The organism is Microbacterium sp. NPDC086615, assembly GCF_040686055.1.
Taxonomy (GTDB): domain Bacteria; phylum Actinomycetota; class Actinomycetes; order Actinomycetales; family Microbacteriaceae; genus Microbacterium.
The window spans coordinates 1-47,816 of the sequence record NZ_JBFBJJ010000015.1; the positions used below are offsets into that span (position 1 = coordinate 1).

The window sequence follows — 47,816 nt, forward strand, 5'->3', positions numbered from 1 at the left end:
CGCCGTCACCGCCGAGGAAGGCCTCTGGATCCGAACCGGATGGGCAGGACGGAGCTGACACGCCCGAGCCATCCACACGTTCTTGCCTATAAGCCTCGTCGGCAGGCGAGACGTCTCGGAAACGAGAAAGACCCCCGGGCGAACCCGGGGGTCTTTCTCATCTGTGCGCGAGGGGGGACTTGAACCCCCACGCCCTAATACGGGCACTAGCACCTCAAGCTAGCGCGTCTACCTATTCCGCCACCCGCGCATCTGGGTGTTTTGTCACTTTCGCAACGAGGAACGACATTACCACGACCGGAGCCCCGTCTCGAACCGAGCGTGCACCCCGGGCGCGGCTCGGCGGCATCGAGCCCTTCGAGGGCCCGCCGTACGCCGACACAGGACGGTTCGCGGGTCCGCGCCCGGGTACCGTAGTGCGCATGCCCGAGCTCGAGAACGACGTACCCGAGGTCGCCCGCGTGGCGTCCGACCTCATCCGGTTCGACACCTCGAACTACGGGGGTGGACGCTCGAACGGCGAGCGCGAGGCGGCCGAGTACGTCGGTGCCTACCTCGAGGGACTCGGCCTCGCGCCCGACTACTACGAGCCCATCGCCCGTCGCACGAACGTCTGTGCGCGCGTCCCCGGCCGCAACCCCGACAAGCCGGCGCTGATCCTGCACGGTCACCTCGATGTGGTCCCCGCCGTCGCCGAGGACTGGAGCGTCGATCCGTTCGCGGGTGAGATCCGCGACGGCATCCTGTGGGGCCGCGGAGCGGTCGACATGAAGGACATGGATGCCATGATCCTCACCGCCGTCGCCGATGTGCTGCGCGCGGGGGAGCAGCCCGAGCGCGACATCATCGTGACCTTCTTCGCCGACGAGGAGAACGGCGGCGTCGAGGGCTCCGCCCTGGTCGTGAAGGACCGGGCGCACTGGTTCCGGGGCGCGACCGAGGCGATCAGCGAGGTCGGCGGTTACTCGATCGCGGTCGGCGACCGTCGCGCCTACCTCCTGCAGGTGGGGGAGAAGGCCCTGATCTGGATCAAGCTCACCGCCCGTGGGCGCGCGGGGCACGGCAGCGGCCTGCACCCCGACAACGCCGTCACCCGGCTGGCGGAAGCGGTGGCGGCCCTCGGTCGAACCGAGTGGCCCATCCGGCTCACCGACACCACGGCGGCGCTGCTGAACGGCCTCGCCGACATCACGGGTGACGACGCGGGCGACCCCGACGCCCTCGCCATGCGCACCGGCGCGGCATCCAGCTTCATCCGTTCGACGCTGCGGACCACGACCAACCCCACGGGCCTGACCGCGGGGTACAAGCACAACGTGATCCCCGACCGGGCCGAGGCGCTCATCGACGTGCGCGTGCTCCCCGGCACCGAGGAAGCCGCTCTCGCCGACATCCGTCGCATCGTCGGGTCGGACATCGAGATCGAGGTCGTCCACACCGACATCGGTCTCGAGGTGCCGTTCTCGGGCGACCTCGTCGACGCGATGGTCGCCCAGCTCGACCGTCACGACCCCGGCGTGCCGGTCGTGCCGTACCTCATGGGCGGCGGCACCGACAACAAGGCCCTCGCCGGCCTCGGAATCTCCGGTTACGGGTTCGCGCCGTTGCGACTCCCCGCCGATCTCGACTTCACCGGGATGTTCCACGGTGTCGACGAGCGCGTTCCCGTTGACGCGCTCGAGTTCGGTCGACGAGTCCTCGCCGACCTCATCCGAACGTACTGAAGGACCGAATGCACATCTTCGAGGTCATCATCCTGGGGCTCGTACAGGGCCTCACCGAGTTCCTCCCCATCTCCTCCAGCGCCCACATACGCATCGTGGGCGAGTTCCTCCAGTCGCAGACCGACCCGGGCGCGACGTTCACCGCCATCACCCAGATCGGCACCGAGCTCGCGGTGCTGCTGTACTTCCGCAAGAAGATCGCCCGCGTGCTCTCGCGTTGGTTCCTGTCCCTCACGGGCCGGGTTCCGCGCAACGACCCCGACGCGCGCATGGGCTGGTACATCATCATCGGCACCATCCCGATCGGTGTGCTCGGCTTCCTCCTGCAGAGCCTCATCCGCGACAACTTCCGGAGCCTGTGGATCACCGCGATCGTGCTGATCGTCTTCGGCGTCCTGCTCGGTGTCGCCGACCACTACGGCAAGCGCCGCCGCGACCTCGAAGACCTCACCGTGGGTCACGGCTTCGCCTTCGGGTTCGCGCAGGCCCTCGCCCTCGTTCCCGGCGTCTCGCGCTCCGGCGCCACCACGACCCTCGGTCGCGCCCTCGGCTACAAGCGCACCGCTGTCGCGGAGTACTCGTTCCTGCTGGCCGTGCCCGCGGTGTTCGCGAGCGGGCTGTACGAGCTCTACAAGAGCTTCGACGAGGGAACCGGTCCGTACAACCTCGGCGAGACCGCGATCGCGACGGTAATCGCCTTCGTTGTCGGCTATCTCGTGATCGCGTTCCTCATGCAGTACCTCAAGCGCGGCAGCTTCCTGCCGTTCGTGATCTACCGCGTGGCGCTCGGCATCCTGATCATCATCCTGCTGCTGACGGGCGTCATCCCCGCCGTGTCGACGGTCATCACCAGCTGATCCCGGATGCCACGACGGCGCCGTCCCTTCGGGGCGGCGCCGTCGTCGTGTGCGGGCGAGGTGGGGGTCCGGTGGCTTCGACGAGCTCAGCCACCTCGGTTCGGTCCGTGTGTCGTCGGTGCGAGGTCCCTGAGCCCGTCGAAGGGACCGGGCGCCCGTGCGGCTGAGCTCAGCGGCGCGGCGGATCGTCGCGACCGGGCTTGCTCGGCCCGTCGCCTCCGCGGCGCAGATAGCGCTCGAACTCCTGGGCGATCGCGTCGCCGGAAGCCTCGGGGGAGTCCCACGTGTCGCGGGTCTGCTCGAGCTGGCGGATGTACTCGCTCATCTCTTCGTCGTCGGCCGCTGCCGCGTCGATCGACGCTTCCCACGCGACGGCCTCGGCGGCGAGGTCGCCGCGCGGAACCTCAATGCCGGTGATCGACTGCAGGCGGTCGAGAAGCGCCAGGGTCGCCTTCGGTGACGGGGTGTGACCGGCGACGTAGTGCGGCACGCTCGCCCAGAGGCTGGCGGTCGGGATGCCGACCCCCTCGGCCGCGTGTCCGATCGCGCTGAGGATGCCCACCGGACCCTCGTACAGGCTCCGTTCGAGGTCGAGTGCCTGACGGACGCCCTCGTTGTCACTGCCGGCGAAGACCGAGATCGGGCGCGTGTGCGGCACATCGGACATCATCGAGCCGAGCGCCACGAACCCCGTCACGTCTTCGCGGAGGGCGACGTCGATGAACTCGGCGGCGAAGGCCTGCCACGCGCGCGCGGGTTCGACCCCGACGAGCAGCCAGATCTCCGCGTCGTCGGACCGATGAGCCGGGCGGAGCAGCCGCGCCTCGGGCCAGGTGAGGGTGCGGTGGCCCTCGGCATCCAGTCCGATCTGCGGACGTGTGTACTGATAGTCGAAGTAGAGCTCGGGGTCGACCGTGTGCACCACTTCGTACTCGGTGTCGGCGCGCAGAAGACTCGCGGCGGCGGACGCCGCCTCTCCCGCGTCGTTCCATCCGTCGAAAGCGGCGACGATGATCCGGCGACCCAGTGCGTCCACGCGACCTCCTCTGCCCCGGGAAGGGCTGGGTTCCAGGATAGGCGCATGCGCTCGCGGGGGAGCGGTGCGGCGGGGCGCGCTCGATACGATGGAACGATGACTTCTTCCGCGCCCGCCGCCGTCCTCTGGGACATGGACGGCACTCTCGTCGACACGGAACCGTTCTGGATGGCCGCCGAGACGCCCCTGGTCGAGCGCTTCGGGGGAACGTGGTCGCACGAGCAGGCGCTCGGCATGGTCGGCCTCGCCCTCGAGGATTCGGCCCGCCTGCTGCAGAACGCGGGCGTGCCCTGGGGCGTCGACGAGATCATCGCGTACCTCACGGACGAGGTGCTGCGTCAGCTCTCCGTGGTCGGCGTCCCGTTCCGTCCGGGGGCGCGGGAACTCCTCGCCGACCTCCGCGCGAACGGGGTGAAGACAGCCCTCGTGACCATGTCGATGCGGCGGATGGCCCTGTCGGTGACCGAACTGATCGACTTCCCGGCCTTCGACGTCGTCGTCGCCGGTGACGACGTCGAGCGCCCGAAGCCCTATCCCGACCCCTACCTCCAGGCGTGCGCCGCGCTCGGCGTCGACGTCGCCGACGCCGTGGCAATCGAGGACTCGCCCAACGGGCTGCGCTCGGCCCTCGCCAGCGGCGCCGTATCCCTCGGCGTGCCCCTCATGGTTCCGCTCGACGGTCTCGGCGCCGACGCGCTCTGGCCGACCCTCGAGGGTCGTACCACCGCCGACCTCCGTGCGCTCCACTCCTCGCGGCGCGAGACGCCCGCCTTCCCCACCGCTTCGACCATCACCCCGCAGGAGACCCGATGAGTGAGACCCCGCACCTGAGCGGCCCGTTCCGGGTCGGCGATCGCGTGCAGCTGACCGGCCCCAAGGGGCGCCTGCACACGATCACCCTGCGCGAGGACGGTGAGCTGCACACGCACAACGGCGTGCTGAAGCACTCGCTGCTCGTGGGCGAGCCGGACGGAAGCGTCGTCACGAACAGCGCGGGGCACGACTACCTCGCGCTGCGTCCGCTCCTGCGCGACTTCGTCATGTCGATGCCCCGCGGGGCGGCGATCGTGTACCCGAAGGACGCGGCGCAGATCCTCTCGGCGGCCGACATCTTCCCCGGGGCGACCGTCGTCGAGGCCGGGGTCGGCTCCGGTGCGCTGTCGCTCTGGCTGCTCCGGGCGATCGGTCCCGCGGGGCGCCTCGTGTCGTTCGAACGTCGGGAGGAGTTCGCCGACGTCGCTCGCGCGAACGTCGAGACCTTCCTCGGTGCCCCTCCCTCGACGTGGGACGTCGTCGTGGGCGATCTCGTCGAGAGCCTTCCCACCGCCGTCGAGCCGGGGTCCGTCGATCGGGTCGTGCTCGACATGCTCGCGCCGTGGGAGTGCATCGACGTCGCCGCCGACGCCCTCACACCCGGCGGAGTGGTGCTCTGCTACGTCGCGACCGCCACGCAGCTCAGCCGCGTCGCCGAGTACATCCGCGCGACGGGTCTGTTCACCGATCCGGATGCGTCCGAGACCATGGTCCGCGGGTGGCACGTCGAGGGTCTCGCCGTCCGCCCCGATCACCGGATGATCGCGCACACGGGCTTCCTCCTCACCGCGCGTCGGCTCGCGCCGGGCGCCGTGCCGCCCGAGGTCAAGCGGCGCGCGTCGAAGTCGAGCTACGGCGACGAGGACGTGGAGCTGTGGACGCCGGGGGCTGTCGGTGATCGCGAGATCACCGACAAGAACCTCCGCAAGCGGGTGCGCGAGGCGCAGAAGGCGGCCGACGGGGTGCGTCGGCGCCAGGACCTCCCAGCGCCCTCGGCGGATTCATCGGACGCGACGCCCTAAACTGTTCCGGTGCGCAGACTCCCCGCCTTCGTCGCCGTGACCGCCCTCGCCGGATTCGGTCTCGTCGGATGCTCCGCCTCCGCCGGCGCCTCGTGCCCGACCCCGACCGCCGACCCCGCGTTGTCCGCGGCGATCTCGGCGCCGGGCGACGTGGGCACCGCGCCGACGGTGAACCTGCGCAGCCCCTACCTCCCCACGCAGACGGCGGTCGACACGCTCGTTCAGGGCGATGGAGAGAAGCTGACCGAGGCGGGCCAGCAGGCCTTCCTCGATGTGACCGTGGTCAACGCCGCGACGGGCGAGACGGCGATCGCGACCCCCTACGCCGCTGACTTCTCCCGGCCGCTCACCCTGCTCGAGCTCGAGAAGAACGTTCCGGGCGTGGGTGAACTCCTGCACTGTGCGGCCGAGGGCTCGCGGGTGGCCGTCGCGCTTCCGAGTGACACGATCCCCGCCGAGCAGGCCCAGGGTCTCGGCCTGACGGCGGGCGCTCCGGCGGTGTTCGTCTTCGATGTGCGCAAGGTCTTCCTGCCCGCCGCCGACGGCGTCGAGCAGTTCAACGCCGGAACCGGCATGCCCTCCGTCGTGCGCGCCCCCAGCGGCCAGCCGGGCGTCTCGTTCCCGCAGAACGATGCGCCGACCGACGTGCGCACCGAGACGCTCAAGAAGGGCGACGGCGAGGAGCTGACGGCGGACTCGAACGTCATGATCCACCTCCTCGGTGTCGCCTGGGGTGCCAAGACCACCTTCTTCTCGACCTGGGAGAACGGTGCTCCCGGCCAGGCGACCGCATCCCAGCTGCCGCCCTCCCTGGCCTCGGCGCTCGAGGGGCAGACGGTGGGATCGCAGGTCCTCGTCGTCGTTCCCTCGGACCAGACCTCGGCCGACCAGCAGGCGCTGCGCGCGCCCGCCGACAAGGCCCTCGTCTACGTCGTCGACATCCTCGGCACGGTCGGCTGACCCGGCCCGAGGCGATTCGTCCGCGCGGCCCCGTTCGCCGTCGCGCCATCGCGGCGCGCGATCGCGGCGCTCGATCGCGGCGCTCGATCGCGCTGCGGGGAGGGACCGTCGTCCCCTCCCCGCCTAGGATGGGCGAGTGCCCGCCACCAGCTCCAGAAGCGCTCCCGAGGAGCGACTGGTCAACCTCGTCGTCGCCCTCATGGCGACCGAGCAGGGGCTGACGAAAGAGACGATCCTCTCCTCCGTGGCCGGGTACCGTGAGCAGCTCGAAGCCGGAGCGTCGAAGGACGCGCTCGAGAAGATGTTCGAGCGCGACAAAGAGAACCTGCGCGGTCTCGGTATCCCGATCGAGACGATCGGCGAGCGAGCCGATCCCGACGACCTGCGTGAAGCGCGGTACCGCGTGCCGACGGCGGAGTACGCGCTCCCCGACGACATCTCGTTCAGCCCGGCCGAGATCGCACTGCTCAACATCGCCGGCGACGTCTGGGGCAGCGAGTCGCTCTCGGCCGACGCGCGAAGCGGTCTGCGCAAGATCCGCGCGCTCGGCATCGCCGTCGACGAGCCGATCATCGGCTACGCGCCGCGTATCAGAGTCCGCGATGCGTCGTTCCCGACGTTCCAGAGGGCGATCGAGGAGTGCCGCGTGGTCACGTTCTCGTACCTCCGCCCGGGTGAGCCCCGTCCGCGCGAGCGGCGGATCCGCCCCCTCGCGCTGGTCGAATACGAGGCTCGCTGGCACGTGTTCGGCTTCGACCTGACGATGGATGCCGATCGCACCTTCCTGCTCTCCCGGGTCGTGGGCGAGGTGGTCGTGACCCGCGAGAAGTTCTCGCCGACTCTGCGCCAGGGCGCGGGGGAACGCGCTCTGGCCGGACTCCGCGACGTCGCGAGCCGTCAGCGTGCCCTCCTCGAAGTGCACCCCGGCACCGAGGCGTCGTTGCGGCTCGCGCGTCGGGCGTTGCCGGCTCCGCAGGGCGTCATCGTCCCGTTCGTCGACCTGCACGTGTTCGCCGACGAGCTCGCGTCGTACGGACCGGAGGTCCGCGTCGTCGAGCCGGCGAGCCTGCGAGACGAGGTCGTTCGTCGGCTCGAAGCCACCCTCGCGCTGCACGGGGGTGCGGCATGACCGCCGAGAGGCCCCTGCAGGCGCTGGACCGTGCCGCGCTGCTCCTGCAGCTCGTGCCGTATTTGATCGGCAAGGGCGAGGTCTCGGTCGCCGAGGCGGCGGAGGAGTTCGATGTGACCCCCGCGCAGATGCGCGCCATGGTCGAACGGCTGACGGTGATCGGGCTGCCGGGCGAGCGCGGTTACTGGCAGCTACCGAACGAGCTGTTCGACATCGATTGGGATCTCCTCGAACGCGAGGACATCATCGCCATGACGAACACGGTCGGGCTGGAGCGATCTCCGCGGCTGACCGCCCGTGAGGCCGCCGCGCTGTTGGCCGGCCTCCAGCTCGCGCGCACTCTTCCCGGCGTCGCCGACAACGAACTCGTCACCGGTCTGCTGGCGAAGCTCTCGCGCGGCGCGTCGTCGACCCCGCCGCCGGTGATCGTGGCCCCCGGACCCGTCGACGGGGTGCGGGACGTCGTCGACCGCGCCTTGCGCGCCCGGGTCGCGGTGAGCTTCACGTATCGAGCTCCGGGTGCGGGACCGACTCTGCGCACGGTCGACCCGATCAAGGTCCACATCGCGAACGATCAGTGGTACCTCCAGGGCTGGTGCCACACGCGGCAGGCCGTACGCACGTTCCACCTCGACCGGGTGAGCGAACCCGTGCTGACCGACATCCCCGCGGAGCACGGTGCTGACCCCGTCCCCGATCTGTTCGCCCCCGCGGACGACGACGTCGTCGCCCGATTCCGCTTCCCGCGCGAGGTCGCTCCGCTGCTCGCGGACTACCTCGAACGCGCCGACATCGCCGACGACGGCGACGCATCGATCGCGTCGCTGCGCCTGGCCGACGAGCAGAGCCTGAAGAGACTGGCCGCGCGACGGGGCGGTGACGTCGAGCTGCTCGAGCCGGAAGGGGCTCGACGGGCTGCCGCCGCCTGGGCTGCAGCCGGTCTCGCCCAGTACGCCAGTTGATCGAAGGGGTGAACCTTGCCCGTGATCCGGGCTTTCGTGCACCTGTGCGGGTTAGACTGACGACCACCCCCGAGACTGACGAGGAGTCATCATGTTCCAGGGAATCACCGGAGTACACCTGTTGATCGTTCTCGCGGTCATTCTCCTTCTGTTCGGCGCGACCAAGCTCCCGGCGCTGGCGAAGAGCGTGGGGCAGTCCGCTCGTGTCTTCAAGAACGAGATGAAAGAGATGAAGCGCGACGACGAGGTCGATGCCGGCAACACCGATGCCACGCGCGCCACCGAGGTCGGCACGGCCACGGCCGCGGCCCCCGAGCAGCGCAAGCCGAACGACACCTCTGTTTAAGGCGTGACCACGGCAGGACCCCCGCGGATCGACGTTCCGGAAGGACCGCGGCGCGACAAGCGCATGTCGATCGGCGCCCATCTCATCGAGCTACGTAAGCGCCTGATGATCGCCGCTGCGGCGCTCATCGTCGGCATGATCGTCGCTTTCGCGATCACCTCGCCGGTGATCGAGTGGATCACCGTCCCCGTCCGCGAGATCGCCGCTCAGCGCGGCGACAACCTCTCGGCCATCAACTTCACGGCGGTCACGTCGGCGTTCGACCTGCGCATGCGCATCGCCTTCACGATCGGCATCTTCCTGTCGGCGCCGATCTGGCTGTGGCAGATCTGGGCCTTCATCATGCCCGGCCTCACGCGCAAAGAGATCCGGTACACGATCGGCTTCATCGCATCCGCCGTGCCCCTGTTCTTCGGCGGGTGCTACGTCGGTGTGTTGATCGTCCCGCATGTGATCCAGCTGATGTGGGGTTTCACGCCGACGGGAGCGGCCAACCTCTATAACGCGAACGAGTACTACGACTTCGTCTTCAAGCTGATGCTGGTCATCGGTGTCGCGTTCGTGCTCCCCGTCTTCCTCGTCGCCCTGAACGTCGCCGGCGTCATGAGCGGCAAGGCGATCCTCAAGGGATGGCGTGTCGCGGTCCTCATCGCGACGCTGTTCGCCGCTCTGGCCACCCCGGCTGCCGATATCGTCAGCATGCTCATGCTGGCCGGCATCCTGGTCGTCCTGTTCTTCGCGGCGGCCGGTGTGTCGATGCTCTTCGACCGCCGCAGGGCGCGCCGAATGGCCGCTGAGGGCCTGCTGGGACCGACCGCGTGAGCGGACTCAGCCCGGCTGATCGCTTCGCGCGGGCCTCGGCCCGCTCCGCGCACCCTCACACCGCCGACTTCGCCGAGGCGCAGAGCTTCGAACTCGACGATTTCCAGATCGCCGGATGCCACGCCCTCGAGGACGGGCGCAGCGTTCTCGTCGCGGCGCCCACCGGTGCAGGCAAGACGATCGTGGGGGAGTTCGCGATCCACCTCGCGATGCTCGAACCCGGTGACAAGGCCTTCTACACGACCCCGATCAAGGCCCTGTCGAACCAGAAGTTCCACGAGCTCCAAGAGGTCTACGGCGACGACGAGGTCGGACTACTCACCGGCGACACGAACATCAACGCCTCGGCGCGCATCGTCGTGATGACGACCGAGGTCCTCCGCAACATGCTCTACGCCGACTCCCCGGCGCTGCGCGGCCTCCGCTTCGTCGTCATGGACGAGGTGCACTACCTCGCCGATCGCTTCCGCGGCGCGGTCTGGGAAGAGGTGATCATCCACCTCCCGCGGTCGGTGAAGCTCGTCTCGCTGTCGGCGACGGTCTCCAACGCCGAGGAGTTCGGCGACTGGCTCGACACCGTCCGCGGAGACACGGAGGTCATCGTCTCCGAGACGCGGCCCGTGCCGCTCGAACAGCACGTCCTCGTGCGCGGCGATCTGCTGCCTCTCTTCGACGATCGCGCGGGCGTCGCCACGGCTCAGGTCAATCAAGAGCTCCTCCGCATCCGCGGCGGCAACGCCGGAGGGTACGAGAACAACCGCCGCGCCCAGGAGTACCGCTCGCAGCGTCACGCGGGTGGTCCGCGCCACGCGCACCAGCGTCGCGGTGGGCACAAACCCGTTCGTGCGTCGCAGGGGCCGCGCATCGAGCGCATCGACCGTCCGGAGGTCGTCGAGCTCCTCCAGCGAAACCATCTGCTCCCGGCGATCTTCTTCATCTTCAGTCGCGCGGGCTGCGACGCCGCCGTGCAGCAGCTGCGCCGCGCGAACGTCCGGCTCACCTCGGCCGAGGAGCGTGTCGAGATCCGGCAGATCGTCGACGAGCTCACGTTCACCCTGAAGGACGAAGACCTTGCGGTCCTGCGCTTCTGGGAGTGGCGGGAGAACCTCGAGCGTGGCATCGCCTCGCATCACGCGGGGCTCCTGCCGGCGTTCAAGGAGGTCGTCGAAGAGCTCTTCCGGCGCAAACTCGTCAAGGTCGTCTTCGCCACGGAGACCCTCGCTCTCGGCATCAACATGCCCGCGCGCACCGTGGTGCTCGAGAAGCTCGAGAAGTTCAACGGCGAGGCCCGGGTCGCGATCACGTCGGGGGAGTACACCCAGCTCACCGGGCGGGCGGGCCGGCGCGGGATCGACGTCGAGGGGCACGCCGTCGTGCAGTGGACCGAGGGCCTGGACCCGCAGTCCGTGGCATCCCTCGCCTCGCGGCGCACGTACCCGCTCAACTCGAGCTTCCGGCCGACGTACAACATGGCGGTCAACCTCATCGACCAGTTCGGGCGGTCCCGCGCGCGCGAGATCCTCGAGTCGTCGTTCGCCCAGTTCCAGGCCGACCGATCCGTCGTCGGCCTCGCTCGACAGGTGAAAGAGGCGGAGGAGTCGCTCGCCGGCTACGAGAGCGCGATGACGTGCGACCGCGGCGACTTCCGCGAGTACTCCACGATCCGCCGCGAACTGAGCGATCTCGAGAAGATCAATCGACGGGATGCCACGGCCCCCCGTCGCCTGCGCGACGAGCGCCAGCAGCAGATCCAGTCCCTCCGCCGCCGGATGCAGCGGCATCCGTGCCATTCGTGTCCTGACCGCGAGTCGCACGCGCGGTGGGCCGAGCGCTACTGGAAGCTCAAGCGAACGACCGACAAGACCCGTCAGCAGATCGATCAACGCACGGGAACGGTCGCGCGGGTGTTCGACCGGGTCGTCGAGGTCCTCGCGACGCTCGAGTACGTGTCCACCGACGACGACGGATCGACCGTCCTCACTCCGGCGGGACGCACGATGCGGCGCATCTACGGCGAGCGCGATCTCCTCGTCGCCGAATCCCTTCGCCAGCGCCTGTGGGACGACCTCGACGTTCCCTCGCTCGCGGCGCTCGCCTGCTGCCTCGTCTACGAGCCGCGACGCGACGAAGCCGGACCGGGCGAGCGGGGGCTGCCCCGAGGCGCCTTCCGCGGGGCACTGGATGCCACGCAGACGCTCTGGCAAGAGCTCGACGACCTCGAACGCGACCACCGCCTCCCGGGGTCGGAGTCGCCCGCCTCGGGCCTGGCGCCCGCGATGCACGCGTGGGCGAAGGGGCTGCCGCTCGACAGCGTGCTGACGCTCGCCGACATGGCCGCGGGGGACTTCGTGCGCTGGGCCAAGCAGACCATCGATCTGCTCGACCAGATCTCGCTCGTCGCGGAACCGAAGCTCGCCAAGACCGCGCGAACGGCGCTCGACGCGGTGCGCCGCGGGATCGTCGCTTACACCTCCGCGTGAGCCTCGGGCGCACACGTCACCTGAGCGCGGGGACGATTCCGGCGATTTAGGCTGGGAGGGTGCCCCTCGCCGTGTCGCCGCGACCGATCGTCCCACTGGCGATCGCCGCGCCGTTGTCCGCGGCCGCGGGCCTCCTGCTCGTCACGGCGTACCCCGCGCTCGCGTGGTGGCCGATGGCCTTCCCCGCCGTGGCGATGGCCCTCGTGGCTCTCGCCGGGCGACGCTTCTGGGCGGCGGTGCTGGTGGGTCTCCTCTTCGGAGCGACGTTCTTCTCGGTCAACCTCCTCTTCACGGCGCGCTACCTCGGTCCCATTCCCTGGATCGCGCTCTCGACGCTCGAGGCTTTGCTGACCGCGGTGTTCGCGATACCCATCGCTCTCGCGTACCGCTGGCTTCCGCGGGTGGTGCCGGGCCTCGTCGGCCGACTCGTCCTGCTTCCCGCTCTCGTCGCGGGCCTGTGGACCCTCCGCGAACAGATCGTCGGATCGTGGCCGTACGGCGGCTTCCCGTGGGGGCGCATCGGCGTTTCCCAGGTGAACGGCCCGTTCGCGGAGGTCGCGTCGTGGGTCGGGATGTCGGGACTGACCTTCCTCGTCGTGATGCTGTGCGCGACGGTGATCGAGCTCGTCCGGGCCGGGCGCGTCCGTGATCTGCGGCGCGCCGTGCCGGCGGCCGTGCTGCTCGTCGTCCTCGTCGCGCTTCCGCAGTTCCCCACGACGGATGCCGGTTCGATGCGCGTGGGCGCCGTGCAGGGCAACGGGCCCGCGGGTTACTTCGACCAGCGCGCGCGGGGCGCCGTCTTGAACGCCCAGCTCGCGGCATCCGCCCCGCTCTTCGGCCAGGACATGGACGTGCTCCTGTGGCCCGAGGGTGGCGTCGATTCCGACCCCACGACCTCGTCGCAGACCGCCGCCGTGCTGGACGAGCTGTCCCGACGCGTCGACGCGCCTCTGATCGTGTCGGCGGTCACCGAGCGGGGGACCGAGCTCTTCAACTCGTCGTTGCTCTGGACGGCCGATGGCGGGCCGGAGCAGACGTACGACAAGAGGCATCCGGTTCCGTTCGGCGAGTACGTGCCGGACCGGGCGTTCTGGGAGCCGTTCGCCCCCGACCTCATCGGTCTGATCGGCCGCGAGTACACCCCGGGCACCGCACGGCCGCTGATCGATCTGAACGGCGTGGGCGTGGGACTCGCGATCTGCTTCGACGTGATCTACGACGACGTCGTGTGGGACGGTGCCGACGACGGCGCCGAGGTCTACATGTTCCAGACGAACAATGCCGATTTCCGCGGCACGGACGAGAACCTGCAGCAGCTCGCCTTCGCCCGGATGCGCGCGATCGAGACGGGTCGCTCGGTGGTGAACATCTCGACCGTCGGTACGAGTCAGGTGATCGCCCCCGACGGGGCGACGCTCGCCGAGCTCCCGGTCGACGTCGCCGGGCACATGCTCACGGACGTTCCCCTGCGCACGGGTCTGACGCCGGCCGTCGTCATCGGCCCCGCGGTCAAGATCGTGCTGGGCGCCGGGTCGCTCGTCGCGGTGCTCGTCGCCGGGCTGTCGGTGGCGCTGCGGTCGCGGAAACAGAGGAAGACGCCGACCCCCGAGGGGGCCGGCGTCTGAACTCTTCGGTCAGCGTCAGGCGCTGATCTTCTGATCCCCGGCTCCGCGGCGTGCGCGGACGAACGCGAGGCGCTCTTCGAGCAGTTCCTCGAGCTCGGGAATCGTGCGGCGCTCCAGAAGCATGTCCCAGTGGGTGCGCGGAGCCTTGTCGTCGCTGTGGTCGACGGTCGCGGTGCCCTCACCGATCCGCAGGAGTGCCTCTGCACCACAGGTGCGGCACTCCCAGGACTGGGGAACCTCGGCGTCGGCCGCGAAGGTCAGGACGGTGTCACGCCCGCAGGTGCTGCAGGAGTAGGTGTGCTGCGCGCGGTCGTGGAAAACGACCCCGTCTTCGCTCTGAAGGCTCTGTGCGCCGAGTCGGATGCCTCGAAGACTGCGATCTGCCATTGTGTGGTCCTCTCGTCGGTCCCCATGTATAACGACCGCACCTGTGCGCTTTATTCGAAATGAGCGCGTGCTCGCAGAACTCACAGGCGATGCTCAGGACCCCGGGTGTTCAGCGGCCGTTCACCAGTTCGAGCGCGACGTCGCCGCGGTCGGTCACGAGCCCGTCCACGCCGGCATCCAGGAGACGCGTCATGTCGTCGACGTCGTTGACGGTCCAGACGTGCACCTCGACACCCGCCGCGTGCGCGGCCTCGACCAGCCGAGGGGACAATACCCGCACACGGCCCTGTCGCTCCGGAATCTGAAGGGCGTCGATCCCGCGGAGGGCCCGACGCGCGAGGGGAGCGATGCCCGTCGTCACGGCGGCGACGATCCGGGCGACCGTCGCCGAACCGGGCGAGGTCGCGGGAGCCAGGGCGGCACCGGCTCTCGCGGCGGCGGCGAGAGCTCGGCGCCGCCGCTCGTCGGAGAAGCTCGTCAGAAGCACCCGATGCGCCTGGGGGGCCACGAGACGACCGACGGGGTCAGCTGCCGCCTCGGCCTTGACGTCGAGATTGAAGCGGGTCTCGGGGAAGGCTTCCAGCGCCTGCTCGAGCGTGATCAGCCCGCCCCGGTCGGACATCACCTCTTCGAGCTCGTGCAGCCGGACGTCGGCGATCCGGCGCGGGTCGCCGGTCACCCGCTCCAGATCGTCGTCGTGGAACAGGACGACGGTGCCGTCGGCGGTCAGATGGCAGTCGGACTCGACGTAGACGAGGCCGGCGGCGTGGGCCTCGGCGACCGCCGCGAAGGAGTTGTCGACGATTCCCAGCGCCGCGGCGTCGGAGGTGACCAGGCCACGATGGGCGAGGACCCTCGGGGGATCGCCTGCGGCGAAGTACGGATGACGCGGCGCGAGAGAGCGGATCATGACGGGGCCTCCGCGGCCGAACGTAGCACGGTGATCCGACACGCTCGTGACGCGGCGGCACCCCGGAGCAGAGGCGGCCCGGCTCGGTAGGGTGGGAAGGTCGCCTGTGCCCTCGTCGGCGCGCGGCTCGATCACGAATCGTCAGGAGAATCCGTGTCCCAGACCCTTCCCTCCGGCTCCCTGAGCGGCAAGACCGCCCTCGTCACCGGCTCGTCGCGCGGCATCGGTGCCGACACCGTCCGCTACTTCGCCGAGGCCGGCGCGAACGTCGTCATCAACTTCCGGAACAAGGCCCCGCGCGCCGAGAAGCTGGCGACGCAGCTGCGCGAGCTGGGCGTCGAGGCCCTCGTCGTCGGCGCCGATCTGACCGACCCCGAGTCGGTGAAGGCCATGTTCGACGAGGTCGAGCGCACCTTCGGCGGTCTCGACATTCTGGTGCTGAATGCCTCCGGCGGGATGGAGTCGGGCATGGCCGCGGACTACGCGCTGCAGCTCAACCGCGACGCCCAGGTCAACGTGCTCGAGACGGCTCTGCCGCTTCTGAAGGACGACGCGCGCGTGGTCTTCGTCACCAGCCACCAGGCGCACTTCATCCGCACCACCCCGACGATGCCCGAGTACGAGCCCGTCGCCCTGTCGAAGCGTGCCGGCGAGGACGCCCTGCGCGAGAAGATCCCCGCTCTCGAGGAGCGCGGCATCGGTTTCACGGTCGTCTCGGGCGACATGATCGAGGGCACGATCACGGCGACCCTCCTCGAGCGGGCGAATCCCGGTGCCATCTCGGCACGCCGCGAGGACGCCGGCAAGCTCTACAACGTGTCGGAGTTCGCCGCCGAGGTCGCCCGCGCGGCGGTCGATCCGGTGCCGGCCGACAACACCCGCCTCGTCGGAGACACGGGCTCGTTCGGAGGCGAGTGACCATGCGTCCCGTCGACATCGAGACGCTGATCTCGGTCGGACGTCCCACCCTCTCGTCCGACGGCGGCTTCGTCGTCTTCGCCACCTCGCGGCCCGATCTCGCCGCCGATCGCGGCGTGGGCCAGCTCTGGCGCGTCGAGTTGCCCGACGGGCGTCCGCGACGTCTGACGCGCGGGGTCGCCGACCGCTCGCCGCGGCTCTCGCCCGACGACAGCACGATCGCCTTCCTCCGCGCGGACGATCGCGGTCGCGCCCAGGTCTTCGTCGTCGCCGCGACCGGGGGCGAGCCCGTCCAGGTCACCGACCAGGCCGGGGGAGTCACCGACCTCGCGTGGTCGCCCGACGGCGGTCGCCTCGCCTTCGCCGCGCGCGTCCCCGAGCCCGGCCGGTACGGCACCGTCGAGGGACGGGATGCCGCGGCCGAGCCGCCGCGCCGGATCACCGGCATCCGCTGGCACGCGAACGGGCTGGGGTATCTCGACCGTCCGACCCACCTCTTCGTCGTGGAGGCGCCCTCGCCCGACGCGGAGCCGTTCTACGCGCCGGCGCCGGCGCTCGATGCGGCCGAGAAGCGCGTCGTCGCCGCGGAGCCGCTCCGCCTCACCCACGGCGAGACGAGCTGGAACGGCGTCGTGTGGACGCGCGACGGGGCCGAGCTCCTCAGCGTGCCGGAGGTCATCGAGACCGATCGGCGCGACCTGCGCGACCGGCTCATCGCCGTCTCGGTCGAGGACGGCGCCGAGCGCGAGGTGCTGGGGCGCGAGGCCGATCTCTCGATCGCCGAGGTCGCCACGGCTCCCGACGGCACCGTCTTCGTGCTCGCGAACGACGTCGGTCCCGAGGGCGTCGACTTCGTCGCCCCCGGGATCGCGCTCTTCGCGCTCGAGGCTGCGGGCCCGCGTCGGCTCACCGACCCCGAGACGATCGACCTCGGCGAGGGCGGCAGCCACATCTCCTTCGACGGCGACGACGCGATCGTGCAGGACCGCACCCGCGGTCGCCTCCGCCTTCTGCGCGTCACGCGCCGAGGCGACGTCGTCGAACTGCTCGGGGGCGACCTCGAGGCCACCGGCCACGCCGCGGCGAACGGCCGGGTCGTGGCATCCGTCGCCTCTCCCGAGTCGTTCGGCGAGCTCGTCGTCGTGGATGCCGTCGCGGGAATGCGTGCCGTGACCGATTTCGGTGCGGCGGCGCGTGAGCGCGGAGTCGTCATCCCGGTCGAGCACGAGATCGCCGGCCGCGACGGCTACCCCGTGCACGGGTGGGTCGCCGTTCCCGACGGGGAGGGGCCGTTCCCGGTCATCCTCCAGATCCACGGCGGGCCCTATGCGTCGTACGGTGTGCACCTCTTCGACGAGACGCAGGTGCTCGTCGACGCCGGGTACGCCGTGGTCTACAGCAACCCGCGCGGGAGCGCCGGCTACGGCCGGGAGCACGGGCGATCGATCCGGCAGCGGATGGGCACGCTCGACTACTTCGACGTCATGGACTTCTTCGACGGCGTCGTCTCCGCGGATCCGCGCCTGGACGGCGACCGTGTCGGTGTGATGGGCGGCTCGTACGGCGGGTACATGACGGCCTGGGTGATCGCCCACGACCACCGCTTCGCCGGTGCGATCGTGGAGCGCGGATTCCTCGACCCGACCGCCTTCCCCGGGTCGAGCGACATCGGCTCGTTCTTCGGGCAGGAGTACGTCGGCACCGACCCCGCGCAGATCGCGGCGCAGAGCCCGATGGCGGTGGTCGACCGGGTGAAGACACCGACGCTCGTGCTGCACTCGGAGCTCGACTTCCGCTGCCCGCTCGAGCAGGCCACGCGCTACTACGCGGCGCTGAAGAAGCAGGGGACCGAGGCCGAGATGCTCATCTTCCCCGGTGAAGACCACGAGCTCACGCGCGGCGGTCGTCCCCAGCATCGCGTCCAGCGTTTCGACGCTGTCCTCGACTGGTGGCGCCGGTACCTGCCCGTCACCTGACGCGGGAGAGCGCGAGACGGGAGAGGGGGCCGGATGCCATGGCATCCGGCCCCCTCTCCCGTCTGTCTTACGCGGCCTTGCCGAACTGGATCGCCCGGACGATCTGGAAGACGCCGAGGATGACCAGCGAGATGCCGATGAGCAGGAACAGGGTGACTGCCCCGAGCAGAGGCGAGAACAGCAGGACCACGCCGGCCACGATGCTCACGATCGCGAAGAAGATCGTCCAGGCCCGAGCCTTGGAGTTGTGCCCGACGGTGGTGAGCGAGACGACGCCCTCGACGATCCACAGGATGCCGACGAGCGTGCCGATGAAGACGCCGAACCATGCGGCTGTCGCAGGGAGGTTCGTGAACGAGAAGATGCCGGCGACGATGAACAGCACTCCGAGCACGATGTAGCCGATCCGCGCCCACCCGGAGCGCCAGAACACGCCGATGCCGATGTTCACGAGACCCGCGATGATGACGTACACCGCGATGATGCCGACCGCGACCTGCGCGGTGCGGCCCGGCCAGATGAGGATCAGCAGACCGATCACGAGCGAGAGCGCGCCGCTGATCCCGAGGGCGGTACGGACGGCTCCGACGACGGGGGTGGTCGTGGAAGAGGGCGACATGGCGAGCCTTTCTGAGTGAAAGCCGAGAACAGTGCTCACCCTAGACCCGAGGGTGAGAGTCCCGCCAACGCGCTGTCGCGCGCGGTCACGCGGGGGAGTGGTCCAGCAGGAGCGCGACCGTGAATAGAACGGGCAGGCATCCGATCGTCGAGATGAACACGACGTCGCGCGAGAGGATCTCGCCGACGCCGTAGCGTTGCGCGAAGTTGAAGACGTTCTGTGCGGTCGGCAGCGCCGCAAGCACGACGACGACGAAGACCTGGTCGGCGGGCAATGCGAACCACGTGGCGACCGCCCACGCCAGAGCGGGCATCGCGACGAGTTTTAACGCCGAGGCGAGGATGACGTCGAGGCGACGACCCGGCTCGGTCAGCACGCGCTGGCCGTACAGCGACATTCCGTAGCTCATCAGCAGTACCGGCACACAGGCGCCGGCGATCAGATGCAGCGGGTCGAAGACGATCGGCGGCAGATCAATGTCGAGAACGGCGACCAGCACCCCGAGAGCCGAGCCGATCAGCATCGGGTTCTTCGCCGTCTGTCGGAGGATGCGCCACGGCGATCGCGAGCCGGAGGTCGCGGCATCGAGGATCGACAGGGCGATGGGCATCAGCACGAGCAACTGGAACAGGATCACCGGAGCGGAGTACGCCGCGTTGCCCAGCATGTAGAGCGAGATCGGGATGCCGATGTTGTTGCTGTTCACCTGCCCGGCGGACAGCGCACCGATCACCGTCTCGCCGACGCGCCGCCGGAGGATCACGGCCGAGATGAGTGCGTAGATGCCGATGATCACGGCCGCCGTGATCATCGAGACGGGGAGGAGAGCGGAGAACAGGGTGCCGACGTCGGCCGTCGCCAGCACGGTGAAAAGCAGGAAGGGCGAGAGGACGAAGAACGTCAACCGGCTGAGGACGGGACGCGCGTGCGCCCCGAGCAGGTCGATCCGAGCGATCACGTATCCGACGACGACCGCGAGACCGACGACCGCGAAACCGGTGAGGACGCCGCTCATCCGCGGGTCCGGGGGAGAGGCGCGGGGGTGGCGGAAGGCATCCCTTCGAGCGTAGTGCGAGGAACGGCGCCGTCGAATCGTTACACGGCGATCGCCGAGACCGGCGTCGGGCCGCCGATAGCATCGGCTCACGACCGCGGATCGGGAGAGTCCGCGGCTCGTTTCACCCCTTGAGAGGAATCACGTGCGCATGCTGCTGGAGAAGAAGACCGCCTGGGGCCTGGGAGCCTCGATCATCGTGGCCGCCGCGGCGTTCGGGCTGACGGGATGCTCGAGCCCGGCTCCGTCGACGGGAGACCAGGCTGCGCCGTCGGCCGCGTCGGCGAGCGCGAAGGCGGATGACGCCGACGATGACATCGACGACGAACTCGACGACTACGCCGCCGACATCGACGACGCGAACGCCTCGAGCTTCGATACCGCGCGAGCCGTCGTCGACGCGTTCGTGGCGGCCGGTGGCGTCTGCACGGACCCGAAGGACTCGGGTCTCTCGCTCGCCACATCGTCGATCGACTGCACGGGTGCGTCCGGCCGGATGCAGACCGTCGCGGTGTTCGCGACGGCCGACGAGGCGCAGAAGTGGTTCGACGCGCAGACCGTGGTCAAGGTGGGTGAGGTGACCAGCTACCTGCTCGGCGAGAACTGGGCGATGGTGGCGGACGGTTCGGCGATGAACATCGCTCAGAAGCTCGGGGTCCGCACCCAGACGCTCGTGATGCGCTGAGATCGGTCGCCGTTCCCGCCGCGTCAGCGCGAGCCGGGAACGGCGACCTGCTGCGCGGGTGCGGGCTCCTGCACCGCAGGAGCGCTCGGGGAGGGAGACGGCGCGATCTCCGTCACGTGCTGCGTCGGAGCCAGGAGCGAGAGGGCCAGCACGTGGCCTCCGACGACGAGCACCGCGGCCAGCACGGCGGCACCCAGCCAGGCTGGGCGGATGCCAGGTCGTCGGCGTGCCGTCGCGCGCCGCCGGCGGTCACCGGAGGGTGGCGGGGCGGGTGGCGACGTGGCGAGGGTCGAGGCGGAAGCGGAGGCCTCGAGGTCGGGGAGCGGCGTCCAGGGAGCCGTCTCGACCCCGAGCAGGTCGAGGAGCTCGAGGTCGTCGGCATCCGGGATCTCGATGTCCGTCGAGAAGGTCAGCGCCGCCGCTCGTTCGGCGATCACGGCCGCCGGGGGGCGCACCGCGGGATCGAACGCGGTCATGTCGGTGAGCAGGGACGCCCATTCGCGACCCAGCGAGGCGGGAATCGACGGGGGACAGGCCAGCCGTGCCAGTACCGTCTCTTGCAGAGTCCCGCCCTGGTAGGGATGCAGACGCGTGAGCGCTTCGATGGTGAGCAGCCCGAGGGCGTAGATGTCGGACGCGGGCTGCGGTGGTTCGCCGCGGACCTGCTCGGGGGCCAGGTAGGCGGCGGTTCCGATGACGGTGCCCGGGGTGGTCAGACGCGTGGCGTCGATCAGGTGTGCGACGCCGAAGTCGGCGAGAACGGCCTCGAAGCCGTGCGGAGAATGGCGGGTGGGACGCAGGAGCACGTTCGACGGCTTCACATCGCGGTGGACCACGCCGGTGGCATGCACTGCGGCGAGAGCGCGCGCGAGGTCGACGAGCAGTGCGGCGACGAAGGCGGGCTCCAAAGCGCCCGCCTCGATGCGTCGCTGCAGGGAAGGGCCGTCGACGTACTCCATGACGAGGTAGATGTGGTCGCCGGCTTCGAGGCGAGCGTCGTAGAGCGTGACGAGCGACGGGTGGTCGAAGGCGGCGAGGACACGTGCTTCCGACAGGCGACGCCCGGGTTCGATGGCGTCGGCCTGGTCGGTGTGGAAGAGCTTGATCGCCACGTCGCGTGCGAGGACGGTGTCGCGCGCGCGGAAGACACGGCCCATTCCGCCGGCCCCGACGCGGTCGGACAGCACGTAGCGACCTCCGAGGGTGTCGCCGGTGTAAGGCATCGCGGCATCGATCGACTGGCTCATCCGGTCCTTCGGCTCAGCGAACCGGTGCGGACGTCGACGACGGGCGGCACCTGGCTCTCCTGGGACGCTACGCGCGCAAGGACTGCTCGATTCGGGGGTGGTGCGCCGGTGCCGCGGGGTACATAATGCGGCCCGAATCCCGGGCGTGCGCTCCAGTCGGGGTAACGCCGATAATGCACATTATGTCAGCTTGGGCACGAACGAGCGTCCCCGCCGCTCGCGGCCCGTTCCCTGTCGAGTGTCCAAGACACGCCGTCATGGCGCGGGCCGTCGCGGCGTGTCTTGGACACTCAACGCGGCCGCGGGCGGTCAGCGGACCCAGTGCGACGTCACGTCGAGCACACGCGAACCGCTGAGGTCGGCGAGCGACAGGCCGGCGAACCGCAGCGCGGACTCCGAGGTCTGCCAGCGGAACCGGGGCGCGTCGGTGATGGCCGCCTCGACGACGGTCTCTGCGGCATCGTCCGCCGACTGCGCGCTCGCGAACGACGTCGCCGCACGATCGAGGTACGCCTGCTGGAGAGCCGCGTACGGGCCGGGTTCCGCGCGCTCGACCGAGGCGGTGAACGACGACGCGACGGCACCCGGCTCGACGATCGACACGTCGATGCCGAACGGGGCGACGACCGGCGCGAGGGACTGCATCAGGCCCTCGACGGCGAATTTCGCGGCGCAGTAGGCGTCCGAGAAGGGCTGGCCCACCGCTCCCCCGACGCTCGTCACCGTGACGATGCGACCCCTGCCTCGCTCTCGCATCCCGGGCAGCACGAGTCGGGTCAGCCGCGCGACGGAGAGGTAGTTCGTGTCGAGCTGCTTCTGGAGGTCTTCGTCGCTGAGCTGCTCCAGGGTGCCGACGGCGCCGCGGCCGGCGTTGTTCACGAGGATGTCGAGCGGGCCGGCGTCGGCGACGAGCGAACGAGCGCCCTCGGCGTCGGTGACGTCGAGCGCGCGGATGTCGAGCTCCACCCCCGCCTCGGCGGCGGCCGCGCGCAGGGCGTCGGCGCGGCCCGTGTCGCGGACGGTGGCGATCACGTCGACGCCCGTGCGCGCGAGGCCGATCGCGGTGTGGAGGCCGATGCCGCTGGAGGTGCCGGTGACGAGTGCGAGGGTCATGTGCTCATTGTGGACCGTGCCGCTGTCCGGAGCCTATGAGCCGACTGTGCCCCTCTCCCCCGTCGGCGCGGCCCCGGGCTCTCCCGCAGCGGAGGATGGCAGGCTGGCCGCATGACGCAGGACGTCCTCCCGCCCGCTGCCCCCGCGTCTGCGCGCCCGCGCCCGGTGCGGCGTGTCGTCGCCGTCGTGTCGGCCGTACTCGTGCTCCCGCCGCTCGCCGTCCTGTTGGCGCTCACCATCCTCGGTTCGCGATCAGAAGGCCCGACAGAGGTCATCGTGGGCGGGTGGGACTCGGAAGCGATCGCGGGTGCCAGCGTGCAGATCGCCCTGCTCGCGTTCGTGGTCGCGGTGTGCGCGATACCCGCGCGACGGTGGTGGCTGCTGTTGTTCGTGCCTCTCCGGTTGGCGGCGTGCGCGGCGCTCCTGCTCGCGGCGTTCGCGGCCGCCCTGACGGGCGGGTCCATCGTGCCCGTGGTGGCCGATGGCTGTTCGACCGGGTACGTCGTGAGCGAGCGCGCTTTCCTTCTCTCTGCCCGTATCGAGGTGCTACGCGTCGAAGGCATTCTCGCCACTCCGGTCGACAGCGTGCAGACGGACGACGGGCATACCCCCTTCGCCCAGGGGTCGTACATGGCGGTCGTCGAAGGCGATGAGGTGCGCGTGTGGCACACCTTCGACAGCTCCACCGAACCGCTGGCCACCGTCGGTGAGCCTCAGCTCGTGCTGCCCCGTTTGCTCGATCCGGCCGATGCCGCGTGCGGTCTGGTGGGAGGACGAAAGCCCACGGCGCAGCTTCCGCCGGATCCGGTCTCCCCTGATCCCGACGGTGGCCCGCGACTGAGCGAACAGATCGGCGACACGCGCGACGAGGTCGTGCGCATGGCATCCCTCGCCCTCGAAGCGGCGACGGGACCGGTGACGGATGCCTCCGGGGCGCCGGTGTCGATTCCGGCGGCGTCCGAGTTGGTCTGCGACGGCTCGACGGGTCTCGGCCTCACGATCGCCACCGGCGACAACGAGCACTCGTACGCGGCGATTCTGGCCGCCTTCGACGATGCGGGATACGCGAAAGATCGCGCGATGCAGGAGGACCTGCGGGACGACGGCGTCATCCGGTTGTCAGCTCGTGACCGCTCGACGATCGACGGGATGCTGCATCTCGGGCTGAGCGCCGCGTGCCGTCTGCCCTGAGATCGGCCCGGACGCGGGAGTTCCGCCGCACGGGAATCGCGTCTCGCGATGCCGTGACGCGTGCCATCGCCGTGTGATCCGCGCGCTATCCCGCCGCGGCGACCCGGATCAGGTACGCGCCCTCTTCGCCGCCACTGTCGAGGTCGACGAGCAGCCCCTTCTCGGGGAGGTCGACCTGCACGGGGGTCGCGGCCATGCACGAGACCGACAGCGGGTCGATGACGGCGGTCCCCGACGTCGTGGTGATGCGCCCGGTCATCATCTCGGGGCCGGCGCACTCGAGTGTCACGGTGTACGTGCCTGGCTCGACGGTCCGATTGTCGCCGCGGCGCGGAGCGACCTCATCGCCGTCGCCGAAGGTCCCCCACGACTGCCAGAGGTACTCCCCCACCTCCGCATCGGCGACCTCGTCGTCGAAGTAGCCGGCCCAGGGGTCCGGTGTGGGCGGCGCGGTTGTGGTCAGCGAGGGTGACGGCGTCGGAGAGCCCGCTGCGGGTTGTTCCGCCTCACCGCCGGAGCATCCCGTGAGGGCGCCGAGCGCGATCGCGGTGCCGGAAAGGGCCAGAAGTCGCGTGTTCGAGGGAGACATCCGGCGATCTTAGGCACGCGGATGCCGAGACACCAGGGGGTCGAGCGTTCTGAGCCCGGGCACCCGGCGCCCGTTCGTGCGACCGGCGACGCTCACCCGCCCGGCGTCAGCTCCACCCATTCGCCGCCGAATTTCGGGGCGCGGCCGTCTCCGGACGAGGTGCCCGCGAGACGACGACGGATCCACGGCGCGACGTGCTCGCGGTAGTAGGCCGACCCCTTCAACCGCTCGACCTCGGGGATGTCACGAAGACGCCACCACTCGGCGGGCGCGGACAGCCCGACCGCCTCGATCACACGCGCGGCGACCCGGTGATGTCCGCGCGGGTTCATGTGCAACCGGTCGACCGACCAGAACTCGCCACCGGCGAGCTCACGATCGAACCAGTTGTACGCCGTGATGACGTCGGGGCGCGATGCCAGCCGCTCCTCGACCGCCTTCGACAGGCGGTCACCGCGCATCTGCAGGACCCGACCGAGGGGCAGCCCCGCCGACGGGTTCGCGCCGGACAGCACGATGAGCTGCACGCCCTCCTCGTCGCACCGACGCAGGACGTGCTCGAAGAACCCGACGATCCGCTCGAGGTCTGAGCGGGGGCGGAGCATGTCGTTGCCCCCTCCGTTGAACGACAGGTGGGTCGGCTTCAGCGCCAGAGCGGGCTCGAGCTGCTGCTCGACGATGGGCTGGATCAGCTTGCCGCGGATCGCGAGATTGGCGTACTGGATCGGTTCGCCCGCGGCATCCGCCCATCCTTGGGCCGCGAGGTCGGCCCACCCCCGTACCGTGCCGTCGGGGAGTTCGTCGCCGACTCCCTCGGTGAACGAGTCGCCGATCGCGACATAGCGGACGGATGCCATGCGTCGAGCCTACGCGGGCGACGCTCCCCGGTTCGAAGCGCCCCTCCCCCGCGACCCGAGGAGGATCAGGCCAGCGCCCGCCCTCGTTGCTCGCGGAGGAAGAGCGACGCGACGACGGCCACCGCGAAGAACGCCGCGAACACGATGAACAGCAGCGGAGCACCGCCCGCGGCGAGCAGCGGCGGGACCGACAGGGGCGCGAGGATCGACGCGATGCGCCCCACGCCCGCGGCCCACCCGGCACCGGTCCCCCGCAGGGACGTGGGGTAGGTCTCGGGCGTCGCGGCGTAGAGGGCACCCCAGGCGCCGAGGTTGAAGAACGACAGCAGCATTCCGCTCGCGATCACCGCGACCTCACCGGAGGCGGTGCCGAACAGCACGGCGGCGATCGCCGAGCCGGCGAGGAAGGTCGCGAGCGTCGCGCGCCGCCCCCACGCCTCGATGAGCCACGCGGCGACGGCGTACCCCGGAAGCTGGGCCAGGGTGATGATGAGCGTGAAACCGAAAGAGCGTACGAGGTCGTAGCCCTGCGCCACGAGGATCGTCGGAATCCAGATGAAAGCGCCGTAGTACGAGAAGTTCACGCAGAACCACAGCACCCACAGGCTCGCCGTGCGCGCGCGGAGGCCCGGAGACCACAGCGCACCGACGCGGGCGCGAGGAGCGGGAGCGGATGCCGCCACCCCCTCGCTCGAGGGCTCGAGCGAAACGCGACCGGCGGCGGCCTCGAGATCCCGCACGATCGCGACGGCTTCGCCGTTGCGTCCTCGCGACGCCAACCATCGGGGCGATTCGGGCAAGCCCCAGCGGACCATCAGCGCGTAGACCGCGGGGATCGCGCCGAGCGCGAACGCCCACCGCCACCCGTCGGCGGAAGAGGGCACCACGAGGTAGCCGATGACAGCGGCGGCGGTCCAGCCGACGGCCCAGAACGCCTCGAGGAAGACGATGACGCGCCCGCGGATCCGAGCCGGAGCGAACTCGCTGACGTACGTCGAGGCCACGGGCAGTTCAGCGCCGAGTCCGAGACCGACGACGAAGCGCAGCACGAGGAGCGCCGCGAGCCCCCCGACGAGCGCGCTGGCCCCCGTCGCGACGCCGTAGACGAGGAGCGTCAGCGCGAACACCTGACGCCGCCCGAAGCGGTCGGCGAGGAGCCCGCCGAGGCTCGCGCCGATCGCCATTCCCGCGAATCCCGCCGAGGCGATCCACGAGGCCTGCGCGGGCTCGAGCTTCCACTGCGCCGCCAGCGCGGCGATGATGAACGAGATGAGCCCGACATCCATGGCATCCAGGGCCCAGCCCAGTCCCGAGCCGCCCAGGATCCGCCCGTGACGCCGGGTGAACGGCAGGGCGTCGAGACGCTCGGACACCCGCACGGTGTCGGTGCTCGCGCTCACGAGGCCGCTGCGTCGGAATCGGAGTCGGCGAGCATCTCCCGGACCAGCGGCAGGACACGCGTGCCGTAGAGCTCGATGCTCGACATCAGGCGGTCGTGCGAGATCGATCCGCTGGCGAACTTCATCTGGAAGCGCGAGGCGCCCAGCGTCCGGACGGTCGTGGCGATCTTCGTCGCCACCGTCTCAGGCGAGCCGATGTACATCGCCCCCTCGGGTCCGACGTCGTGCTGGAAGCGCAGGCGGTTGTAGGCGGGCCATCCGCGCTCGCGACCGATGGTCGTGTTGAGCTCCGCGACGCCCTCGTAGGCCTCGTCCCACGCCTGCTGGTCGGTCTCGGCCACGTGGCCCGGCGAATGCACCGAGATGGGCATCGCGGGCTCGCCGAACTCCTGCAGCGACTGCCGGTAGAGCTGGGCGAACGGCCGGAAACGGGCGGAGGACCCGCCGATGATCGCGAGGACGAGACCGTAGCCGTAGCGGGCGGCGCGGACGACGGACTCGGGCGACCCGCCGACACCGACCCACGCTTTCAGCCCGTTCTCGGTCTTGGGATACACGTCGGCATCCCGAAGTCCGGCCCGGGTGCGTCCCGACCAGGTGACCGGCTTCTCGTCGAGGAGGAGCGAGAAGAGCTCGAGCTTCTCCTCGAACAACTGCTCGTAGTCGTTCAGGTCGTACCCGAAGAGGGGGAACGACTCGATGAACGACCCCCGCCCGAGGATGACCTCGGCGCGGCCGTTCGAGACGGCGTCGAGCGTGGCGAAGCGCTCGTACACGCGGACCGGGTCGTCGGACGACAGGACCGTGACCGCGGTGCCGAGGTGGATGTTCTTCGTGCGCGCGGCGGCCGCGGCGAGAACGATCTCGGGGCTCGTGACCGCGAAGTCCTTGCGGTGGTGCTCCCCCACCCCGAAGAACGACAGCCCGACCTCGTCGGCGAGCACCGCCTGCTCCACGACGTTGCGGATGGTCTGCGCGTCGCTCTGCAGTGCCCCGTCGGGGCCGCGCGAGATGTCTCCGAAGGTGTCGAGGCCCAGCTCGACGGGGGTGGCGTCCATGAGATCTCCTTGCATTCGGATGAATGAACTTTACGCGAGGGCGAAACATTCCCCGGCACGAACGAGGGGCGTCGCCGTAGCGACGCCCCTCGGGGGATCAAACGGATGCCAGGGCGGCCCGCAGCGTGTCGAGACCGACGCCACCGATGTCGAGCGCCCGCGTGTGGAACTGCTTCATCGAGAAGTCGGCACCGCGGCGCTCCCGCTCTTCCTCGCGGACCTGCTCCCAGATGCGCTGGCCGACCTTGTACGCGGGCGCCTGACCCGGCCAACCGAGGTAGCGGTTGACCTCGAAGCGCACGAACTCCTCGCTCATGTTGACGTTCTTCAGCATGAACGCGAGCGCGTAGTCGTGGTCCCACGTGCCCGTGCCGTCGAGGCGCGGCTTGCCGAGGTGCACACCGATGTCGAGCACGACGCGTGCGGCGCGCATGCGCTGCCCGTCGAGCATCCCGAGGCGATCGGCGGGATCGTCGAGGTAGCCGAGCTGCTCCATCAGACGCTCGGCGTACAACGCCCAGCCCTCGGCATGACCGCTCGTGCCCGCCAGGAGGCGGCGCCACGAGTTCAGCTGCGCACGGTTGTACACGGCCTGGGCGATCTGCAGGTGGTGGCCCGGAACGCCCTCGTGGTACACCGTGGTCAGCTCGCGCCAGGTGTCGAAGGTGTCGACGCCCTCGGGAACCGACCACCACATGCGGCCGGGGCGCGAGAAGTCGTCGGTCGGTCCGGTGTAGTAGATCCCGCCCTCGTTGGTCGGGGCGATCATGCACTCGAGCTCGCGGATGGGCTCGGCGATGTCGAAGTGGGTCCGGCCGAGCTCTTCCACGGCCTTGTCGCTCGTGCGCTGCATCCACTCCTGGAGTGCCTTCGTGCCGCGGAGCTTGCGCGACTCGTCCTTCTCGAGGAAGGCCACCGCTTCTTCGACGCTCGCGCCGGGAAGGATCTCGTTCGCGATCGCCTCCTGCTCGGCGACCATGCGGGCGAGCTCTTCGACGCCCCAGTCGTAGGTCTCGTCGAGGTCGATCTCGGCGCCGAGGAACTGGCGCGAGTGCAGCGCGTACATCTCGCGACCGACCCCGTCCGCTTCGCCCGCGACCGGGGCGAGCTCCGAGGAGAGGAAGGAGGCCAGGCCGTCGTACGCGACGCGGGCGGCGCCGGCGTTCTGGTCGAGGTCGCGCGCGAGCGAAGCGGGCAGCTGCCCCTCGGCGGGCGCGGCGTTGCCGACGAACTCGGCGAAGAAGCCGGTGTCGGCGGTGTAGCGGGCGATCTGCGCGACGACCTCGTTCACCTGGCGACGAGCGGGCACGACCCCCTCGGCGATGCCGCGGCGGAGGGTCGCGACGTAGCCGTCGATGGCCCCGGGCAGCGCCTTCATCCGCTCCGAGATCGTGGCCCAGTCCTCGACCGTCGCGGTCGGCATGAGGTCGAAGGTCGCGCGGATGTCCTGCGCCGGTGACGCGATCACGTTGAGGTCGCGAAGGTGGGTCTTCGCCTCGTGCTGCTCGATCATCAGGTCGAGCTCGCGGACGAGGTCCATCTTCGTGACCGTGTCGATCGCGTCGACGGGCTCGGCCGCCTCGAGCGCGGCCTTCGTGGCGCGGGCGTCGGCGGTGAGGGCCTCGGCGCCTTCGGGGCTGTAGTCGCCGAAGCGGCCGTTGTGCTCGTCGCGCCCGATGTAGGTGGCCAGCGTCGGGATGCGCTCCGCCAGGGTGTCGACCCACGCCTCGGCGATCGTGTCGATCGGCGTGGGGGTGCGTTGTGCGTCAGTCATCCTTCGAGCCTAGGGAAGCGAGAGCGCTGCCGCATCCCCGCTCCCGGCGCTCAGTGCCCCGCTTCGTCCCAGTCCCCGCCGCGGCCGATCTGCACGTCGAGGGGCACCGACAGCTCGGCCGCATCCGCCATGCGGGCGCGCACGATGCTCTCCACGGCATCCCACTCCCCCGCCGCCACCTCGACGACGAGTTCGTCGTGGATCTGCAGCAGGACGCGCGAGCGCAGACCCGCGGATGCCAACTCCTCGCGGATCCGGAACAGCGCGACCTTCATGATGTCGGCGGCGCTGCCCTGGATCGGGGCGTTGAGGGCCGCGCGCTCGGCGTTCTCGCGCAGCACGCGGTTCATGCTGGTGAGGTCGGGGAACGGGCGCCGGCGGCCGAAGATCGTCTCGGTGTATCCGTCTTGGCGAGCCTGCTCGACCGAGCCGCGCAGGTAGTCGCGGACCGCACCGAAACGCGCGAAGTACTCGAGCATGAGCTTCTTGGCCTCGGACTGTTCGATGCGCAACTGCTTGGACAGACCGAACGCAGACAGCCCGTAGACGAGGCCGTACGACATCGCCTTGACCTTCGTGCGCATCGCGGGAGTGACCTCGGCCGGTTCGACGCCGAACACCCGAGCACCGACGAAGCGGTGCAGGTCTTCGCCCGAGTTGAACGCCTCGATGAGGCCGGGGTCGCCCGACAGGTGCGCCATGATGCGCATCTCGATCTGCGAGTAGTCGGCCGTGAGGAGGGTCTCGTAGCCTTCGCCCACCTCGAAGGCCGCGCGGATGCGCCGACTCTCCTCGGTGCGGATCGGGATGTTCTGCAGGTTCGGGTCGGTGCTCGAGAGGCGACCGGTCTGGCTCCCCGTCTGCACGTACGTCGTGTGGATGCGTCCGTCCGGCCCGGTGGCGGTGTCGAGGGCGTCGATGATCTGCTTCAGCTTGGTCGCTTCGCGGTGCTTCAGCAGGAGGTCGAGGAACGGGTGCGGGGCGCTCTCTTGCAGATCGGCGAGGGCCGCGGCATCCGTGGTGTATCCGCTCTTCGTCTTGCGGGTCTTCGGCAGCTGCAGCTCGTCGAACAGCACCTCCTGGAGCTGCTTGGGCGAGCCGAGGTTCACTTCGTGGCCGATCGCCGCGTACGCGTCGCGCGCGAGAGCGTCGGCGCGCGCACCCAGCTCCGCGGAGAAGCCGGAGAGCTTCTCGTGCGACACCGCCACGCCCGCGAGCTCCATGTCGGCGAGGGCGGTCAGCGTCGGCATCTCGATGTCGTCGAGCACTCCGGCGACGCGCTCGGGAAGCTCCGCCCGCTGTGCCTCCGCGACGCGGCGGATGAACCAGGCGAGCTGACCCGGCGTGGCCCCCTCGGTCTCGGGGACGAGCTGCGTGGGGTCGGCTTCGGGGAGCTTCTCGTCGAGGTAGCGCTGCACGAGGTCGCCCAGCGTCTTGTCGGGGAAGCTGGGACGCACGAGCCACCCGGCCAGGATCACGTCCGACGAGATGCCGCCGAGCGCGATCCCCTCGCGCAGCAGGGCCTTGACCTGCGGCTTCGCGTCGGCCATGACCTTGGGTGCGTCGGATGCCAGCCACCCGGCGAGGGCGTCGCGCACCGCGGGTGACCAGGCGGCCTCGGCCGCGCTGTCGGCACGCGCGAGACCGATCTGCGTGGGCGTTCCCTGCGCGAGCACGAGCGTCAGCCCCACCGTGTCGGTGGACTCCCCCACCCAGGCGGTCAGGCCTTCCGCGTCGAGCGGAGCGGGCGCGGGGGCCGTCGCCGTGGGACGCGCCTCTTCGGCGCCGTCGCCCGCGTCTGCGCCCAGGGCATCGAACACGCGGGGCAGGAGTGTGCGGAACTCGAGGCGCGCGAAGATGTCGCGCACCGCTTGGCCGTCGAGCGGCTTCATCTCGAGGTCGGACGGTCCCACGGGCAGCTCGACGTTGCGCAGCAGGCGGTTCAGCGCGCGGTTTCGCCTCACCCCGTCGAGGTGCTCGCGCAGATTGTTGCCCACGACGCCGGTCACCTTGTCGGCGTTCTCGAGCAGGGCGTCGAGCGAGCCCCACTGCGTGAGCCATTTCACGGCGGTCTTCTCGCCCACCTTCGGCACGCCGGGCAGGTTGTCGCTCGTCTCCCCGACGAGGGCAGCGATGTCGGGGTATTGCGCGGGCGGAAGGCCGTACTTCTCGATGACGGCCGCGGTGTCGTAGCGCTTGAGTTGAGACACCCCCTGCACGTTGGGATAGAGCAGCGTGATGTCGTCGGTGACGAGCTGGATCGTGTCGCGGTCGCCGGAGCACACGAGGACCTCGAACCCCTCGGCCTCGCCCTGAGTCGCGAGCGTCGCGAGGATGTCGTCGGCCTCGAAGTCCTCCTTCTTCAGGACCGGAACGCCCATGGCCTCCAGGCACTCCTGCAACAGCGGGATCTGCCCCTTGAATTCGGCGGGCGACTCGCTGCGATTCGCCTTGTACTCGGCGTACTCCCGCGTGCGGAACGACTGTCGCGAGGTGTCGAAGGCGACCGCGAGGTGCGTCGGCTTCTCGGCTTTGACGAGGTTCACGAACATCGACAGGAAGCCGTAGATCCCGTTGGTGTGCTGCCCGTCTTTCGTCGAGAAATTGTCGACGGGGAGGGCGTAGAACGCCCGGTAGGCCAGCGAGTGGCCGTCGACGACGAGGAGGGTAGGCTTTTCGGCATCCGTCACCCCTCCAGCCTAACGAGGACCACGGACACTGCCCCGGCCCGGCCCGATCACGGCGATGACACGAAGGCGATGATGACGTCCACGATCCCCGACCCCCTGTCCGGCCTCGACTGGGTGAAGAAGCGCGGCATGGGCGCTCTCGCCGAGAAGATGGGCTTCGAGTGGGTGGAGTTCACCGTCGAACGGTGCGTCGCCACGATGCCGGTCGAGGGCAACACACAGCCGGTCGGTCTCCTGCACGGCGGCGCCTACGTGGTGCTCGGCGAGTCGCTCGGCTCGATGGCGGCGAACCTCCACGCGGGCCCGGGCAAGCTGGCCGTCGGCATCGACATCAATGCCACCCACACGCGCTCCGCGACCTCGGGCCTGGTCACCGGCGTCTGCACGCCCATCCACCTCGGGCGGAGCCTCACGGTGCACGAGATCGCGATCTCCGACGATCAGGGGCGCCGCTGCTCCACGGTGCGGATCACGAACATGATCAAGGACGCGCCCGCGCGCTGACCGCACGTCCCGTCGAGGACGTTGAGCCTGTCGAGGGGTCCGTGCCGTGCGTGTTCCCGGTGGCTTCGACAGGCTCAGTCACCTGTCCCCCCATCGCGTGCCCGGTGGCCTCGACGAGCTCAGCCACCTGCCGGCTCAGCCACCTGCCGGCTCAGCCGCCCTCGCCACGGAGGTCCCTGAGCTCGTCGAAGGGACCTGTACCCCCTCCCCCGCCAACGAAAAATGGATGCCACCGAAGTGGCATCCATTTCACGATGAGGGCGCGCTCAGCCCTTCTTCGGGGCCAGCTGCTCGATGATCGCTTTCGCGACGTCCTGCATGGTCAGACGGCGGTCCATCGACGCCTTCTGGATCCAGCGGAAGGCCTCGGGCTCGGAGAGGCCCATCTTCTCGTTCAGGAGGCCTTTGGCGCGGTCGACGAGCTTGCGGGTCTCGAAGCGCTCGACCATGTCGGCGACCTCGGCCTCGAGCGTGATGATCTGCTCGTAGCGGGCGAGGGCGATCTCGATCGCGGGCAGCAGGTCGTTCGGCGTGAACGGCTTCACGACGTAGGCCAGTGCACCGGCCTCGCTCGCACGCTCGACGAGTTCCTTCTGGCTGAACGCGGTCAGCAGGACGACGGGGGCGATGTGGTTCTTGCTCAGCTTCTCGGCCGCGCTGATACCGTCGAGCTGGGGCATCTTGACGTCCATGATCACGAGATCCGGGCGGAGTTCGGTCGCCAGCTGTACGGCGGTCTCGCCGTCGCCGGCCTCACCGACCACGTCGTAGCCGTTGTCGCGGAGGATCTCGACGATGTCGAGACGGATGAGCGACTCGTCTTCCGCCACGACGACGCGGCGGGGGGCGGCGGGCGCGGAGGCCGGAGCGGCTTCTTGATCAGTCACGTGACCATCCTAGGACTGGGAGGGCGCATCACCCGCGAGGAGCGTCGATGCGATAGAGGGCAAACGATACCGGGCCGACTCGGGAAGAGCCGACCCGGGGGTCGTACCGGTGGTGGGACTCGAACCCACACGTCTTTCGACAGAGCATTTTGAGTGCCCCGCGTCTGCCATTCCGCCACACCGGCTCGTGCTCGCGAACTCCCAATCTACCGGGAGAACACGAGCGACGCGCGCCGGCGGAACCGGCGCGCGTCGTCGACGATCAGACGTCCTGGTAGCCGGGGGCTGCACCGTGGACGGCGTCGCCCACGCGGTGCACGCGCAGGTCGTTCGTCGAACCGGCGATCCCGGGAGGGGACCCGGAGATGACCACGACCTTATCGCCGACCTTCGCGAGGTCGTTCGACAGCAGGTAGTCGTCGACCTGAAGGAACATCTTGTCGGTGTGCGGGACGTGCTCCACCAGCGTCGAGCGGACACCCCAGGTGAGGGCGAGACGGCGACGGATGCCGGGCTCGGGCGTGAACGCGAGCATCGGGATCGTCGAACGCAGACGCGACATGCGGCGCGCGGAGTCGCCCGACTCGGTGAACACGCAGAGGTACTTCGCCTCGACGAAGTCGGCGACCTCGACCGCGGCCAGCGTGATGGCGCCACCCTGGGTGCGAGGCTTGTTGGTCAGCGGCGCGATGCGCTCGAGACCGTGCTCCTCGGTCGAGGCGACGATGCGGGCCATGGTCTCGACGACCACGACCGGGTAGTCGCCGACGCTGGTCTCGCCCGAGAGCATGACCGCGTCCGCGCCGTCGAGGACGGCGTTGGCGACGTCGGAGGTCTCGGCGCGCGTGGGCACCGGGCTGCTGATCATCGACTCGAGCATCTGCGTCGCGACGATGACGGGCTTCGCCATGCGGCGCGCGAGCTCGACGGCGCGCTTCTGCACGATCGGCACGGCCTCCAGCGGCAGCTCGACACCGAGGTCGCCACGGGCGACCATGATGCCGTCGAACGCGTCGATGATCTCTTCGAGGTTGTCGACCGCCTGCGGCTTCTCGATCTTGGCGATGACGGGGACGTAGCGTCCCTCCTCGGCCATGATCTCGTGCACGCGCTCGATGTCTTTCGCATCCCGAACGAACGAGAGAGCGATGAGATCGGCGCCGGCCTTGAGGCCCCAGCGCAGATCGGCCTCGTCCTTCTCGCTCAGCGCGGGGACGTTGACGGCGACGCCGGGCAGGTTGATGCCCTTGTTGTTCGACACCGGGCCGCCGACGACGACCTCGGTGGTCACGACAGTGCCGTCGGTCTCGACGACGCGGACGCGGACCTTGCCGTCGTCGATGAGCAGGAAGTCACCGGGCTTGACGTCCTGGGGCAGGCCCTTGAACGTCGTGCCCACGATCTCCTTCGTGCCGAGGATGTCTTCGATCGTGATCTTGAAGATGTCGCCCGGGGCGAGCTCGTGCGGGCCGTTCTCGAACTTGCCGAGACGGATCTTGGGACCCTGGAGGTCGACGAGGGCCGCAACCGGGCGGCCGGCGTCCTCTGCCGCCTTGCGCACGTTGGCGAAGTTGGCGTCGTGCACGGAGTAGTCTCCGTGGCTCAGGTTGAGGCGGGCGACGTCCACCCCGGCGTCGATGATGGCGCGAACCATCTCATACGACGACGTGGCGGGCCCGAGTGTTGCGACGATCTTGGCGCGTCTCATCCGTTTTCAAGCTCCGTGAGGATTCGGGAAGTGGCCGGATCGGCCCTTGCCAGCTTAGGCGGGCAGCAGGCCGATGGCGACATCGGTCGGGCGCACCGGCGCGGGGAGCACCGTTTCGCCCATGAGGTAGGTGTCGACCTCGGCGGCGGCCGCGCGGCCCTCGGCGATGGCCCACACGATGAGCGACTGCCCACGACCGGCATCGCCGGCGACGAAAACGCCCGGCGTCGACGTGGCGTAGGTCGCGTCGCGCTCGACGTTGCCGCGGTTCGTGAAGCGCGTGCCGAGCTGGTCGCCCAGGTGCTCGCGCTCGGGACCGGTGAAGCCCATCGCGATCAGCACCAGGTCGGCCGGGATCTCGCGCTCGGTGCCGCTCTTGGGCACACGGCGGCCGTCTACGTACTCGGTCTCGGCCACGCGCAGAGCACGCACCTCGCCCGCGGCGTTGCCGAGGAACTCCACCGTCGAGGCGAGGAACGTGCGCTCCCCGCCCTCTTCGTGAGCGGATGCCATCTCGAACAGGTTCGGCATCATCGGCCACGGCTGCTCGGCCGGGCGCTCCGACGGCGGCTGCTTGCCGATCGCGAGGTTCGTCACGCTCAGCGCGCCCTGGCGGTGCGCCGTGCCGATGCAGTCCGCGCCGGTGTCGCCGCCGCCGATGACGACGACGTGCTTGCCCTCGGCCGAGATCTGCTGGGGAACCTGGTCGCCCGCGACCGCCTTGTTGCCCTCGACGAGGTACTCCATGGCGAAGTGGACGCCGTCGAGGTCGCGCCCCGGGATGGGCAGGTCGCGCGGCACCGTCGAGCCCGTGGCGACGACGACCGCGTCGTAACGCGCCCGGAGGTCGCTCCACGAGATGTCCTTGCCGATCTCGACACCCGCGCGGAAGCGCGTGCCCTCGGCCTGCATCTGGCGAAGACGCAGCTCGAGGTGGCGCTTCTCCATCTTGAAGTCCGGGATGCCGTACCGCAGGAGGCCGCCGATCCGGTCGTCGCGCTCGTAGACGGCGACCGTGTGCCCCGCGCGCGTCAGCTGCTGGGCCGCGGCCAGGCCGGCGGGGCCGGAGCCGACCACGGCCACCGTCTTGCCCGTCAGGCGCTCCGGCGGCTCGGGCTCGACCCAGCCGTTGCCGAACGCCTCGTCGATGATCGAGACCTCGACCTGCTTGATCGTGACCGCGGGCTGGTTGATGCCCAGCACGCACGAGCTCTCGCACGGGGCGGGGCAGAGCCGACCCGTGAACTCCGGGAAGTTGTTGGTCGCGTGCAGGCGCTCGATCGCGGCGCGGCCCTCGCCGCGCCACGTGAGGTCGTTCCACTCGGGGATCAGGTTCCCGAGCGGGCACCCCTTGTGGCAGAACGGGATGCCGCAGTCCATGCAGCGACCGGCCTGGCGCTTGATGACGGCCGAATCGCCCGGCTCGTACACCTCTTTCCAGTCCATGATGCGCACGGGTACGGGCCGGCGCTTGGGGAGCTCGCGCTCCGTGACCTTGAGAAAGCCCTTCGGGTCAGCCACCCGTCACCTCCAGAATGCGTGTCCAGACGACGTCGCCGTCGGGGTCGAGCCCCTCGGCCACCGCCTCCTGGCGGGTCTGCAGGACCGCGGCGTAGTCGCGCGGCAGAACCCGGACGAAATTGTGCACCTCGGCCTCGAAGTCGTCGAGCAGACGACGGGCCAACGTGGAATCGGTCTCCGCGACGTGCTTCTCGAGCAGGTCGCGGAGGATCTCGGCATCCCCGGATCCGAGTTCACCGAGAACGAGCTCACCGGATGCCAGGGCCTCGCGGTTCACCAGGTCGGGGTCGAGCCGGTAGACGTACGCCTGACCACCGGACATGCCCGCGCCGAGGTTACGGCCCGTGGCGCCGAGGATCACGGCCAGACCACCGGTCATGTACTCGAGCGCGTGGTCTCCGACGCCCTCGACGACCGCGGTCGCGCCCGAGTTGCGGACGAGGAACCGCTCACCCACGACACCGTTCAGGAACATCTGACCCTGGGTGGCGCCGTAGCCGATGACGTTTCCGGCGATGACGTTCTCGGACGCCGGGAACGTCGAGCCGCGGTGCGGACGCACGACGATCGTGCCCCCCGACAGGCCCTTGCCGACGTAGTCGTTCGAGTCGCCCTCGAGCCGCAGCGTGATGCCGGCGGGCATGAAGGCGCCGAACGACTGCCCGGCCGAGCCGGTCAGACGGACGTCGATCGAGCCTTCGGGCAGTCCGTGCTCGCCGTGCGCCTTGGTGACGTGGTGGCCGAGCATCGTCCCCACCGCGCGAGCGGTGTTGCGGATGGGCAGGTCGATCGTGATCCGACCGCCGCGGGCGATGACGTCCTGAGCGCGCTCGATGAGCTGCACGTCGAAGTGGTCCTCGAGCTCGTGGTCCTGGTTGCGACCGTGGCGACGAGGCTCGTCGTCGGCGAAGCGCGGTCCCTCGAGGATCGGCGCGAGGTTGAGACCGCGCGCCTTCCAGTGCTCGACCGCACCGTTGACGTCGAGGAGCTCCGCGTGGCCGACGATCTCGTCGATCGAGCGGTACCCGAGCGCGGCGAGGTACTCGCGCACCTCCTGGGCGATGAACTCCATGAAGTTGACGATGTACTCGGCCTTGCCCGTGAAGCGGGAGCGCAGGACGGGGTTCTGCGTCGCGACGCCGACCGGGCAGGTGTCGAGGTGGCAGACGCGCATCATGATGCAGCCCGACACCACGAGCGGGGCGGTGGCGAAGCCGAACTCCTCGGCACCGAGCAGCGCGCCGATGATGACGTCGCGGCCGGTCTTCATCTGACCGTCGACCTGCACGACCACGCGGTCGCGCATGCCGTTGAGCATGAGCGTCTGCTGCGTCTCCGCGAGGCCCAGCTCCCACGGGGTGCCCGCGTGCTTGAGCGAGTTCATCGGGCTCGCACCCGTGCCGCCGTCCTGGCCCGAGACCAGGATGACGTCGCTCAGCGCCTTGGCGACACCCGCAGCGACCGCACCGATGCCCGACTGGCTGACGAGCTTCGTGTGGATGCGCGCCTTCGGGTTCGCCCGCTTCAGGTCGAAGATGAGCTGCTTGAGGTCTTCGATCGAGTAGATGTCGTGGTGCGGGGGCGGCGAGATGAGCCCGACACCGGCCGTCGCGTGACGCGTGCGCGCCACCCACGGGTACACCTTGGTCGGCGGCAGCTGACCGCCCTCGCCGGGCTTGGCGCCCTGGGCGAGCTTGATCTGGATGTCGTCCGCCTCGGTCAGGTAGAGGCTCGTCACGCCGAATCGCCCGGAAGCCACCTGCTTGATGGCACTGCGACGCGCGGGGTCGAGAAGGCGGTCGACGTCTTCTCCGCCCTCACCGGTGTTCGACTTGCCGCCGATCTGGTTCATCGCGACGGCCAGGACCTCGTGCGCCTCTTTCGAGATCGAGCCGTAGCTCATCGCCCCGGTCGAGAAGCGCTTCACGATCGCCGACACGGGCTCGACCTCGTCGATCGGCACGGGCGGGCGGACCCCGGTGCGCAGCTCGAAGAGGCCGCGGAGGGTCTTGAGCTCGTGCGCCTGGTCGTCGATCAGCTTCGTGTACTCGCGGAAGATGTCGTACCGGCGCTCACGGGTGGCGTGCTGCAGGCGGAACACGGTGTCGGGGTTGAACAGGTGCGGAGCACCGTCGCGACGCCACTGGTACTCACCGCCGGTCCACAGGCGCTCGTGCGCACGAGCCGCGGCGTCCTCGGGGTAGGCGTACTCGTGACGCGCCGCGTTCTCGGCAGCGATGACGTCGAGGCCGACGCCGCCGAGCTTCGACTCGGTGCCGGTGAAGTACGCGTCGACGAACTCGCGCGACAGTCCCACCGCTTCGAACACCTGCGCGCCCGCGTACGACGACACGGTCGAGATGCCCATCTTCGACATGATCTTCAGCACGCCCTTGCCGAGCGCGTAGATCAGGTTCTTGACGGCCTTCTCGGGCGTGATGCCGGTGATGAAGCCCGCGCGCACGAGGTACTCGACGGTCTCCATCGCCAGGTACGGGTTGACCGCCGAGGCGCCGTAGCCGATCAGGGTCGCCACGTGGTGCACTTCGCGCACATCGCCGGCCTCGACCACGAGCCCGACCTTCATGCGGGTCTCTTTGCGGATGAGGTGGTGGTGCACGGCCGCGAGCATGAGCAGCGACGGGATGGGCGCGAGGTCCTTGTTCGAGTCGCGGTCGCTGAGCACGATGAACTCGGCGCCGTCCTCGATGGCCTGGTCGACCTCGGTACACATCTGCGCGAGTCGTTTCTGCAGGCCCTTGTGTCCGGCCTCGACGCGGTAGAGGCCGCGGATCGTCACCGACGACCGACCTTTGAGGGCGGTGTCGATGTGCTGGATCTTCGCAAGCTCGTCGTTGTCGATGACCGGGAAGTCGAGCGTCACGGTACGCGTGTGCTCGGGACCCCAGTCGAGAAGGTTGCGCTCGGGTCCGAGCCCCAGCGACAGCGAGGTGACGACCTCTTCGCGGATCGAGTCGAGCGGCGGGTTGGTCACCTGTGCGAACTGCTGCGAGAAGTAGTCGAAGAGCAGGCGCGGACGGTCGCTGAGGACGGCGACGGGCGCGTCGCTCCCCATCGCGCCGAGCGGCTCGGCGCCGCCCTGACCCATCGGCGTCAGCAGCAGCCGGACTTCTTCCTCGGTGTAGCCGAAGGTGCGCTGACGACGCGTGATGGATGCGATCGGGTGCACGATGTGCTCGCGCTCGGGCAGCTCGCTGAGCTTGACGCGACCGGCGTCCACCCACTCCTGCCAGGGCTCGAGCGCAGCGAGGTTCGCCTTGATCTCTTCGTCTTCGACGATGCGGCGCTCAGCCGTGTCGACGAGGAACATGCGACCGGGCTGCAGGCGTCCGCGGCGCTTGATCCGCTCCGGGGCGAAGTCGAGCACGCCGGTCTCGGAACCGATGACGACGAGGCCGTCGGTGGTCTCGGTCCAGCGCCCCGGGCGCAGGCCGTTGCGGTCGAGCGTGGCGCCGACGAGCGTGCCGTCGGTGAAGATGAGCGCCGCGGGGCCGTCCCACGGCTCCATCTGCATCGAGTGGTAGTCGTAGAAGGCGCGGAGATCGGGGTCGATCGTCGCCTGCTTCTCGTACGCCTCGGGAACCATCATCATGATGGCGTGCGGGAGGCTGCGACCGGTGAGGGTCAACAGCTCGAGGACCTCGTCGAAGGAGGCCGAGTCGCTCGCGCCCTCGGTGCAGATGGGCAGGAGAGGTCGCACATCGCCGATCAGCTCGGACTCGAGTTGCGACTGACGCGCACGCATCCAGTTGCGGTTGCCCTTGACGGTGTTGATCTCGCCGTTGTGCGCGAGCATGCGCAAGGGCTGCGCGAGCGGCCACGACGGGAAGGTGTTCGTCGAGTAGCGGGAGTGCACCACCGCGAGCTCGGACGCGAAGCGCTCGTCCTGGAGGTCGGGGTAGAACGGCTCGAGCTGGAGCGTCGTGACCATGCCCTTGTACCCGAGCGTGCGGCTCGACAGCGACACGAAATAGGCGTCGAGCTCGTGACGGGCGCGCTTGCGCAGACGGTACACGCGACGATCGAGCGCGATCCCCGACAGCGCGGGCTGGTCGCCGGAGGCCGGACGCGAGACGAACAGCTGCTCGAATGCGGGCCGTGCCTCGAAGGCGAGCTTGCCGAGGTTGTCGGGCTCGGTGGGCACCTCGCGCCAGCCGAGCACCTCGAGGTTCTCGTGACGCGCGATCTCTTCGATCCCCGACTTCATGGCGGCGCGCTCGTCGTGCCCGAGGGGGAGGAAGACCATTCCCGCTGCGTACTCCCCCACCGGCGGCAGGTCGAAGTCCACGACCTCGCGCAGGAAGGCATCCGGCATCTGCGTGAGGATGCCCGCCCCGTCGCCGGTGCCGGCGTCGGAGCCGATGGCACCGCGGTGCTCGAGGTTGCGCAGCGCGGTCAGGGCCAGGTCGACGATGTCGTGTCCGGCCTCGCCGCGGAGAGTCGCGACCATGGCCAGGCCACAGGCGTCCTTCTCGAACGACGGGTCGTACATTCCCTGTCGGGCCGGGAACGAGCCTCCGACGGTGTCGGAACGCAGGCTGGAAGCCATATCAACCGTCCTCACGTTGATGCTTCGAATGGGACGACGTCGGCCCAGAGTGTTAGTTCGTGGCGGGGCTGCTTGTGGCGCTGGTGCCGACGGTGTCGCTCGTCGCGGGCGGCTCGCTCACGTCGACGAAGTCAGAGGGGTCGGTTGAGTCTACAGCCCCCGGAGCCTTGGATTCGCGCCCGGGTACGTAGGGCGAGGGTTCGAGGCCGTGGTGGCGGCGCGACTGGACGATGAAGATCACCAGACCGAGCACCACACCGAAGATCGCCGCCCACACGTTCGTCCGCAGGCCGAGGATGATGTCGCTGGGGTCGACGCGGATCGACTCCCAGACGATGCGGCCCGCGCTGTACCACATGAGGTAGATCGCGAACTGCTTGCCCCACTGCAGGGTGAAGCGCTTGCCGACGTACAGGATGACGGCCGCGCCGAGGAGGTTCCAGATGACCTCGTACAGGAACGTGGGGTGGAACAGCGTGCCGGCCGGCAGGCCGACGGGGATCGCCGGGTTGCCCGGGGCGATCTCGAGGCCCCACGGCAGGTCGGTGGGCTGACCGAAGAGCTCCTGGTTAAACCAGTTGCCGAAGCGACCCATCGCCTGGGCGATGATGAGACCCGGGGCGAGGGCGTCGGCGAACGTCCAGAAGCGGATGCCGCTCCACTTGCAGCCGAGGAATGCGCCGACGGCACCGCCGATCAGCGCGCCGTAGATCGCGATCCCCCCCTCCCAGATGGCCCAGACGGAGCCGGGCTGGGTGATGTTCCACGGGTTGGAGCCGGGCCCGAAGTAGAAGCCGGCGTGCGTGGCCACGTGGTAGATGCGGGCCACGATGATGGCGAGCGGCACCGCCAGGAGGCAGATGTCGATGACGACCCATTTCTCCGCGCCGCGTCGCGTCAGCCGTGCGTTCGTGAGAAGCAGCGCGACGATGATGCCCGCGACGATGCACAGGGCATAGAAGTGGATGCGGAACGGACCGAGATCGACGAAGGAGATCGTCGGGCTCGGAATGCTGGCGAGCACGCCGGAGGCGGCGCTCGAGAGGGCGAACGTCATGCGAAAGAGTCTAGGCGCGCTGCGCCGTGCCCGCGGACAGCTCGTGTGCGAGGGTGGACAGACCCTCGACACCGCCGTCGCGGAGCGCCTTCACCAGGGCGGTGCCGACGATCGCGCCGTCGGCGTATTCGACCACTCCGGCCACCTGAGCGGCGTTGGAGATGCCGATGCCCACGCACGCGTGGTCGGCGCCGTGCGCACGCAGCCGTTCGACGAGTCGGCGGGCGGCGGCATCCAGTTCGGCCCGCTCCCCCGTGATCCCCATCGTCGAAACGGTGTACACGAAACCCGTCGACGCCTCGACGATCATTCGAAGGCGCTCGTCGGTCGAGGTGGGGGCGGCGAGGAACACCCGGTCGAGGCCGGTTCGCTCGCTCGTGGCGATCCACGCGGCGGCGGCGTCGGGCGTGATGTCGGGGGTGATGAGCCCCGCTCCCCCGGCGGCGACGAGCTCGTCGGCGTAGCGGTCGACGCCGTACTGCTCGACGAGGTTCCAGTACGTCATGACCAGGATCGGGACATCGGTGCGTGCCGTGACCTCGCGGATGATCGTGAAGAGATCGCGCATGCGGAAGCCGTTGGCGAGGGCCGTCTGGGTCGCCTCCTGGATCACCAGACCGTCCATGACCGGGTCACTGTACGGAGGGCCGAGTTCGATGACGTCGGCGCCGGCCTCGGCCAGGGCGACGATGGCCTCGATGCTCGTGGCGACGTCGGGGAAGCCGGCGGGCAGATAGGCGACGAACGCGCCGCGACCGTCGGTGTGGGCGGCTTCGATCGCCGCGGACACGCGCGAGGTCACAGCTCCACCCCTGCGCCACTCGCGGCATCCGGGGCCGGCGTCACATCGATCGGTGAACCGGCGGCGGATGCCACGGTCTCGGCGCCGGCGGTCTGCGCCGGGCGACCCTCGGGCGGAGGTGCGTGCTCGGCATCGTAGAGGTCGAAGTAGCGCGCGGCGGTGTCCATGTCTTTGTCGCCTCGACCGGAGAGGTTCACCGCGATGACGGCATCCGGACCCAGTTCGCGACCGACGCGCAGGGCTCCGGCCAGGGCGTGGGCCGACTCGATCGCGGGGATGATGCCCTCGGTGCGCGAGAGCAGACGCAGGGCTTGCATGGCCTCGTCGTCGGTCGCGGGGATGTAGTGCGCGCGGCCGATGTCTGCCAGCCAGGCGTGTTCGGGACCCACGCCGGGGTAGTCGAGGCCCGCCGAGATCGAGTGCGACTCGGTGGTCTGGCCGTCTTCATCCTGCAGCACGTACGTGCGGGCGCCGTGCAGGACGCCGGGACGACCCCGCTCGATGGATGCCGCGTGCTTGGGGGTGTCGACACCGTCGCCGGCTGCCTCGACGCCGTACAGCGCGACGCCCTCGTCGTCGAGGAACGCGTCGAACATGCCGATCGCGTTGGATCCGCCGCCGACGCAGGCGAAGACGGCGTCGGGGAGACGTCCGATGCGCTCGAGGAACTCGGCGCGGGTCTCTTCGCCGATGATCTTCTGGAAGTCGCGGACCATCGCCGGGAAGGGGTGGGGTCCCGCGGCGGTGCCGAAGATGTAGTTGGTCGTCTCAACCGAGGCGACCCAATCGCGGTAGGCCTCGTTGATCGCGTCTTTCAGCGTGCGCGAGCCGGTCGTGACGGGCACGACCTCGGCGCCGAGCAGACGCATGCGCGCGACGTTGAGAGCCTGCCGCTCGGTGTCGACCTCGCCCATGTAGACGACGCAGTCGAGACCGAAGAGGGCGGCGGCCGTCGCGGTGGCGACGCCGTGCTGGCCGGCACCCGTCTCGGCGATCACGCGCGTCTTGCCCAGGCGCTTGGTGAGCAGCGCCTGTCCGAGCACGTTGTTGATCTTGTGCGAGCCGGTGTGGTTCAGGTCTTCGCGCTTGAGGAAGACGCGCGCGCCACCCGCGTGCTCGGCGAAGCGGGGCACTTCGGTGAGGGCCGACGGGCGCCCGGCGTAATCGTGCAGCAGGGCCCGCAGTTCGGCGTGGAACTCGGGGTCGGCCATCGCCGATTCGTAGACCGCGGTCAGCTCGTCGATCGCGGCGATGAGCGACTCGGGCATGTACCGGCCGCCGAAGTCACCGAAGAACGGCCCCTTCTGGTCGCGCAGGCTGGTGGTCATGACGTCTCCTGGAGGAACGCGCGGAGCGTGGCGACGGGGTCGCCCGTGACGAGGGCTTCGCCCACGAGCACGACATCGGCGCCCGCGGCGCGGTAGTGGGCCACGTCGGCGGGTGCGAGCACCGCCGACTCGGCGATCTTGACGGCGTCGGCCGGGAAGCGGTCGGCGAGGGAGCCGAACAGATCGCGATCGAGCTCGAAGGTCGACAGGTTGCGGGCGTTGACGCCGATGAGCTTCGCGCCCAGGTCGACGGCGCGGTCGAGCTCTTCCGCCGAGTGCGTCTCGACGAGCGCCGTCATGCCGAGATCGGTCACGAGGCCGTAGAGCTCGGTGAGCGTCTTCTGGTCGAGAGCGGCGACGATCAGGAGTGCGAGGTCCGCGCCCGAGGCACGGGCTTCCAGCACCTGGTACGGCGTGGCGATGAAGTCCTTGCGCAGCACGGGGACGCTGACAGCCGCCCGGACGGCCTCGAGGTCGGCGAGGCTGCCCTTGAACTTGCGTCCCTCGGTGAGCACGGAGATCGCGGACGCGCCGCCCTCTTCGTACAGGCGTGCCTGACGAGCGGGGTCGGGGATCGACGCGAGGTCGCCTCGCGACGGGCTCGCGCGCTTGACCTCGGCGATGATCTTGACCCGGTCGGCGGGCGCGAGCATCGCCAGAGCGTCTCGCGCGGGGGTCTGCGCGAGAGCGTCGCGCTCGACCTCGGCTAGGGAACGCGTCTCGGCGCGCTTCTCTGCGTCTTCTACCGCCCCGGCCGTGAGATCGGCCAGCACGGTCAGTGGGCCTTCGGGCTGGTCTTCGAGCCGTTCGCGCCGTATCCGGCCTTGCCCATGGCCCATCCGACGATCGCGCCGACGACGAGCAGACCCACCGAGGCCCACACGAGCACGGGCATGTCGAGCCAGAAGAACAGCGTTCCGAGCGTGAACGCGAGCAGCATGATGATCACGGCCGTCCAGGCTGCGGGCGAGTGTCCGTGGCCGGGATCACCGATGGGGTTGCTCATGGGGCTCCTTACAGTCGCGCGCGGGCGCAGGGGAAAGCGTGAGGCCAGTCTATCGAAGGTGGGAGGCGGCGCTGGCGCGGTCGTCTCGATGTCGCGAGGTCAGTCGCCGTCGCCGCTCTTCCCACCCTTCACCGCGTCTGCAGTGTCCCAGGCGGCGAGGCGTCCCAATGCTCGCATGTCGAGCGTGTCGTAGTGAGTGTGTACTTCGAAGCCGTAGACCTCTTCCCCGTCGACCTTGACCCACGACGCGGCTTCTGGGGCACAAACCGCGTCGAGGTCGTCGCAGAACGATCTCACGGGGACGCCCTGCGGAATGTCTCGTCGATCAGCGCCTGTCCAGGCTTGGGTCAAGCCACCGACGGAGGCCTCGCTCGAGCCCATCTTCACATGATTGCTGAACACTGCCTGAGCAGGGTCGGCGAGAAGGTTGGTGGCGACGATGCTGTTGACGACGTCCGCATTGGCGTCGGAGAGCCGGTTGAGTGCGTGGTGGATGACGAGTGCTCCTTGCGAGTAGCCGGCGAGGACGATCTTCTGCTCGGGGCAGGCAGTGTGCTTGCCCCTCAGCAGACTCGTGAGCGCTGCGGATCCGCTCTCGACGCTCGCGAGGTACTCGGCGATCATGTCGCCGCTAATCCTCAGGGGTACCCAGGAACGGACGGAATGGAGCAACAAAGAGGTCGGTGCCGCTTCGTAGACCAGAGCACGAACTTCGACTTGAGATCGTGGGATGCCCTCTTCTTCCAACGTCTGAATAAACGAGTCTCGTGCCGTGGGGTTTCCGCCGGGTCCGCGCCCGTCGAGCATGCCCTGGACAAAAGGTCCCATTCCGGTGAACTCCGAGCCGACTGTCCACTGAGAGTCGGTCGTGTACGCGGACGGTGTGGTGGCTGCCGTCCCCTGGGGTGATTCGCCTGACCCCCTCACGCCGATGAAGAGCACCGGGTGTCCTTCACAGGGCGACACTACCTGAGTAGCGGGGGGCTTCGGCGTCGGCACCGTCGCACCAACCCACGGGAATGCGATGACCCCTGGACCCTCGATGCTTGGGCCTTCGCCATACGGGGGTGGCCCCGCCGCGGAACCCCAGTCGATACCGGTCGCATCGAAGAGCGCAGAGCCGCCAGCGATACCTACGGAACAGTCGCGCAGGACGCCGTGGAAGTAGCTGCGCGAATCTGCGCCGGCGACGTTGACACAGGTCTGACCGCTCATTCGGACCGTCGCGTTCGAGAGCCCCACGTATGCGCTGTCGTCGCTACTCGACAGAGCAGAGTTCGCATACAGCAGAGTCAGGTTGGTGCCCGAAACTGATCCTCCTTCAGCGATGGTGATGCCGTTCCAGTCGCCGGGGTTGGGGGTGGTGTCGTCGCCGTCGGCGAGGGTGTCTCCGCCGACGGTGTCGTCGTAGAGGGAGGTGAAGGTCACCGGTGCCGCTGCCGTGCCATTGGCAACGAGAGAGCCCTCGACACTCATTCCGGAGCTTGCACCGAATTTCACCACCGTTCCTGCGGGGGCGGTGAGGGAGACGCCTGCGGCGACGGTGAAGTCGTCGTAGTCGGCGTCGTCGTCGTTGATGAGAATGCGGGGCCCAGTGGTGGGCAGGGTCCAGTTCTCGATCAGAGTGCCGGAGAGCTGGAAGACATCGGCGGTGTTCCCGGTGACGGTGTTGCCGGTGAGGTTGGACGGTCGCAGCTTGACGTCCCGGATCTCGAACGGGAACTCGTATCGATTGTCGGCCCCGTAGTAGGGGGTGAACCCGCTGATGCTGTTGCCTGTGACTTTGATGGCGGGTGCGGCGGCGCTGAAGTTCTCAGATCGGACGCTGAGTTTTCCACCTTGAATCTTGTTCCCGGTGACCGTGACGCCGAAGGCGTAGGCGGAACCATCCGGGCGGTCCACGACGACAGATCCATCCTTCACGGTGTTGCCTGTCACCGTGACCGCCCCGCCGATCCAGCTTGCGGAGATTCCGCCGTCGATCTTCGAGGACGTCACGCTGGTGGAGAGAGTCTCACTCGTGGAGACGCCGTGCCGGGCGAAACCGACCCTAGTTTGATCCAGGGCCACGCGTGCTTTTCTACCTGAGGCGTTGATGCCGTTCCAGTCGCCGGGGTTGGGGGTGGTGTCGTCGCCGTCGGCGAGGGTGTCTCCGCCGACGGTGTCGTCGTAGAGGGAGGTGAAGGTCA

Annotated in this window: 39 protein-coding genes and 2 tRNA genes; 16 read left to right on the forward strand and 25 right to left on the reverse strand. The window is 69.4% G+C overall.

The window, feature by feature from the left end; genetic code table 11:
• Positions 1-164: 164 nt before the first annotated feature.
• Positions 165-250, reverse strand: a tRNA-Leu gene (locus AB0O24_RS14375).
• 172 nt (positions 251-422) lie between these two features.
• Between AB0O24_RS14375 and AB0O24_RS14380 the strand changes: the two genes are divergently transcribed.
• On the forward strand, positions 423-1,724 hold the full coding sequence (locus AB0O24_RS14380; RefSeq protein WP_363375790.1) for a M20/M25/M40 family metallo-hydrolase: 1,302 nt from the start codon (positions 423-425) through the stop codon (positions 1,722-1,724).
• Positions 1,725-1,732: 8 nt separating this feature from the next.
• Positions 1,733-2,581, forward strand: a complete 849-nt coding sequence (locus AB0O24_RS14385) for an undecaprenyl-diphosphate phosphatase (protein WP_275800517.1) — start codon at positions 1,733-1,735, stop codon at positions 2,579-2,581.
• A gap of 169 nt (positions 2,582-2,750) precedes the next feature.
• Here the strand turns inward: AB0O24_RS14385 and AB0O24_RS14390 are convergent, their stop codons facing one another.
• Positions 2,751-3,617 (reverse strand): PAC2 family protein, encoded by an 867-nt coding sequence (locus AB0O24_RS14390; protein WP_058597917.1) that lies wholly within the window; start codon positions 3,615-3,617, stop codon positions 2,751-2,753.
• Between the two features lie 96 nt (positions 3,618-3,713).
• Between AB0O24_RS14390 and AB0O24_RS14395 the strand changes: the two genes are divergently transcribed.
• The 9 genes from AB0O24_RS14395 to lnt all read left to right on the forward strand — a co-directional run bounded on the left by AB0O24_RS14395 (position 3,714) and on the right by lnt (position 13,776).
• Positions 3,714-4,430, forward strand: coding sequence for an HAD family phosphatase (locus AB0O24_RS14395; RefSeq protein WP_275800330.1), 717 nt, complete (start codon positions 3,714-3,716; stop codon positions 4,428-4,430).
• A complete protein-coding gene (locus AB0O24_RS14400; RefSeq protein WP_275800328.1) occupies positions 4,427-5,452 on the forward strand; it encodes a tRNA (adenine-N1)-methyltransferase in 1,026 nt (341 codons plus the stop codon). The genes AB0O24_RS14395 and AB0O24_RS14400 overlap by 4 nt, the downstream gene beginning before the upstream one ends.
• Positions 5,453-5,461: 9 nt before the next feature.
• Entirely contained in the window at positions 5,462-6,412 is a 951-nt protein-coding gene (locus AB0O24_RS14405; RefSeq protein WP_275800326.1) for a hypothetical protein, read from the forward strand.
• Between the two features lie 136 nt (positions 6,413-6,548).
• Positions 6,549-7,541: a WYL domain-containing protein gene (locus AB0O24_RS14410; RefSeq protein ID WP_275800324.1), complete on the forward strand. Its 993-nt coding sequence runs from the start codon at positions 6,549-6,551 to the stop codon at positions 7,539-7,541.
• A complete protein-coding gene (locus tag AB0O24_RS14415) occupies positions 7,538-8,503 on the forward strand; it encodes a WYL domain-containing protein (protein WP_275800322.1) in 966 nt (321 codons plus the stop codon). Before AB0O24_RS14410 ends, AB0O24_RS14415 begins: the two co-directional genes overlap by 4 nt.
• Before the next feature lie 91 nt (positions 8,504-8,594).
• Positions 8,595-8,849 carry a twin-arginine translocase TatA/TatE family subunit gene (tatA, locus tag AB0O24_RS14420; protein WP_058597911.1) on the forward strand — a complete coding sequence of 85 codons (255 nt, stop codon included), beginning with the start codon at positions 8,595-8,597 and terminating at the stop codon, positions 8,847-8,849.
• 63 nt (positions 8,850-8,912) lie between these two features.
• Positions 8,913-9,671 carry a twin-arginine translocase subunit TatC gene (gene tatC / locus AB0O24_RS14425; protein WP_275800333.1) on the forward strand — a complete coding sequence of 253 codons (759 nt, stop codon included), beginning with the start codon at positions 8,913-8,915 and terminating at the stop codon, positions 9,669-9,671.
• On the forward strand, positions 9,668-12,151 hold the full coding sequence (locus tag AB0O24_RS14430) for a DEAD/DEAH box helicase (RefSeq protein WP_275800320.1): 2,484 nt from the start codon (positions 9,668-9,670) through the stop codon (positions 12,149-12,151). The genes tatC and AB0O24_RS14430 overlap by 4 nt, the downstream gene beginning before the upstream one ends.
• Positions 12,152-12,210: 59 nt before the next feature.
• Positions 12,211-13,776, forward strand: a complete 1,566-nt coding sequence (gene lnt, locus AB0O24_RS14435) for an apolipoprotein N-acyltransferase (protein WP_275800318.1) — start codon at positions 12,211-12,213, stop codon at positions 13,774-13,776.
• 15 nt (positions 13,777-13,791) lie between these two features.
• On the opposite strand, the gene AB0O24_RS14440 is transcribed toward lnt, so the two are convergent.
• On the reverse strand, positions 13,792-14,163 hold the full coding sequence (locus tag AB0O24_RS14440) for an RNA polymerase-binding protein RbpA (RefSeq protein WP_058597908.1): 372 nt from the start codon (positions 14,161-14,163) through the stop codon (positions 13,792-13,794).
• Positions 14,164-14,272: 109 nt separating this feature from the next.
• Positions 14,273-15,073, reverse strand: a complete 801-nt coding sequence (locus AB0O24_RS14445) for a glycerophosphodiester phosphodiesterase family protein (RefSeq protein WP_275800316.1) — start codon at positions 15,071-15,073, stop codon at positions 14,273-14,275.
• Between the two features lie 153 nt (positions 15,074-15,226).
• Between AB0O24_RS14445 and AB0O24_RS14450 the strand changes: the two genes are divergently transcribed.
• On the forward strand, positions 15,227-15,991 hold the full coding sequence (locus AB0O24_RS14450; protein WP_275800314.1) for an SDR family oxidoreductase: 765 nt from the start codon (positions 15,227-15,229) through the stop codon (positions 15,989-15,991).
• A gap of 2 nt (positions 15,992-15,993) precedes the next feature.
• Positions 15,994-17,967, forward strand: coding sequence for a S9 family peptidase (locus AB0O24_RS14455; RefSeq protein WP_363375797.1), 1,974 nt, complete (start codon positions 15,994-15,996; stop codon positions 17,965-17,967).
• Between the two features lie 67 nt (positions 17,968-18,034).
• Here AB0O24_RS14455 and AB0O24_RS14460 read toward each other — a convergent pair whose 3' ends face one another.
• Positions 18,035-18,586, reverse strand: coding sequence for a DUF308 domain-containing protein (locus tag AB0O24_RS14460; protein WP_363375800.1), 552 nt, complete (start codon positions 18,584-18,586; stop codon positions 18,035-18,037).
• Positions 18,587-18,671: 85 nt separating this feature from the next.
• Positions 18,672-19,601 carry an AEC family transporter gene (locus tag AB0O24_RS14465; RefSeq protein ID WP_363375803.1) on the reverse strand — a complete coding sequence of 310 codons (930 nt, stop codon included), beginning with the start codon at positions 19,599-19,601 and terminating at the stop codon, positions 18,672-18,674.
• A gap of 184 nt (positions 19,602-19,785) precedes the next feature.
• On the opposite strand from AB0O24_RS14465, the gene AB0O24_RS14470 reads away from it, so the two are divergent.
• A complete protein-coding gene (locus AB0O24_RS14470) occupies positions 19,786-20,325 on the forward strand; it encodes a hypothetical protein (RefSeq protein WP_363375805.1) in 540 nt (179 codons plus the stop codon).
• Between the two features lie 23 nt (positions 20,326-20,348).
• On the opposite strand, the gene AB0O24_RS14475 is transcribed toward AB0O24_RS14470, so the two are convergent.
• A complete protein-coding gene (locus tag AB0O24_RS14475) occupies positions 20,349-21,572 on the reverse strand; it encodes a serine/threonine-protein kinase (RefSeq protein ID WP_363375808.1) in 1,224 nt (407 codons plus the stop codon).
• 309 nt (positions 21,573-21,881) lie between these two features.
• A complete protein-coding gene (locus AB0O24_RS14480) occupies positions 21,882-22,685 on the reverse strand; it encodes an SDR family NAD(P)-dependent oxidoreductase (RefSeq protein WP_275801125.1) in 804 nt (267 codons plus the stop codon).
• A 111-nt stretch (positions 22,686-22,796) separates the two neighbouring features.
• On the opposite strand from AB0O24_RS14480, the gene AB0O24_RS14485 reads away from it, so the two are divergent.
• The gene (locus tag AB0O24_RS14485; protein WP_363375811.1) at positions 22,797-23,876 is read left to right on the forward strand and encodes a hypothetical protein; all 1,080 of its coding nucleotides are present in this window, start codon (positions 22,797-22,799) and stop codon (positions 23,874-23,876) included.
• Between the two features lie 85 nt (positions 23,877-23,961).
• On the opposite strand, the gene AB0O24_RS14490 is transcribed toward AB0O24_RS14485, so the two are convergent.
• The 6 genes from AB0O24_RS14490 to polA all read right to left on the reverse strand — a co-directional run bounded on the left by AB0O24_RS14490 (position 23,962) and on the right by polA (position 32,244).
• Complete coding sequence (locus AB0O24_RS14490) at positions 23,962-24,465, reverse strand: hypothetical protein (protein ID WP_363375813.1); 504 nt, start codon at positions 24,463-24,465, stop codon at positions 23,962-23,964.
• A gap of 92 nt (positions 24,466-24,557) precedes the next feature.
• Positions 24,558-25,322 carry an SGNH/GDSL hydrolase family protein gene (locus tag AB0O24_RS14495; RefSeq protein ID WP_275801133.1) on the reverse strand — a complete coding sequence of 255 codons (765 nt, stop codon included), beginning with the start codon at positions 25,320-25,322 and terminating at the stop codon, positions 24,558-24,560.
• Between the two features lie 65 nt (positions 25,323-25,387).
• Positions 25,388-26,722: an MFS transporter gene (locus tag AB0O24_RS14500; protein ID WP_363375816.1), complete on the reverse strand. Its 1,335-nt coding sequence runs from the start codon at positions 26,720-26,722 to the stop codon at positions 25,388-25,390.
• Positions 26,719-27,780 (reverse strand): LLM class flavin-dependent oxidoreductase, encoded by a 1,062-nt coding sequence (locus AB0O24_RS14505; protein ID WP_307386494.1) that lies wholly within the window; start codon positions 27,778-27,780, stop codon positions 26,719-26,721. The genes AB0O24_RS14500 and AB0O24_RS14505 overlap by 4 nt, the downstream gene beginning before the upstream one ends.
• A gap of 97 nt (positions 27,781-27,877) precedes the next feature.
• The gene (locus AB0O24_RS14510; protein WP_363375819.1) at positions 27,878-29,554 is read right to left on the reverse strand and encodes a DUF885 domain-containing protein; all 1,677 of its coding nucleotides are present in this window, start codon (positions 29,552-29,554) and stop codon (positions 27,878-27,880) included.
• Positions 29,555-29,604: 50 nt separating this feature from the next.
• On the reverse strand, positions 29,605-32,244 hold the full coding sequence (polA, locus tag AB0O24_RS14515) for a DNA polymerase I (RefSeq protein WP_363375822.1): 2,640 nt from the start codon (positions 32,242-32,244) through the stop codon (positions 29,605-29,607).
• Positions 32,245-32,316: 72 nt separating this feature from the next.
• On the opposite strand from polA, the gene AB0O24_RS14520 reads away from it, so the two are divergent.
• A complete protein-coding gene (locus AB0O24_RS14520) occupies positions 32,317-32,748 on the forward strand; it encodes a hotdog fold thioesterase (RefSeq protein WP_275798155.1) in 432 nt (143 codons plus the stop codon).
• A gap of 266 nt (positions 32,749-33,014) precedes the next feature.
• On the opposite strand, the gene AB0O24_RS14525 is transcribed toward AB0O24_RS14520, so the two are convergent.
• From AB0O24_RS14525 to AB0O24_RS14575, 11 genes are all read right to left on the reverse strand, one after another.
• A complete protein-coding gene (locus AB0O24_RS14525) occupies positions 33,015-33,635 on the reverse strand; it encodes a response regulator (protein ID WP_013586648.1) in 621 nt (206 codons plus the stop codon).
• Between the two features lie 104 nt (positions 33,636-33,739).
• Positions 33,740-33,820 (reverse strand) — tRNA-Leu (locus AB0O24_RS14530).
• 77 nt (positions 33,821-33,897) lie between these two features.
• Positions 33,898-35,343, reverse strand: a complete 1,446-nt coding sequence (gene pyk, locus AB0O24_RS14535) for a pyruvate kinase (RefSeq protein ID WP_058597756.1) — start codon at positions 35,341-35,343, stop codon at positions 33,898-33,900.
• Between the two features lie 54 nt (positions 35,344-35,397).
• A complete protein-coding gene (locus tag AB0O24_RS14540) occupies positions 35,398-36,864 on the reverse strand; it encodes a glutamate synthase subunit beta (RefSeq protein ID WP_275796344.1) in 1,467 nt (488 codons plus the stop codon).
• Positions 36,857-41,434 (reverse strand): glutamate synthase large subunit, encoded by a 4,578-nt coding sequence (gltB, locus tag AB0O24_RS14545; protein WP_363375825.1) that lies wholly within the window; start codon positions 41,432-41,434, stop codon positions 36,857-36,859. The genes AB0O24_RS14540 and gltB overlap by 8 nt, the downstream gene beginning before the upstream one ends.
• A gap of 52 nt (positions 41,435-41,486) precedes the next feature.
• On the reverse strand, positions 41,487-42,491 hold the full coding sequence (gene lgt / locus AB0O24_RS14550; protein ID WP_363375827.1) for a prolipoprotein diacylglyceryl transferase: 1,005 nt from the start codon (positions 42,489-42,491) through the stop codon (positions 41,487-41,489).
• A gap of 10 nt (positions 42,492-42,501) precedes the next feature.
• Positions 42,502-43,293 carry a tryptophan synthase subunit alpha gene (trpA, locus tag AB0O24_RS14555; RefSeq protein ID WP_363375830.1) on the reverse strand — a complete coding sequence of 264 codons (792 nt, stop codon included), beginning with the start codon at positions 43,291-43,293 and terminating at the stop codon, positions 42,502-42,504.
• The gene (gene trpB, locus AB0O24_RS14560) at positions 43,290-44,621 is read right to left on the reverse strand and encodes a tryptophan synthase subunit beta (protein WP_275796351.1); all 1,332 of its coding nucleotides are present in this window, start codon (positions 44,619-44,621) and stop codon (positions 43,290-43,292) included. The genes trpA and trpB overlap by 4 nt, the downstream gene beginning before the upstream one ends.
• Positions 44,618-45,394: an indole-3-glycerol phosphate synthase TrpC gene (gene trpC, locus AB0O24_RS14565; protein ID WP_275796353.1), complete on the reverse strand. Its 777-nt coding sequence runs from the start codon at positions 45,392-45,394 to the stop codon at positions 44,618-44,620. The genes trpB and trpC overlap by 4 nt, the downstream gene beginning before the upstream one ends.
• Positions 45,395-45,396: 2 nt before the next feature.
• Entirely contained in the window at positions 45,397-45,627 is a 231-nt protein-coding gene (locus tag AB0O24_RS14570) for a DUF6704 family protein (RefSeq protein ID WP_013586640.1), read from the reverse strand.
• Between the two features lie 99 nt (positions 45,628-45,726).
• On the reverse strand, positions 45,727-47,816 hold a 2,090-nt coding region (locus tag AB0O24_RS14575), incomplete at its 5' end, for a cutinase family protein (RefSeq protein WP_363375834.1).

Excerpts from the sequence above, each read along its gene's own strand:
- tatA (WP_058597911.1), top strand. The coding sequence starts at position 8,595 with ATGTTCCAGGGAATCACCGGAGTACACCTGTTGATCGTTCTCGCGGTC.
- AB0O24_RS14510 (WP_363375819.1), bottom strand. The coding sequence starts at position 29,554 with ATGACTGACGCACAACGCACCCCCACGCCGATCGACACGATCGCCGAG.
- AB0O24_RS14520 (WP_275798155.1), top strand. The coding sequence starts at position 32,317 with ATGACGTCCACGATCCCCGACCCCCTGTCCGGCCTCGACTGGGTGAAG.
- AB0O24_RS14465 (WP_363375803.1), bottom strand. The coding sequence starts at position 19,601 with ATGAGCGGCGTCCTCACCGGTTTCGCGGTCGTCGGTCTCGCGGTCGTC.
- AB0O24_RS14455 (WP_363375797.1), top strand. The coding sequence starts at position 15,994 with ATGCGTCCCGTCGACATCGAGACGCTGATCTCGGTCGGACGTCCCACC.
- AB0O24_RS14380 (WP_363375790.1), top strand. The coding sequence starts at position 423 with ATGCCCGAGCTCGAGAACGACGTACCCGAGGTCGCCCGCGTGGCGTCC.
- AB0O24_RS14440 (WP_058597908.1), bottom strand. The coding sequence starts at position 14,163 with ATGGCAGATCGCAGTCTTCGAGGCATCCGACTCGGCGCACAGAGCCTT.
- AB0O24_RS14505 (WP_307386494.1), bottom strand. The coding sequence starts at position 27,780 with ATGGACGCCACCCCCGTCGAGCTGGGCCTCGACACCTTCGGAGACATC.
- lgt (WP_363375827.1), bottom strand. The coding sequence starts at position 42,491 with ATGACGTTCGCCCTCTCGAGCGCCGCCTCCGGCGTGCTCGCCAGCATT.
- tatC (WP_275800333.1), top strand. The coding sequence starts at position 8,913 with ATGTCGATCGGCGCCCATCTCATCGAGCTACGTAAGCGCCTGATGATC.
- AB0O24_RS14495 (WP_275801133.1), bottom strand. The coding sequence starts at position 25,322 with ATGGCATCCGTCCGCTATGTCGCGATCGGCGACTCGTTCACCGAGGGA.
- AB0O24_RS14445 (WP_275800316.1), bottom strand. The coding sequence starts at position 15,073 with ATGATCCGCTCTCTCGCGCCGCGTCATCCGTACTTCGCCGCAGGCGAT.
- AB0O24_RS14395 (WP_275800330.1), top strand. The coding sequence starts at position 3,714 with ATGACTTCTTCCGCGCCCGCCGCCGTCCTCTGGGACATGGACGGCACT.
- pyk (WP_058597756.1), bottom strand. The coding sequence starts at position 35,343 with ATGAGACGCGCCAAGATCGTCGCAACACTCGGGCCCGCCACGTCGTCG.
- AB0O24_RS14415 (WP_275800322.1), top strand. The coding sequence starts at position 7,538 with ATGACCGCCGAGAGGCCCCTGCAGGCGCTGGACCGTGCCGCGCTGCTC.
- AB0O24_RS14485 (WP_363375811.1), top strand. The coding sequence starts at position 22,797 with ATGACGCAGGACGTCCTCCCGCCCGCTGCCCCCGCGTCTGCGCGCCCG.
- AB0O24_RS14400 (WP_275800328.1), top strand. The coding sequence starts at position 4,427 with ATGAGTGAGACCCCGCACCTGAGCGGCCCGTTCCGGGTCGGCGATCGC.
- trpB (WP_275796351.1), bottom strand. The coding sequence starts at position 44,621 with ATGACCACCAGCCTGCGCGACCAGAAGGGGCCGTTCTTCGGTGACTTC.
- AB0O24_RS14570 (WP_013586640.1), bottom strand. The coding sequence starts at position 45,627 with ATGAGCAACCCCATCGGTGATCCCGGCCACGGACACTCGCCCGCAGCC.
- gltB (WP_363375825.1), bottom strand. The coding sequence starts at position 41,434 with ATGGCTTCCAGCCTGCGTTCCGACACCGTCGGAGGCTCGTTCCCGGCC.
- AB0O24_RS14460 (WP_363375800.1), bottom strand. The coding sequence starts at position 18,586 with ATGTCGCCCTCTTCCACGACCACCCCCGTCGTCGGAGCCGTCCGTACC.
- AB0O24_RS14480 (WP_275801125.1), bottom strand. The coding sequence starts at position 22,685 with ATGACCCTCGCACTCGTCACCGGCACCTCCAGCGGCATCGGCCTCCAC.
- AB0O24_RS14475 (WP_363375808.1), bottom strand. The coding sequence starts at position 21,572 with ATGAGCCAGTCGATCGATGCCGCGATGCCTTACACCGGCGACACCCTC.
- AB0O24_RS14490 (WP_363375813.1), bottom strand. The coding sequence starts at position 24,465 with ATGTCTCCCTCGAACACGCGACTTCTGGCCCTTTCCGGCACCGCGATC.
- AB0O24_RS14385 (WP_275800517.1), top strand. The coding sequence starts at position 1,733 with ATGCACATCTTCGAGGTCATCATCCTGGGGCTCGTACAGGGCCTCACC.